General features: G+C 62.3%; 42 protein-coding genes and 5 pseudogenes. 21 read left to right on the top strand and 26 right to left on the bottom strand.

All coding sequences use genetic code 11. The features are described 5' to 3' along the window. Positions 1–239 precede the first annotated feature (239 nt). Positions 240–2,030, bottom strand: a complete 1,791-nt coding sequence (locus HAP54_RS43625) for a caspase family protein (RefSeq protein WP_166307015.1) — start codon at positions 2,028–2,030, stop codon at positions 240–242. A 73-nt stretch (positions 2,031–2,103) separates the two neighbouring features. On the opposite strand from HAP54_RS43625, the gene HAP54_RS43620 reads away from it, so the two are divergent. Continuing rightward, complete coding sequence (locus HAP54_RS43620) at positions 2,104–3,015, top strand: methyltransferase family protein (protein ID WP_248114358.1); 912 nt, start codon at positions 2,104–2,106, stop codon at positions 3,013–3,015. A 93-nt stretch (positions 3,016–3,108) separates the two neighbouring features. Here HAP54_RS43620 and HAP54_RS43615 read toward each other — a convergent pair whose 3' ends face one another. Then, positions 3,109–4,491 (bottom strand): hypothetical protein, encoded by a 1,383-nt coding sequence (locus tag HAP54_RS43615; RefSeq protein WP_166297565.1) that lies wholly within the window; start codon positions 4,489–4,491, stop codon positions 3,109–3,111. Between the two features lie 41 nt (positions 4,492–4,532). Next, positions 4,533–5,411, bottom strand: a complete 879-nt coding sequence (locus tag HAP54_RS43610; protein ID WP_166297564.1) for a hypothetical protein — start codon at positions 5,409–5,411, stop codon at positions 4,533–4,535. Between the two features lie 128 nt (positions 5,412–5,539). Between HAP54_RS43610 and HAP54_RS43605 the strand changes: the two genes are divergently transcribed. Continuing rightward, entirely contained in the window at positions 5,540–6,169 is a 630-nt protein-coding gene (locus HAP54_RS43605; protein WP_166297563.1) for a hypothetical protein, read from the top strand. 85 nt (positions 6,170–6,254) lie between these two features. On the opposite strand, the gene HAP54_RS43600 is transcribed toward HAP54_RS43605, so the two are convergent. The 9 genes from HAP54_RS43600 to HAP54_RS43560 all read right to left on the bottom strand — a co-directional run bounded on the left by HAP54_RS43600 (position 6,255) and on the right by HAP54_RS43560 (position 18,217). Next, positions 6,255–7,841, bottom strand: coding sequence for a class I SAM-dependent methyltransferase (locus HAP54_RS43600; protein WP_166297562.1), 1,587 nt, complete (start codon positions 7,839–7,841; stop codon positions 6,255–6,257). Between the two features lie 5 nt (positions 7,842–7,846). Further along, positions 7,847–10,483: a type VI secretion system ATPase TssH gene (tssH, locus tag HAP54_RS43595; protein WP_166297560.1), complete on the bottom strand. Its 2,637-nt coding sequence runs from the start codon at positions 10,481–10,483 to the stop codon at positions 7,847–7,849. A gap of 99 nt (positions 10,484–10,582) precedes the next feature. Continuing rightward, the gene (gene tssG, locus HAP54_RS43590) at positions 10,583–11,647 is read right to left on the bottom strand and encodes a type VI secretion system baseplate subunit TssG (RefSeq protein ID WP_166307011.1); all 1,065 of its coding nucleotides are present in this window, start codon (positions 11,645–11,647) and stop codon (positions 10,583–10,585) included. After that, entirely contained in the window at positions 11,611–13,578 is a 1,968-nt protein-coding gene (tssF, locus tag HAP54_RS43585) for a type VI secretion system baseplate subunit TssF (protein ID WP_166297558.1), read from the bottom strand. Before tssF ends, tssG begins: the two co-directional genes overlap by 37 nt. Before the next feature lies 1 nt (position 13,579). Continuing rightward, on the bottom strand, positions 13,580–14,128 hold the full coding sequence (tssE, locus tag HAP54_RS43580; RefSeq protein WP_029080198.1) for a type VI secretion system baseplate subunit TssE: 549 nt from the start codon (positions 14,126–14,128) through the stop codon (positions 13,580–13,582). Between the two features lie 68 nt (positions 14,129–14,196). Next, on the bottom strand, positions 14,197–14,682 hold the full coding sequence (locus HAP54_RS43575; RefSeq protein WP_029080199.1) for an Hcp family type VI secretion system effector: 486 nt from the start codon (positions 14,680–14,682) through the stop codon (positions 14,197–14,199). Between the two features lie 52 nt (positions 14,683–14,734). Then, positions 14,735–16,237, bottom strand: a complete 1,503-nt coding sequence (gene tssC / locus HAP54_RS43570) for a type VI secretion system contractile sheath large subunit (RefSeq protein ID WP_029080200.1) — start codon at positions 16,235–16,237, stop codon at positions 14,735–14,737. Positions 16,238–16,254: 17 nt separating this feature from the next. Continuing rightward, positions 16,255–16,782 (bottom strand): type VI secretion system contractile sheath small subunit, encoded by a 528-nt coding sequence (gene tssB / locus HAP54_RS43565; protein WP_166297556.1) that lies wholly within the window; start codon positions 16,780–16,782, stop codon positions 16,255–16,257. A gap of 121 nt (positions 16,783–16,903) precedes the next feature. Beyond that, a complete protein-coding gene (locus HAP54_RS43560) occupies positions 16,904–18,217 on the bottom strand; it encodes an ImpA family type VI secretion system protein (protein WP_166297554.1) in 1,314 nt (437 codons plus the stop codon). Positions 18,218–18,570: 353 nt separating this feature from the next. On the opposite strand from HAP54_RS43560, the gene HAP54_RS43555 reads away from it, so the two are divergent. The 9 genes from HAP54_RS43555 to HAP54_RS43515 all read left to right on the top strand — a co-directional run bounded on the left by HAP54_RS43555 (position 18,571) and on the right by HAP54_RS43515 (position 32,172). Next, positions 18,571–20,439, top strand: coding sequence for a type VI secretion system Vgr family protein (locus HAP54_RS43555; RefSeq protein WP_166297552.1), 1,869 nt, complete (start codon positions 18,571–18,573; stop codon positions 20,437–20,439). A gap of 5 nt (positions 20,440–20,444) precedes the next feature. Then, positions 20,445–21,008 (top strand): DUF6931 family protein, encoded by a 564-nt coding sequence (locus HAP54_RS43550; protein ID WP_166297550.1) that lies wholly within the window; start codon positions 20,445–20,447, stop codon positions 21,006–21,008. A 12-nt stretch (positions 21,009–21,020) separates the two neighbouring features. After that, the gene (gene tagH, locus HAP54_RS43545) at positions 21,021–22,397 is read left to right on the top strand and encodes a type VI secretion system-associated FHA domain protein TagH (RefSeq protein ID WP_166297548.1); all 1,377 of its coding nucleotides are present in this window, start codon (positions 21,021–21,023) and stop codon (positions 22,395–22,397) included. 48 nt (positions 22,398–22,445) lie between these two features. Further along, positions 22,446–23,783, top strand: coding sequence for a type VI secretion system baseplate subunit TssK (gene tssK, locus HAP54_RS43540; RefSeq protein ID WP_029080206.1), 1,338 nt, complete (start codon positions 22,446–22,448; stop codon positions 23,781–23,783). A gap of 284 nt (positions 23,784–24,067) precedes the next feature. Then, complete coding sequence (gene tssL / locus HAP54_RS43535; protein WP_339156811.1) at positions 24,068–25,294, top strand: type VI secretion system protein TssL, long form; 1,227 nt, start codon at positions 24,068–24,070, stop codon at positions 25,292–25,294. A gap of 43 nt (positions 25,295–25,337) precedes the next feature. Continuing rightward, complete coding sequence (gene tssM / locus HAP54_RS43530; RefSeq protein ID WP_166297544.1) at positions 25,338–28,886, top strand: type VI secretion system membrane subunit TssM; 3,549 nt, start codon at positions 25,338–25,340, stop codon at positions 28,884–28,886. Beyond that, positions 28,883–29,584 (top strand): type VI secretion system-associated protein TagF, encoded by a 702-nt coding sequence (gene tagF / locus HAP54_RS43525; protein WP_166307009.1) that lies wholly within the window; start codon positions 28,883–28,885, stop codon positions 29,582–29,584. The genes tssM and tagF overlap by 4 nt, the downstream gene beginning before the upstream one ends. 6 nt (positions 29,585–29,590) lie before the next feature. After that, positions 29,591–30,367: a PP2C family protein-serine/threonine phosphatase gene (locus tag HAP54_RS43520; RefSeq protein ID WP_166297542.1), complete on the top strand. Its 777-nt coding sequence runs from the start codon at positions 29,591–29,593 to the stop codon at positions 30,365–30,367. After that, the gene (locus tag HAP54_RS43515; protein ID WP_166297540.1) at positions 30,364–32,172 is read left to right on the top strand and encodes a serine/threonine-protein kinase; all 1,809 of its coding nucleotides are present in this window, start codon (positions 30,364–30,366) and stop codon (positions 32,170–32,172) included. Before HAP54_RS43520 ends, HAP54_RS43515 begins: the two co-directional genes overlap by 4 nt. Before the next feature lie 8 nt (positions 32,173–32,180). On the opposite strand, the gene HAP54_RS43510 is transcribed toward HAP54_RS43515, so the two are convergent. Both HAP54_RS43510 and HAP54_RS43505 read right to left on the bottom strand, forming a co-directional pair. Continuing rightward, positions 32,181–33,161 carry a DUF4424 domain-containing protein gene (locus HAP54_RS43510; protein ID WP_166307007.1) on the bottom strand — a complete coding sequence of 327 codons (981 nt, stop codon included), beginning with the start codon at positions 33,159–33,161 and terminating at the stop codon, positions 32,181–32,183. An 89-nt stretch (positions 33,162–33,250) separates the two neighbouring features. Next, on the bottom strand, positions 33,251–33,532 hold the full coding sequence (locus HAP54_RS43505; RefSeq protein ID WP_029080213.1) for a hypothetical protein: 282 nt from the start codon (positions 33,530–33,532) through the stop codon (positions 33,251–33,253). A 156-nt stretch (positions 33,533–33,688) separates the two neighbouring features. Here HAP54_RS43505 and HAP54_RS43500 point away from each other — a divergent pair, with 156 nt between their 5' ends. The 4 genes and pseudogenes from HAP54_RS43500 to HAP54_RS43485 all read left to right on the top strand — a co-directional run bounded on the left by HAP54_RS43500 (position 33,689) and on the right by HAP54_RS43485 (position 39,688). Further along, entirely contained in the window at positions 33,689–35,410 is a 1,722-nt protein-coding gene (locus tag HAP54_RS43500; RefSeq protein ID WP_166297538.1) for a hypothetical protein, read from the top strand. 140 nt (positions 35,411–35,550) lie between these two features. Next, the gene (locus tag HAP54_RS43495) at positions 35,551–37,329 is read left to right on the top strand and encodes a caspase family protein (RefSeq protein WP_166297536.1); all 1,779 of its coding nucleotides are present in this window, start codon (positions 35,551–35,553) and stop codon (positions 37,327–37,329) included. Positions 37,330–37,349: 20 nt separating this feature from the next. Continuing rightward, positions 37,350–37,997 (top strand): DUF4384 domain-containing protein, encoded by a 648-nt coding sequence (locus HAP54_RS43490; RefSeq protein ID WP_166297534.1) that lies wholly within the window; start codon positions 37,350–37,352, stop codon positions 37,995–37,997. Positions 37,998–38,345: 348 nt separating this feature from the next. Further along, positions 38,346–39,688 (top strand): annotated as a pseudogene (locus tag HAP54_RS43485) (IS1380-like element ISBdi2 family transposase). 167 nt (positions 39,689–39,855) lie between these two features. Here the strand turns inward: HAP54_RS43485 and HAP54_RS43475 are convergent. The 6 genes and pseudogenes from HAP54_RS43475 to HAP54_RS43455 all read right to left on the bottom strand — a co-directional run bounded on the left by HAP54_RS43475 (position 39,856) and on the right by HAP54_RS43455 (position 46,341). Further along, on the bottom strand, positions 39,856–41,613 hold the full coding sequence (locus HAP54_RS43475) for a caspase family protein (protein ID WP_166297532.1): 1,758 nt from the start codon (positions 41,611–41,613) through the stop codon (positions 39,856–39,858). A gap of 646 nt (positions 41,614–42,259) precedes the next feature. Next, on the bottom strand, positions 42,260–42,928 hold the full coding sequence (locus HAP54_RS43470) for a calcium-binding protein (RefSeq protein WP_339156810.1): 669 nt from the start codon (positions 42,926–42,928) through the stop codon (positions 42,260–42,262). Between the two features lie 15 nt (positions 42,929–42,943). Beyond that, a pseudogene (locus HAP54_RS52675) lies at positions 42,944–43,174 on the bottom strand (hypothetical protein); the annotation flags it as partial. Then, positions 43,173–44,435 (bottom strand): annotated as a pseudogene (locus HAP54_RS43465) (calcium-binding protein); the annotation flags it as partial. The pseudogenes HAP54_RS43465 and HAP54_RS52675, both read right to left, overlap by 2 nt. 230 nt (positions 44,436–44,665) lie before the next feature. Then, positions 44,666–45,586, bottom strand: coding sequence for a LysR family transcriptional regulator (locus HAP54_RS43460; RefSeq protein WP_414646167.1), 921 nt, complete (start codon positions 45,584–45,586; stop codon positions 44,666–44,668). A 42-nt stretch (positions 45,587–45,628) separates the two neighbouring features. Then, positions 45,629–46,341: pseudogene (locus tag HAP54_RS43455) on the bottom strand (IS5 family transposase). Positions 46,342–46,538: 197 nt separating this feature from the next. On the opposite strand from HAP54_RS43455, the gene HAP54_RS43450 reads away from it, so the two are divergent. Together HAP54_RS43450 and HAP54_RS43445 are read left to right on the top strand one after the other, a co-directional pair. Continuing rightward, positions 46,539–47,894, top strand: a complete 1,356-nt coding sequence (locus HAP54_RS43450) for an MFS transporter (RefSeq protein ID WP_166297526.1) — start codon at positions 46,539–46,541, stop codon at positions 47,892–47,894. Positions 47,895–48,145: 251 nt separating this feature from the next. Continuing rightward, positions 48,146–49,224 (top strand): annotated as a pseudogene (locus tag HAP54_RS43445) (metal-dependent hydrolase family protein). A 308-nt stretch (positions 49,225–49,532) separates the two neighbouring features. On the opposite strand, the gene HAP54_RS43440 reads toward HAP54_RS43445, so the two are convergent. Both HAP54_RS43440 and HAP54_RS43435 read right to left on the bottom strand, forming a co-directional pair. Further along, on the bottom strand, positions 49,533–52,010 hold the full coding sequence (locus HAP54_RS43440; RefSeq protein ID WP_166297524.1) for an autotransporter outer membrane beta-barrel domain-containing protein: 2,478 nt from the start codon (positions 52,008–52,010) through the stop codon (positions 49,533–49,535). Between the two features lie 59 nt (positions 52,011–52,069). Continuing rightward, positions 52,070–52,810: a hypothetical protein gene (locus tag HAP54_RS43435; protein ID WP_166297522.1), complete on the bottom strand. Its 741-nt coding sequence runs from the start codon at positions 52,808–52,810 to the stop codon at positions 52,070–52,072. A 461-nt stretch (positions 52,811–53,271) separates the two neighbouring features. Between HAP54_RS43435 and HAP54_RS43430 the strand changes: the two genes are divergently transcribed. After that, positions 53,272–54,462, top strand: coding sequence for an adenylate/guanylate cyclase domain-containing protein (locus HAP54_RS43430; RefSeq protein WP_166297520.1), 1,191 nt, complete (start codon positions 53,272–53,274; stop codon positions 54,460–54,462). A 60-nt stretch (positions 54,463–54,522) separates the two neighbouring features. Here HAP54_RS43430 and HAP54_RS43425 read toward each other — a convergent pair whose 3' ends face one another. Further along, the gene (locus tag HAP54_RS43425; protein ID WP_166297518.1) at positions 54,523–54,918 is read right to left on the bottom strand and encodes an NUDIX hydrolase; all 396 of its coding nucleotides are present in this window, start codon (positions 54,916–54,918) and stop codon (positions 54,523–54,525) included. Positions 54,919–55,257: 339 nt separating this feature from the next. Between HAP54_RS43425 and HAP54_RS43420 the strand changes: the two genes are divergently transcribed. From HAP54_RS43420 to HAP54_RS43410, 3 genes are read left to right on the top strand one after another with little or no spacing between them, the layout of a single operon-like run. After that, entirely contained in the window at positions 55,258–55,554 is a 297-nt protein-coding gene (locus HAP54_RS43420) for a hypothetical protein (protein WP_029080224.1), read from the top strand. Next, positions 55,547–55,747: a hypothetical protein gene (locus HAP54_RS43415; RefSeq protein ID WP_224741535.1), complete on the top strand. Its 201-nt coding sequence runs from the start codon at positions 55,547–55,549 to the stop codon at positions 55,745–55,747. Before HAP54_RS43420 ends, HAP54_RS43415 begins: the two co-directional genes overlap by 8 nt. Next, complete coding sequence (locus HAP54_RS43410; protein ID WP_029080225.1) at positions 55,710–55,937, top strand: hypothetical protein; 228 nt, start codon at positions 55,710–55,712, stop codon at positions 55,935–55,937. Before HAP54_RS43415 ends, HAP54_RS43410 begins: the two co-directional genes overlap by 38 nt. Before the next feature lie 429 nt (positions 55,938–56,366). On the opposite strand, the gene HAP54_RS43405 is transcribed toward HAP54_RS43410, so the two are convergent. From HAP54_RS43405 to HAP54_RS43395, 3 genes are all read right to left on the bottom strand, one after another. After that, complete coding sequence (locus HAP54_RS43405) at positions 56,367–56,576, bottom strand: hypothetical protein (RefSeq protein WP_029080226.1); 210 nt, start codon at positions 56,574–56,576, stop codon at positions 56,367–56,369. A gap of 251 nt (positions 56,577–56,827) precedes the next feature. Then, positions 56,828–57,181, bottom strand: a complete 354-nt coding sequence (locus HAP54_RS43400; RefSeq protein ID WP_339156809.1) for a VOC family protein — start codon at positions 57,179–57,181, stop codon at positions 56,828–56,830. Between the two features lie 65 nt (positions 57,182–57,246). Further along, entirely contained in the window at positions 57,247–57,606 is a 360-nt protein-coding gene (locus HAP54_RS43395) for a MerR family transcriptional regulator (RefSeq protein ID WP_166297514.1), read from the bottom strand. Between the last annotated feature and the right edge of the window lie 65 nt (positions 57,607–57,671).

Below are 57,671 nucleotides of genomic sequence, written 5' to 3'. Positions count from 1 at the left end.
CCTTTGAACAGCGGACCGCCGCGCCAAGCGTAGAAGTACTTTTGCTTGGTACCGTCGGCGAGACCTTAGTCGCGCTCGCGACGCCGGGCATCGAACGGGTCCATCAGTTCCGGCGCTGCCACCAGGGGAGGCGCCTTCAGTAGGATGTGAATTGTACCGTCAGGTCGAATCTCGACGCACTCGGGACCGGGTGCAATCGACCACCGGATGAACGTGCACCGATTGCGGCAACAGACCCGTCAGGGAAAGAAGAAGGGCATGAAGGGCATTCCGCCGTCGCCCCTTCTGCCTGCGTTGGCCTCGGCCTTCGGCCGTGCGGGTCTTGCCGGAGCCTCCGCCTCGCGATCCCTGCTCCCGCGCTCGAGCCTGGCGGACGGGGCATGACGTGCCTTGCGCCTCTCGCATTCGTCGTCGTCATTGAGGAAGTAACCTGCGGCACAGGTAATCTTGACACAGCGATCGCCGTCTCGCCTAAGGCCGGATCCGCAAATCAAGGGACAAACTCGCGCCGTTTTGAGCTTGATCGCGTCAAGCGCATCGGCGTTGGCGACTTTTGCGTCGAACTTGGTGCCGGCGTTTCGGTTGAACAGCTCGAGCGAGCGCCGCGATTCCGTGTCCCATTCCCCGCTGAGCGATCCTGTGAAGCAACCAACCCGGCGCAATTCGGTCTGTAGCAATTTGGCAACCGCGGCTGGTGCTGTTGGCTGCACGGTCGCCTGCGGACTGGGCAGCGCGGCCACCTTGGGACCCGCATTTGCGCTCGGCTCTCGCGGTTGGTCTGGCGCGGAGGGAGCTGCTGGCGCGGTGCTCTTAGCGGCGGTCGCGGCGCTCTCAGCCGCGGGACGCTTCTGTTCAGCCTGAGCCGCTTGTTGTTGCGCGACTTCCTTGGCTGCCTCAGCGACCGCCCGAGCTTCCTGTGCTGCTTTCAGGTCCGAGGCCGCCTTGGCGAGTTGCGTCTGTTGAGCGCCCTGGTTGATGAGCCGGGCCTGTTCCTGCTCCGCCTGACGCGCTTTTTCGGCCGCAGCGGCACGCTTCTCCTCCGCATCAACCTTGGCAAGCTGAAGCTTTGCCAGATTTGCGTAGTAACTGTCAGGATACTGGGCGATGAAAAAGTTCAATGCATCCTTGTTGCCGACCTGCAGCGCGAGCTCGTAGTCATACCGCATTTCGGACCGCGGCGTTGGCGCTGGGGCGGCTTCCCGGGCAACTTCCTTGGCAGTTTGCTTGGCAGTTTCCTTGGCAACTTCCTTGGCTGGCACCAGCGGCACATCGTCGCCGCCAAGGGTGCCGTAGACGTACGGCTCCTGCCGATTACCTGTTGCTTTCATCACGTCGTCGCGGACGAAACCGAACACCCTGCGCAAATCCAGGCCGGGAGTTCCGATATACTTCACCAGTGCGGATGCGTACGGACTGTTCTTGCTGTTGCCGTCCGACGCCGTCGAGCCAGCCTTGGCGGCAAAGGCCACGAGCGTATTCGATGTCGGGGGCTCAATGCGGGCAAGGCCGCGGCTGATCGCGCGCGAGCCAACCGTTCGCTTCATTTTGTCGGAGAAAGGATTGTTGCGGCAAGCGTCGAGAATCACAAGCCGCAGTTGCCTTGCCGGTTCAACGGCCAGCAGGACCCGATCGAGCGAAAACGCCTCGTCATAGACGTCCGTATCGCGCTCGAGGGTGGCATCGACCGGGATCAGATAGTTCGTACCTTCGATCTCGATGCCATGACCAGCATAATAGACGACAGCAACATCCGCGTCGCGCGACTGGTCGGCAAAATCGCGCAGCGCACGTCGCATCTCGGCCGCCTGAAGATCCAGGCGAGTTTGAACCACGTCAAAACCCGCATTCTTCAGTGTCGCCTCGACAATCTGGGCGTCGTTGACTGGGTTCGAGAGGGGCGCCGCGTTCTTGTATGAAGAATTGCCAATAACGAGGGCGACACGGCTCGCAGCCGATGCCGGCTGACAAAACAGCAGCACGATAAGAAAGAGGCAAATTTGTCGCAGTTTTGCGAAGCAGCGTGCACGCATGGCGATGCTACTGTTCAAATGAATGTCTTCTACATGTGTGGCGTCACGACCGAAACGGTTCAATCGCATGTCGATGATCCGCAAGGCAATCTGCGGAAAGTGGAACCGGGGCGGCAAGATGGCGCGCCCTGGCCGGCCGATTGACCTTCCCGGAGGCGTGGCTTTTAGTAACCGCGATTTTCGAACGGGCGAGATCAGTGCTGTGACTGACGTAAAGCTCAGCCAGACGGACCCCGCGACAGCCAGCAACGGGAACGCCAGTTTTGGCGTCAATCCCTGGCTGGACTGGACCGCGAGAACCGCAGTGATCATCATCTACGGCGGGTCTGCTGTTGTCGGCGCCGCTGGCATCCCGCACCTGCTCCCGTTGGACAGTTTTCCCAAGCTGCTGATGGTCGCTGCCCACATGGCAAACGTGCTTTTTCTCAGCCTGGTGGCAGTGACGACCATGACCCGCCTGGTCCCCATCATGAAGTCGAAGGGTATTGAGACGCGGATATCAGCCTTGTTGGGCACTTTCCTAAGCATCGCGCTCGCGTTCCTTCCAAAGGCGGAGCTCGGTCCAATCTGGTCGATCCTGTCCACGGCACTGATCCTGGTGGCGACCTCACTGTGTATTGTGGTCCTTCGCTGGTTGGGCAAATCCTTCAGCATTCTGGCCGAGGCAAGACGCCTTGTGACGAACGGGCCTTACCGAATCGTCCGGCATCCCCTCTACCTTTGTGAGATGGTTGCCCTCATCGGCGTGACACTCCAGGTGCTTTCACCGCTCGCCGCGCTCATCGCGATTGTGATTGTGACGATTCAATGCCGGCGCATGATCAACGAAGAGCGGATTCTCCGGCTGGCTTTCCCCGAATATGACGCCTACGCTGCGAGAACGCCCTTGCTGATCCCGGCAAGACTGATCCCCACATGCATGGGGCGATTGGCTCGTCACGCGGGCCGGAAGCTGTCGACCAAGGCCGTCGATCCGCAAGCCTGACGCCGCGCTGCGCGGCGATCCCGATGTCACCTGTAGAGGCTGGGACGACTGAGGGAATCGTCGCGGCAGACCGCGGATACCAGCGAGGGCCAGTTACGGTTTGGCGGCAACGTACCCGTAATAATTCATAACAAAGTCCCCAAGGGCGAGGGGCTTCAGAGCGCCTCCTTTGCCCGGATGCGGTATCGCGTAATCTCCTTTGCCCCATGTGAAGATCGTTGTCGTCACGTTTCCGTTCGACACTTGTATCCTGTCACGCAAGACGACCCAGTGCCTCGTCAACACGGAGCCTTCATCAGATTGGTCATCAAACTCGATCATGTTGGCGCTTATGAAAAGGCATACGCGATATCCGCCGGCGAGCAGGGCGTTGGCTTCGTTGACGCTGTCGATGCCCTTGCTGAATTTCAGATTGGTTTCCTCGCGCACGTCCCGGTATCCCGCCTTGCGGAACCATTGCTCCATTTCGCTCGGCAGCGTGATCCCCGCGACATCGCTTATTCTGCCGGTGTCGTCAAAATCGAGGAACCAATTTTCGGAGTCGCGGATGGAGGCGCATGTCAGCCAATCGACGTGGTCCAGCGAGTAGGGCGGCGTGTAGTTCTTCACGTCCTTTCCCGGCTTGATCAGCAGGCGGCCGAGGCTCGCTTGCCCCTTTTGATACAGGTCGATGGCGAACCGCGCATACTGCCCCGGCTTGTCGGACGCGTAGCTGAACATCAGCGCGGAGGGGCCACACAAGCTTGCCTGATCCTGATCGATGAGGCTCGGCTTCGCAATGCGCCTGAGAATCCCGATCCCGACGCGGTGCGGGTCGAGCTTCGGAAAGAATGTGGTCCTCGTATTCTTGAGGAAATCACAGACCATCTCCGCGGCGAGCTTCTTTTGATCCGAATTGAGGTCATACGGTCCAACTCCGAGCCACTTCTTCTTTTCGTCGCCGACGAAGAGCGTGATGAGCTTTTTCGAAGTCGGAGAGAGCGTTCTGGAGGTGCTCGCAATGGTGGTCAGGTCGTCCAGCTCGAATGAAGTGACGGTGCCGTCCGCGACGGTCGCCCTGATGATATCGACCACTTCCGCGTAATCCAGCTTGGAATCGTCGAGCAAACCCTTGCGAAGTGCGGCATCGACGGATGGCGTAGAGATCGCATCCCATTGACCCTTTGGAGGGGAAGGCTTGGCGGCCACCTTTGTCGCGAGGTCGAGGAGCCGGCTGAACGTTGGGCCGCCAGGCCGAATATAGCCGTCGGGCGTGCCCGGGAAGTTTTTCTGCTGGAAATACAGAATCGAGCTGTAGAGGCTGTCGCTGGCGTGACCCGTCACGACCAATTGCGGTTTGAGCGTGGTCTCGGCGCCTCCGTCGGAAATGGCGATCTTGTTGAGCAGCGAAATGACCAGCTCCTGGTCTTGCTTCCAGTTCTGGCAGCTGCGACCCGTCGCGGCAAACCGACCGACTTTGTCTTTCAATTGCGGCATGACTGATCACCAGCAATGTGGTCGTTATCAGTGGCGGAACGTCAGCGCGCGCCTCTTGGCTTGGAGCCTAGCAGGTCGTGCGTCCCACTGACGCTCAACGTTCCCGAGCACTCGAATCCGCCGAAAATTCCGCAGGACCCCGTGACCGTAACGCGAAAGTTCTTCCGCTGAAATATGTCGAGCGAAACGCCAAATCGCGAAAAATCGTTGGCGCTGTTCGGCAGGATCAGGTCGATGTGATCGATCGCCCAGCGCGGCAGGTGAGGGTTGCTCTTCCAGAACAGTTCATTGACGGCGTGGTGCCCGAAATTCGGTCCGACCGTGAGGGCGCCGTCTGCGCCCTCGAACACGAAGCCCGTCTCGTCGATGTGAACGTTGACCCGGTCGGGTGCTACTGCGAAATGCAGCGACGTGATGTCTTGCGGCTGCGGGTCCTTGCCGAACTGCGCACTATAGTCGTCGCTCCATTGCCCTCGGCCGCGCCCCAACCCGAAGCCGTGCCGGCCCGGAAGGTCTCGCGTCGAGAGCGGCCGGTCGGATAGCCTTGGGCGCCAGATCTCCCGAAATCCGGTGCCGATTGTCGCCGCCATCGACAGATCGAGGGCCCAATGCGACGGTTTCTCCGGGCTTTTCCCTTCGGCGAAGGCGTCGAATCCGTCCGACGTCTTGGCAATCCGCAGCACCTTGATCAGGTCTTCCCAATCCTTCGGCAGAAACGTGACGCCGTCGAGCGTGCTCGTCGCGGCCGCCACGCCGTACTTCTCCAATTGACGTCGGATATAGGCCTTTTCGTCATAGAGGCGGACATTGGGATTCGGCCCAGCGAAATATTTCGACAGATCGATCTGTGGCCGAAGCATGGTTAGCCGCGCGGCGATCTTCCGGTAGGTGTCGGTCGTGGTCGGGTCGGTGGTCGTCACGGGGCCGCCTCAGAGTCAAAGCCAGTCTCCGATTGGTCTGGTCCGGACGGGGCCGGGTTCAACTGAACCTCCCAAACGGAAAGGCCGACCACCATTCGTGGATCAATGTAAAGAGCAAGGACGATCCGATGTCACTTCGGAGCAGGGTGCTAGACGTGCTCAACGGCCCGGCGGTCGCGCGCATGCGCTTTCGGTTTCCGATCCGTGGCAGCCACGTGACGATTGCACCGCAAACGTTCCATCACGTCGCACGCGCGATCCGGTTGGGACAGGTCAGCGTCGGAGTGCCGACGGACCTCGCGGCAGGTGTTGCGGCACAATATAACGATGTCGCGCGAACACGGGCGGATGGTACCGTCGTCGCGGCGAATACGCTGGAGGTCGTGTCGGCGACGGGGCGGATGGACGAAGCCTATATCGTCCATGAGGCCTTGCATGCGGCTTACGATCTGCTGCGCACCGGCCTTGACGCCAATGCGGAGGAGGCGTCCGCCTATGTCTGCACTGCGCTCTATTGCCGCATGACAGGTCTACCGCGACCCCGCTGGGCGAACGGCCCGATCTACGCCAATGCCGCAGAGGTCGCCCGAACGCTGCTGTCGCAATATCAGAAGGGTGATCCCGGCATTCCCTGGGTCGGCGAACATGAGTGGCGGATGTTGCGCGCCGGTGTGGGCCTTAATTCGGTCTATGCCAGCGGACCTGGCGGCATTCTCACCGGATGGCTCCTCGGCCAACAATACACCCACGATGGTTGATGGGACGGGGCTGCGTCCGCTCCACGAACTGGCGGACCTGCTCGCTGCCGCCGGTTCCTTACCGAGGTCGACGCCGTTGAAAGCGTCAGGCAACCAGCAAACCCAGCTTTCCGACCGTCGCCAGCGAACGGTCAACGCTGTCTCGGGTCGAGAGCAGCAGCGGCTCGGCGGGCTGCCCGGCATCATCCACTTGTTTGACCTGGATGGTCGGTTCGAAGAGTTCAGTCATTTCGGCTGCAATTTGCCCGATCGTCCGAGAACCGTCGAGCAACTGCAGGAACTGGCGCGTCCTGTCGTCCTCCAACTGTACGGTCTGGTGGAGCAGGTTGGTGACCAGCGGGCCGGTCTGCGCCTGTCTGCGGGCGAGCAGGCTCGCCTGCGGGCGTTCAGTGGCTTCCTTCACGAGAAAGGGTGGTGATTTCAGAAAGGAGATCTCTCCGCTGCATGCCAGGATGTACAGCGCTTCCGTCAATATCCGTTGGTCATCGCCTGTTTGCCGGCCCTCGAGCAGCGTCCGGGCGCCATCGAGCAGTTCAGTGAATGAGAGTGCGCGCGGCCAGGCCCGGCCGAGACAAAGATGCGCAGCCTTCAGGAGCGGCTTGGTCACCGTGATTCGGCTGCCGTCCTGAGTCTCAAATTCCATCTCGGACTCGTCGGTCAGGCAGACTTCGGGGCGACGTTGGCTGGTGGCGCTCAGCAGATAGAACCGGGTGATGAAGTCGAGATCGACCTGGCGGTCAAGGGAGATGCCATCGTGGCAGAGCAACGTACGCCGAAACCCGTTGCCGTCGATGAAGTCCTGATACTGATCGCGCGCCATGAACTCGCTTTCGGGAAAGCGCTGCAGCGTGGCGCGGACATCTTCGGTGTAACCGGCAAGATAGCGTCGCGAGAAATCGGAGTCGCTCAGATATTGCAGCCCGTGCCGGCCAGCGTCTTCGACGACTTCGTGCAACAGGAAGGCCGTCGCGCCCTGATCGAGATCGTCGTGAAAAAGCAATTCGTCCGGAGCCTTGAGGACGCGGTTGCACTGATCGCGCATGACTGCACCGTGCACCGAGTTGGACTTCGAGCCGTCGCTGAGAAATTTCACGATGGCACGAGCTTGTCCCACTTTTTCCTTCATCCCGGTGATGTGCCTTGTGTGGTAACGCATCATGTCGCGGACCATGTCGCGGAGATGCGAGAACGGGTGCGCGTTATAGCTGACGTAGCAGAGCCCTTGGGGTGCCAGGTTCTGCTTGAAGATGCTCATCATCTTCTCGCGCACGTTCGGGGGTACCCATGAATACACGCCATGCGCGATGATGTAGTCGAACTGTCCGAAGGCGGCGTCGACATCCATGATATCGCAATGCAGGAGCTTGATGTTACTCAAGCCCAATGCGGCGATATTTCGCTGGCCGCGTTCGACGGTAGCGCCGCTCAGGTCGATACCGATGAACTCGCTGTCTGGATATTGAAAGGCCATCGGCAACAAGTTGCCGCCAACGCCGCAGCCGAGCTCGAGAACGCGGCAGCGCTCGACCGGAGCCGGCTGCATGCCATAGACCGTTGCGATTGCCGCCAGATGGTTCGGGTGAGTGTGTCCGTAGACGTGCCCTGGATAATACACCTCATCGTATGCCGTGGTACCGGTGGTCGGCTGGCGGTGCTCGGTCTGGATGTTCATCGCAGTCAGTTCCACGAATATGCAAACTTGTCGTTCACGATCGAGACGCGCGTCTGCTTGACTTCCTCCTTGGCGAGAGACTTGCTGAGGAATTCACGCGACAGTTCGGGCAGCAGCGTGTTGGTGATGATGTTATCGATCATCCGCCCGCCGGAGTCCGGATCGTTGCAACGGGATACGATGTGCTCGACGACTGCATCGTCGTAGCCGAAGGCAGCCTTGTGATTATCGCGCAAGCGCTGTCCGATCCGGTCGAGCTGCAATCTGACGATGCCGGCAAGCATCTCGTCCGAAAGTGGGAAGTAGGGGATCGAAACAATGCGCCCAAGCAACGCGGCAGGGAACACCTTCAGCAATTCGGGCCGCAGCAGCCTGGCGAGTTCTTCCGGCTCGTTGCGATACTTTGGATCGCGCGCCAGGCCCATGATGAGATCAGTGCCGACGTTTGTGGTCAGAATGATCAACGTGTTCTTGAAGTCGATTCGCCGACCGTTACCGTCCTCCATGACCCCCTTATCGAACACCTGGAAGAAAATCTCATGGACGTCGGGATGGGCCTTCTCCACCTCGTCGAGCAGGATAACGCTGTAAGGCTTGCGCCGGACCGCTTCGGTGAGCCGACCGCCTTCACCATAGCCGACATAACCCGGAGGTGCTCCCTTCAAGGTCGAGACCGTATGCGCCTCCTGGAACTCCGACATGTTGATCGTGATCATGTTCTGCTCGCCGCCATAAAGGGTTTCGGCAAGCGCAAGGGCAGTTTCTGTCTTGCCCACCCCAGACGGTCCGGCCAGCATGAAAACGCCAATCGGCTTGGACGGGTTGTCCAACTTGGCGCGGCTGGTCTCGATTCTCTTGGCAATCATCGTCAGTCCATGGGACTGGCCAACCACGCGGCGATTGAGGATTTCGGGCAGCTTCAGGACGGTCTCGATTTCGTCACGCATCATTCTGCCGGTCGGGATACCAGTCCAGTCGGACACGACAGAGGCCACCGACTGTTGGTCCACATGGGCATAGATCATCCGCTTTTCCGGATTGATGCCCTCCAGGGTCTCAAACTTGCCGCGCAACTCCACGCGTTCCGCGGCCCGATCTTCGTCTCCGCTTCCGGAGAGGATTTCGCGGATGCTGCGGATGTCCTTGACGAGCTCCTGTTCCTTGGCCCAATCGGCCTCCAGGCCGGTCAGTTTGTCCTTCAGCGCCGCTATGTCGCCGTCGATTGCGGTAATGCGCTCGGCGTTCTCGTCCCCGAGATCGCCGTCGCTGACCAGCGCTGATCGTTCGGCCTCGCGAGCCGCTATGGCGACGCGAGCGTCCTCGATCAGGGCCGGCGTTGCGCTCTGGCTGATGGCTACCCGTGCCGAGGCAGTGTCCAGCAGGCTGACCGCCTTGTCCGGCAGCTGTCGAGATGGAATGTAGCGATGCGACAGGTTGACCGCGGTCACGATCGCGGCGTCCGAAATGCGAACGCCATGGTGCTTCTCCATCGGGCCGAGGAGGCCGCGCAGCATGATGCAGCAGGTCTCGACATCCGGCTCATCGACGTGGATCGGCTGGAAGCGTCGTGTGAGCGCGGGGTCCTTCTCGATGTACTGGCGATACTCTGCCCAGGTGGTGGCGGCGATCGTACGCAGCGTGCCGCGGGCGAGGGGAGGTTTAAGCAGATTGGCCGCGTCACCGGTGCCGGCCGCGCCACCAGCGCCGATCAGCGTGTGAGCTTCGTCGATGAACAGGATGATGGGGGTAGGGGAATTCTGTACCTCGTCGATCACCGAGCGCAGGCGCTGCTCGAACTCGCCCTTCATCGAGGCGCCGGCCTGCATCAGGCCGATGTCGAGCGCGCAGAGCCTGACGTTGCGCAGTGGCGGCGGCACTTCGCCAGCGGCAATGCGCTGCGCAAATCCCTCGACCACGGCGGTCTTGCCGACGCCGGCTTCGCCGGTGAGAATTGGATTGTTTTGCCGCCGGCGCATCAGCACGTCGATCAATTGGCGGATCTCGTCGTCTCGACCGAGGATCGGGTCCATCTGGCCCGACTTGGCCTTGGCGGTGAGATCCTGGGAGAACCTGTCGAGCGGTGTTGTTCCTTTGGGACTTGCCCGGTCCGCGCCGTCGGTGCCGGCACCGGCCAATCCGGAGCCGTCCATCGGACGCATGGTCTCTTCCTCGGAGCCTGCCCAGACAGCGCGGTGCTCCGCAGCCAATGCGTCTACGTTTATCTTGGCGAATTCCTGCGAGATGTTGTTGAGCGCACGACGGATCTCATTCGATTTCAGTCCGGCGACCAGGAGATGGCCGGTGCGGATCTGGGTCTCGCCGAAGAACAGCGTGGCATAGTGCCAGCCACGGTCGAGAATATCGATGACCGAATTGGCGACCCCCGGCATGTCGGTTTCGTTCTTGCGGAAGCCGTTGATGACGCCTGCGAGGTCCGACAGCAGCCGCGCGCGGTCGAGCTTGTAGTGATCCACCGCGAGGCTGAGGTCCGTCCTTTCCTGCTGCAGGATGTGAAACAGCCAGTGTGCGAGCTCGATGTTGCGGTTGCTCGCGCTTTTGGCGTGGCGCAGGGCTTGTATGAAGGCATCGTAGCCAGCGCGGTTCAGTTTTCCAGTCACGGCCTCAAGGCTGATGTCGGTCACGGTGGGGCCTCCTGCTCAATTCCCCCGGGCGATGTCCGGCTCATCGTGGAAACTGGCGCGCATTCCATGATGTTAGGACAATCGGACCGGTGCATTGGTTCAAATCGGCGGGGCGTCTGTCGCGGCGCTTCGCCGGGCTCTCAGACGCTCGGCAAGGTGAAAGCGAGCATCGCGGCGATATTCCTCGGTCGAGGCCCAGTTCGGTGAAACCCAGCTGGTCCACCCAAGGCGTCCGCTCTGTCCCAGCTTCATCGGGACGACCGCTCCCGCCGGAATGGCGAGTTCCACCTCCCACTCGAGTTCGTCGCCGATATAGAAGTAGACGGCGTCAGCCAGGGGCTCGGAGAGGTTAGGCACTTCGGTGGGCAGGAACTGCTCGTACTGAGCAAAATCCTTCACGAAAACGCGAACCCTGATCTTGTCTTCGACACTGAACACCCGCGAGCCCAGAAGCGCGTCGTGGCCGAGCTTGGCGTGCGCCGCGCCGAGGCGGCTGCAATGGCTCGAGTCGAACGGGAGCCAGGTGCCAACAAATTCGTCGATCTCGACCCTGACATCGAACAGCCCCTGCAGCAGTCGGGCCAGTCGTGACGCGGATTTCGCCCTGGGTGAGACCAGTCCGGCGAAGCTGAGCTTCGCCATGTCCGGTACCGTGTCTCGATTGGCAAAGATATCAGAGCCGAGGCCGGCAAAGGAGCCGACATAGGCGATGAAGCGGTCATCCGATGGCCTGTCATGCTGCGCGATCGGGCGTGCGTCCGCCCAGGCACGAAAGAACAATTGCAGAAAGCGTCCATTGAGAAGGTCGAGAAAGCGCGGAAAAGCGTCGTCTCGCATCAACTGCCAGCCGAGGCTCTCATCGGTGGTGGCCAGCGGCAGTGCGCCCTGCGGTCCGAGCAGACCGAGGAATTTGACCAGGATTCTGAGCCTGCCATCGCGGTCGTCGACCGAGCTCAGATTGGAAGCGGGAAATTCCAGATAGGGGGTTTGACCGAGGTCAACAAATTCCTCGCGACGCGCAGCGCTGTCGCCGATCCGCGGCCGATCCGGATTGGATCGCTCGAGCTGGCGGAGCGTCTGGAAGAAATCGAACCGCCAGGGCTCGGCCTTCATCTGGTCGATCAGCGTCACAGCGGCCTCCGGGTGCCCATGCGGGCCGGCCAGCGCATGATCTCGCCGCGTTCCGAAGTCGAGATGACGGTTTGGGTGAAGGTGTTGAAGCCCGAATAGTCGGCGAAGAAGCGTTCCAGCACAGCCCCGAGCAGGAACACGCCACTGCCTTCGAATGCCTTCTCGTCGAGCGTGACGGTGATCTCCAGGCCGCGCGCTGCGCCACTGCCAGTACGCTCACGCACCCGCCGCACCACGGGCCTGCTCTCGACGCTGCGCACGCCGCGAATCTTTCGTTCCGTAGCGTCGTCGAACTGGTCGGCGAACAATGACAGCATCTCCCGCAGCGCTCCGGCGTTCTTACCGCCGCTGCGTTCCACGAGGCCGAGATAGTTCAGACTCAGCATGTTGATCAGGCGCCAACTGACAACGCCGCTATTGGCGATTTCGCTGCGACTGCGCAACTGCGCCACCACCGGCTCGCGTGGCCGGGTGGGACCGGCTATGCACATCAGCTCGAGCGAGGTGTCATCCAACAGGCGAAAGTCGGCTCCGCCCTGGCCGACCGGCAGATGTTCCGTAAGATGCCGGTTGGAGCACAACGCCCGGACGCTCAGCTCGGCGGCGGATCCGTCGCCGCTCAGGTCGCCGGGCTCGAGCAGCGAAAGGAACATGTCCGTCCCGGTGTAGTCGGAGGCCGCGCCATATGTCTTCTCTTCGACGGTGCGGCGCCGTGGTAGCCGACGAACGGTAAAATAAAGTCCCTCGACCGATCCGGCTGTCCGGTCGACGGCGGCGGAGTACAGCGGACGCACGTGCCGCTTGTCCTTTTCTGCCGGAAAGTGCGCGTAAACCTCCAGCACCTGGTGCGGCTCGTATTCGAGATAGCGGCTTCGGTCGGGCACCACGTGGTATTCGTGGGTATTCGATTTGACCGGGATGCGATCGCTGGTTTTCTCGAACAGGTTGATTGCCGGGGCGGTGTAGAGACTGAAAGTCTCCGCCCGGACAGAGGCGGCAAGCCGTGAGTTGTGCTCATCGAACGCGAAGACGATATCGATGGACTTGCTGCGCAACCGTGGCATCACGGCGCGAAGTCCCGTCAGATTGACGCCAAGGAATTTGCGCGGAAACACGAAATATTCCCGCAACAGCTCCGAGCCGCGAAAGACCCGGTTATCGTTCGGAAACAGAGATTCGTTCTCGCTGAAGCCGACTTGCTGCACACAGTCGTTCGGAGCCCGGATGACGACCGGATCGCCGAAATCGTCGAGATAACGAAAATAGAGGCCGACGCAGTTCGAGGTCAATTGTTCGTAAAGTGCGATAGCGTCTGACTCGGCGCCGGTCAGATAGATGGGCAGTTCGCTGGTGCGGCAGCCGGCGAACCAGGTTTCTGGTTTGCTGCGCGCCTCCGCGTCTGCCGGCTCTTCGTCGAGCCGCGCGGCGGTACGGTGGGTCAAGGAAAGCCTGAGCCCCGCAATGACCTCTCCGCCGACTGGAATCCCGAGGGCCTGCAATGCGCCCGCGGTCGCAAAATATTCGGCGCCGGTGACGTCAAACGGCCAAAGCACGATATCGCGGCAGAGCCGGAAACGGCAGGCAAGGCTACGTTCCCTTTCGCGATAGCTCGCATCGAAGTAGGCGCCCCGCGCGATTTTCCTGCCGTCCCGCAATGCCGGATCGGCATAGGTCGGCTGTGCCTTGACCAGCATGGCGGACGGAGTTGGCGCGAGGTAGTTCGGAACCAGCTGTTCGAGCAGGTTTGCCGTGAACTCCGGAAATTCGTGCTTGAGCTTGAGCTGAACGCGAGCAGCAAGGAACGCGGCGCCTTCGAGCAGGCCCGAAATCATTGGGTCTGAGCGATCGCGGATCAGGCCGCCGAGGCGCTCCGCGATGCCAGGATATTCCTCGGCAAAGTCTTCCGCATGCTCGTACAGCAGCGACAGTTCACGGTTGTAGAAGTCGAGGAACTCGCGATTCATGCTACATTCGATTGATCTGTATATCGCCGCTGTCGAGATCGACGTCGGCGACGAATTCCACGGGCACGTTGAGCGGCTCGCACTTCAGGTCGGTGTGCACGATGAAGCGAAGCTTGAGCTGCTCGGGGCCGACCGAGGTATCACGCCGGACCCGGATCGATTTGCGGTCGAGCCTGGGTTCATAGGTCGTGAGCGACGTGCGCAGGGCATCGCTGAGCTCTTCGTCCGTCACGTCGTCGATCGACCGGTTTGCGATATCGGGAAAGCCGTAGTTCAGGATCGAGGTCCGGACACAGTCACGGCCTGTCAAGTCCAGGGTCGATTCGAGAGCAATTGTATTGAGAAGAGTTTCGAGATCATGCGAGACCTCTCGCCTCAGCAACGTTTCGGAGATCGGGAAACGGCCGACACTGCGCCGCCCCGCTATGACGCGCTCGCCGAACTGATCGCGCAGCTCGATCTTCTTGCGCGAATCACGAGCCTCGTGGGCCGCGCGAAAGGCCAGCATCAACGGAGGAGAAAGCCGGTCCTTCTTTGGCGTAACGGTCATCGACGGTCCCCATACCGCCGGCGCCGATTGCCACTATTGGCAGCCGGCGCCGAGCAGGAAGCTTTCGATCAGGCCCATTCCTTGTTGGCCGGAACGTCCCAGCCGAAGGTCGGCGATGCGCCGGCGCCGCCCTTTTCCGTCTGGGTCTTGTAGATCATCTTCACCTTCGCGAAGTTCAAGCTCACGTTTTCGGTGAGACGATCTTCGCCGTGCGATCCGCCGGTCGATACGCTGGCGACCAGGACGTGCTTCATCTCGATCTTGAGATATTCCAGCGGATTTTCACCGGCCTTGCGGACAGTGAGGATCGCGGTATCGATGTGCTTGCCGTTGGCGCAGACCTTGAAGAGTTCAGGCGTCGCCTTGTCAACGAAGTGCGTGAAGTGGAGATCCTGCATGTTGACCTTGCCGGCGCCGCCGCCCGAGCCGCTGTGGAAGGTGCCGCTTTGGCTCTCGCCAAACGACCAACTCAAGATGTCGATCTCGTCCTTGTGTTTGTCGTCGAGCGACTCGCCCTTGATCGGATCGAGTTTCAGAAAGATGTCGACAGCCATAGTATAGTCCTTTCAAAAAACCTGGATGAGTGACGGTTGCGATAACTCGGCGTCAGGAGCTCGGGCCTGGCAGGCGCGAAACAAGGCTGAGACCGACGTCCATCGCTTCCAATTGAAAATGTGGACGGAGGAAGAAGCGTGCGTTGTAGTATCCCGGGTTCTCCTCGTTTGCTATGACCTCGACTTTCGCAGCGGCCAGCGGCTTGCGCGCTTTCTGCGCCTCTGACGACAGGGCTGGGTTGGCATCAACGTACTCGTTGATCCAGGTCTGCAGCCAGACCGTCAGCTCATCCTTCTCCTTCATGGATCCGATCTTGTCGCGAACCATGCATTTCAGGTAGTGCGCAAAGCGGGACACGGCGAACATGTAAGGTAGACGTGACGACAGGTTGTCGGATGCGGTTGCGTCCACACCCTTCTCGCCGAAGTATTTCTTCGGCTTGTAGAGCGACTGGGCACCGATGAACGCTGCCTTGTCGGTGTTCTTGCGATGGATCAGCGGGATCAGCCCCGATTTTGCAAGTTCGTGTTCACGACGGTCACTGATGGCAATCTCGGTTGGGCATTTCAGGTCCACCCCGCCGTCGTCAGTCGGGAAGGTGTGTGTAGGCAGATTGATCACCTCGCCGCCGGACTGGACGCCGCGAATGCGCGTGCACCAACCGAACTCCTTGAAAGCGCGATTGATGTTGACAGCCATCGCGTAGGACGCATTGATCCAGCCGTATTTGTCCCCGGTATGCCCGTCGGTCTCCTCTTCGAAGGCGAATTCTTCCACCGGCTCCGATTTCGCGCCGTAAGGGAGGCGGCCCAGCACGCGGGGCATGCACAAGCCGAGATAGCGCGAGTCGTCCTGGTCGCGCAGTCCCTTCCAGGCCGCATACTCCGGCGTGTCGAACACCTTGCCAATGTCGCGAGGGTTCGACAGCTCAGTCCATGAATCCATCCCCATCAGGGTCGGCTCGGCGCCGGCGAAGAACGGAGCGTGTGCTGCGCCGGCGATCTTGCTGAGATCGCGCATCAACTGCACGTCGGTCGGAAGGTGGCTGAAATAGTAATCGCCGATCAGGCAGCCGAATGGCTCGCCGCCCAACTGTCCGAACTCGTATTCGTAGATCTGCTTGAACAGCGGGCTCTGGTCCCAGCGCGCATCGGGATAAAGCCGCAGGTTCCGATACAGCTCGGTCTTGGAGACGTTCATCACCCGGATCTTGAGGTTGGCGTCGGTCTCGGAATTGAAGACGAGGTAGTGGAGACCGCGCCAGGCACTCTCGATCGCCTGGAATTCGGGTGCGTGCAGGATCTCGTTCATCTGCGCGGTCAGCTTTTGATCGATCCGCGCGATCATCTCCTCGATGGTGTCGAGCACGTCCGACTTGATGACGCTCGTGTCCTTCAGCGCCTCTTGAACGAGCGTGGAGACCGCGTTCTCGACTTCGGTCGCCGCACGTTCGGTGCGCGGTTTGAAGCTTTGCTTCAGCAGGGCAGCAAACTCGTCAGCTTCGACGGTCTTGACCTGGGTGGTGGTCTCTTTGTGAGTTGCTTCTTTTGCCATGGTCCCCATCCCTTGCGTTAGCTGTTGGTGTCGGCTTCGGTTGACTGGCTGGTCGCGCGCTCGCGCAGTGCGGCCATCAGTTGAGGATCGGCGAGGAGTTTCTTCAGCTGGTCCTCGGCGCCCACCTTGCCATCCATGTAGCGGAGCAGGTTGGCGAGTTGTTCGCGCGCCTCGAGCAGCTTCGCCGTCGCCGGTACCTGGCGGGCGACCGCCACCGGCGTGAAGTCGGACATCTTGTTGAAGCTCAGGTTGACGGAGATCTTCTCGTCTGACTCATCGCCGAGACGATTGGCGACACGCGTCGTCACGCCGGGCTGGATCGCTGCCATGCGGTTGTCGAAATTGTCCATGTCGAACTCGAGGAACTTGCGCTCCTCGACCTTCGCCTTCTCGACGCCGGGGTTGTTGCCGGAAAGATCGGACAGGACGCCCATGACAAACGGCAGCTCGATCAGCCGTTCGGCGTCGTAGGGATCTTCGTAAGTGATGTGCACGCGCGGTGCGCGGTTTCGGCGAATGAATTTCTGACCGCTGTCGGTTGCCATTGGGTTGCCCTCTTCACAAAATCTGTGCGGAAGCCGACTTGCGCGACGCAGGCTCGGGAAGTGCCTCGGTCTTTCGTCAGCGGAGCTTCCTTCTCTTAGTCCCGTCGAACGGAAGGCGGGTTCAATTCGATTTGTCGATCGCCTTCAGAGCGCCCTCGGGCAGAACGTCACTCAGCAGGCTGAGGAAATCTCGTTGTGCGAGTTCGCGCGCGCGATCGACCAGAAACGGGATCGGGCTGGACGGCTCCGCGGCGCGGAAGAAAGACGCAACCTTGGTCAGCAAATCCAACGCCTGCGCTCTGTTTTCTGCCGCAAAAACAGTATCTTGAGGGTCATTTTCTTCCGCAGCTGGGAGCGATGTGGCGAATTCCGCCATGCGCTCGATCGGCAGGTCGAAAACCTTGTCACGTCCGATATTGATGGCAGCGCTCTCGACGTGGGCGGGCATCAGCATCCGCATCACTTCGATAAACGATTTGCCAACCATGTCCTGCGCCTGCCGCACCAGCAAGAGCGCCGGGCTCGACGGTTCCTTCCGAGCGAAATAGTCGGCGGCTGCCGCCAGCGCCGCGGATGCCCGGCCCGGTGAGGTCACTGCGCCGGCCATTTCAATGGGAAGCTGCTGGTTGTCTTGAGCAGTTTCGTCCGGAGATGGAGCAACTGCGGTTGGATCGCGTGCTGTGACCAGGCCCGCGAGCCAGTTCGCCATGCCATTCGCGACACCCGCAAGCCTGTCGAGACTGACGGGTTGCCCCGAGTTCAACTTTTCGTGCCAAGCCGATTTGATGCCGGCAATCTCGGCCGCGACCGCGGAACAGCGGGCGCTCAACGATTTGAGGGTGTCGAGGTCGGTCTCGCCGATGATGCGCTCGATGGTTCCGAGGTCAGGCGCGTCGACGTCAGCGTCAGCGGCGGGAATTTCGCCCTTGGCAATCTGATAGGCACGGTAGTTGAGGCTGCCGTGCCTGCGATTTTCGATCAGGGGGAGGAATTGGAGCGGGTTGATCACCGTCGGAAACACGTCGATCGCCTCGACGGTGACGGCGCGAAAGGCATAGTCGCCGTCCTCGCCCCTCGGGTGAACCGCTTCCCATTGTTCGCGGAGCAGCAGGGTGGTCGCCTTCAGGCAGCTGAGAAAGCCGTCGAGATCGCGGTTCAGGATGGAGAACTTGGCGAGCAGCATGGTCAGGCGCAGATCGCGGGTGCGTGCCAGGAGGGGCTGCGCAGCGGCGAACTGGCCGGCAATGTCGATGGCCTTTGGGTCGAAGCGGCCGCGCTCTCCGTTGGCGTTGACGACCTCGAAATACGACATCGGAAGCAGCGATTCCGCACCTGCGAAGAAATTCATGTACTGGACATCCCCGGCCGCATCGAGGTCAGGCCCGCAGGGATCGTCCGGGGCTATGGGCTTGGTCAGGGATGTGACATCGAGCATGCAAAGATGGTCCGTCTGCGGGGCCCTGGCCCCCTTTGCCAAGTCCGTCACAAGTGGCGGATCAGGCGGGGATCATGATCCTATTGTCTGTTAGGTCAGATCAACGATGACCTCGGTTCATTCCCGGCGGCCACGACCGTTTCGCGTGAACCAACAACCTCTTGGAGCCGACTACATGAGTGCCGGGATGGTTCCATCGGGCGCGTACTTTGGCGCGTCAGGAGAGGGCGATACCGGGCGGACTTGTCGGTCATCCCGCCGATGGCTGGCTCGGATTTCGGTTGTTTCGTGCTTGACGACCTGAAGCGCCGGTTGCGCGGATCGTGCGGTCAACGAAGGAGTTTAACGCCCACATGGGCCAGCTTACCCAGGATACCCGCCTTTGCGAGCTCAAGACCCCCCTTGGCAAGGACGTTCTGGTTTTTGTCAGGTTCGAGGCCTCTGAAGGTCTGAGTGAACTGTTCGAATATCGTATCGAGTGCCTCAGCGAGGACGCCGATCTCGACTTCGATCGCGCAATCGGCCAGCAGTGCACGCTCACCATCAAATTGCACGGGAAGGAGCGCGAGTTCAGCGGCATTCTCACGGAAGCGCAGTGGCTCGGGGTCAAGAACGACTATTTCAGTTACCGGATCGTGCTGAGGCCCTGGTTATGGCTGCTGTCGCGCACCACCGATTGCAGGATTTTTCAGGACAAGAAGGCGCCCGACATCATCAAGGAGGTCTTCAACGAGCGCGGCTTCACGGATTATGAGTCCAAGCTTACCGAAGAGGGCTCATGTCCAAAGCTCGAGTACTGCGTTCAGTATCGCGAGACCGATCTGGATTTCGTATGCCGGCTGATGGAACAGCACGGCATCTACTACTTCTTCAAGCATGAGGGTGGCAAGCATACGCTGGTGCTGGCTGACTCCAAGTCCTCGCACAGCCCAATCAACGGTCTCGCAAAGATCCCCTATATCCCGCTGACCGGATCCGACCGTCGCGAGGAGCAGCATATTTATGAGTGGGTTTCCGAGCGCCGGTTTCGCACCGGCAAGTTCGAGCTTAACGACTACAATTACCAGAAACCCAACGCGCAGATGATCAGCGACGCCAAGGGCTCCGAGCACTACACGCGATCCGAGATGGAGTTCTACGACTATCCCGGCAAGTTCAAGGAGAAGTCCGACGGCGAGCGATACGCCAAGATTCAGCTCCAGGCCGAGCAGGCGATGGATCGGCGCCGCCGCGGCAACGGCGACGCCGTCAGCCTGTTCCCCGGCGGACTAACCAAGCTCGAGAAGCACTCGAAAGACTCGCAGAACGTTGAATATCTCGTCGTACGAGCAGCTCACTCGTTTTCCATCGAGTCCTATCGCACTGGCGGTCCCGGCGACGGCGGACAGCACGTCTACTTCGGCAGCTTCGAATTTCTGCCAAGCGATCGGCCGTTTCGATCCCCCATGATGACGCCGAAGCCGAGGATCAATGGTATCCAGACGGCCAAGGTCGTCACCAAGGACGACAATTCGAGCGAGGAAATCGACGTCGAGTCGCTGGGCGAAATCTATGTTCGCTTTTTCTGGGATCGAAAGAAGAAGCGGTCGTGCCGGTTGCGCGTGGCCCAAGTCTGGTCCGGCAAGCGCTGGGGCGGTCAGATCATCCCGCGCGTCGGGCAGGAAGTGGTCGTGGAATTCCTGGAAGGAGACCCCGACCGGCCCTTGGTGATCGGCACGGTGTATAACGATGAATACAAGCTGCCCTACGATCTGCCGTCCAAGAAGACGATTGCGGGATTGAAGTCCGACTCGACCAAGGGAGGAGGCGGTTATAACGAATGGAACTTCGAGGACAAGAAAGGGTCCGAGAAGATCACCCTGCACGCCGAAAAGGACTACGACGTAACGGTCCGCGACACCGAGACCAGGACCATCGGTGAAGCCGCGTTCGGTGGCGATACCCGCAAGACCACACTCAAGAACGGCAATGACAAGCTTGATATCGAATTGGGTGGTCAGCACATCAAGCTGGCGATGGATCAGTCCGTCAATGCAGGGCTGAGCATCACGCTCACGGCCAATGTCAACATCACCCTCCAGGTTGGTCCCAGCCAGATCATCCTGACCCCCGCCGGAATCGTCATCAACGCCCCGACCATCACCATGACCGCGCAGGCCGCCATGGCACTTGCGGCCGGCGGCCCGTTGGTTGCCCACGGCACACCAACCATTGTCGGCTGACGGCCATGGGTCAGGTTCGGTTCAGCACAGTCCGCGATCTGTTCGAAGCCTATCCGCTGGCGCGCTACGACGTCGGCAAAGCCTCGCCGGACAAGTTGTCGCTGGATTTCCTGCAGGAGGCCGCTGATGCAGGCAACTGGCACCAGGCTGTATCCTTCTGCGCGTATCTGCTCCCCAGGCGCGTGGCCGTCGCCTGGGGATGTCGCTCGCTGCGGCAGATGTTCGACCATTTCGACGGCAACGAAGGCAGGTCGCTCAGCTTTGCGGAGACCTGGGTCCGGCAGCCAGACGAGCAATCGCGTAACAAGGCGTTGGCGGTCGGCAATGCCAACGATCCCGAGCAGCCGGCGACTTGGCTGGCGTTGGCGGCGGGCTGGTCTGGCGGAAGCGTGGTCCCAGCGGAATTTGCCCCGGTCGAAGCCAAGCCAGATCAGACGGCGCGGGCGGTTCGCGCAGCTCTTTTGATCGGACTTTGCCGGCTTACCCGTGAGTCCAGGGACCGGATAATGACGGCCTGCCTGGAGGATGGTATTCAGTTGGCACGCGGCGAACCGCGCCCTCTGCGCTGACGAGACGATGTGATGGTGCTTCGCTTCAACATCGAGAACGAGCCCAACCTCCCCGATGGCGGACCTGTGTCATTTACGGTCACCGGAAGGCGTTCGGTCGATATAGGCCGCGATCGTCATCTCGATTGGACACTGCCCGATCCGTCTCGGATGATTTCGGGGAAGCATTGCGAGGTCCATTTTCGCGACGGCGGCTACTGGTTGCACGACGTCTCGACCAACGGCACGTTTCTCAATGGGGCCGACCAGCGCATACGGGGAGCGCATCGGCTGCGCAATGGCGATCGGCTTGTCATCGGCCACTATGTCATTGGCGTTTCGCTGGACCTGGACGAGCGTGCCGAGGGCACTCCCAGCCATGGCGCGCAGCAGCAAGCTCCGCTCGCGCAGCAGCACGCCGATTACCAGGAACTGTGGGCTCCCGGTCGCGACGTGCCGCCGCCAATCGACCCCCAGCAGTTGAGAAAGCCGCGCGAAGCAGCGCGGCCCGTCAATGCGGAATTCCTGGACTGGGCGGCGAGCGTTCCGCCGGCGGGCGTCGACCCCGTCCGGCATTCGCCGCAGATGCCTCAACGGGAGCCGCCTCTGCACGACGACATGAGCTGGGCAGCCGGTCCCGCCGCCACGCCCAAACCGCCGTTCGACGTGCTGCACGCGATGCCGACGCCGCGCCGACCATCGGTCTGGGCCGAGGATGAAGCGGCTGTCCCGCCACCGCCGGCGGCGCCACCGGCAGGGCATGCGGGAGCGCCGCGGCCGCAGGTGGCCGAGCCGGCACCGGCTACGGCCGCGGCGATCGGCAATCCCGAGTTTGCGCGCCTGGTGGCACGTGCTGCCGGACTGCCGGACAATTTCTTTGCCGACAAGACCGAGGCCGAACTCGCGGAGCAGCTGGGCATCATCCTGCGCATGACCGTGGAAAACCTGATGGCTCTGCTGCAGGCGCGGACCCAGGCCAAACAGCTGACGCGCAGCACCAGTCAAACCACCATCCAGGCCATCGAGAACAATCCGCTGAAATTCTCGCCGACCGCGGAAGACGCGATGCGTATCCTGTTCGGGCCGCCGACGCGCAGTTACCTCGATGCGCCGCATGCCTTCGCGCAGGGCTTCAAGGATCTCAAATCCCATCAATTGAAGACCTATGCGGCAATGCAGCATGCCGTCAGCGGGCTGATCGCCAGCATCGATCCGACGCTGATGGCGCGCGAGCTCGAGCTTCAGCGCGGCGCAAGATCCTTTTTCGGCTCGAACAAGAGTAAGTTGTGGGATGAATTCCTGACGCGCTGGAAGGCGCATCTCGGTCGCGACGAAAGCGCGCCGATCGATACCTTCATGCTGCATTTCTCTGAATATTACGACCGCGCGGACAAGTCGGGGTCAAAGTGAACTGTCGGTGACTATGCCGTCGCCGATCATTGCCAAGTGGATGCAGGAATGTCCTGGTACAGCAAAGTTTTCTGGTCGGAAGGTCTGTTTCTGCGGCCGCATCATCTGCAGCAGAACGATCGCTATCTCGAGCATCTGCTGGAAAAGCGCGTTCGTTACACAACACCGTACCCGTGGGGCTTTGCTCAGCTCGAGATCGACAACGATCTTACTCAACAGAGCAAATTCGCCGTGCGCAGTGCGACCGGCGTCATGCCCGATGGAACGCCGTTCGATATCCCTGCTGACAGTCCGATCCCGGAAGCCATCGAAGTGCCGGATTCGGCCGCAGGCCAGATCGTCTGGCTGATGATGCCGGTCGCGGCGCCCAATACGCGGGAGGTGGATGAGGATCGCACCGACAGCGCAAGTCGTTACGTTCGGACTTCCGAAACGTTCATCGATTCGACCTCGGCGCTGCGCATCGAAGAAGAGATTGACATTGTCTATCCGCGGCTGTCGTTCGAGCTGCGCAAGACCAGCAAGCCGGGGTACATGGGTCTCGGCATCGCCCGCATCCTCGAGGTACGCGACAAGAACATCCTGTTCGACGACAAATTTGTGCCGCCAATGCTGGTCTGCGCCGCGCATCCGGTCGTCGATGGCTGGCTCAATCGCATCATTGGCTGGGTTGAGACCAAACTCGACGAGCTTGCACGCTACGCGGTCGACCCTTCGTCCGGCGGCGGTTTGCAGAGCGTCGATTATCTGGTGCTGCAGGTTCTGAACCGGACCATTCCCGTGCTGACTCATTTCAAGCGGTCCGGCAGCGTACATCCCGAGCGGCTGTACGAAGAGCTACTGAGGTTTGCCGGTGAGCTTGCGACCTTCGCGACGACCGAACGACGTGCGCGGGACTACCCGGCATATGATCACGACAACCTCGAATACGTCTTCACGCCGCTGGTGCGCGACATCCAGGATTTCCTGAGCGCGCGGTTGGGCAGGCGGGCGATCCGTCTGGAGATCATCGAACGCGCCCAGAACGCCTTTGTATCGCCGATCCGCGATCGCGCATTGTTCCGAAATGCGACCCTCGTGCTGGAGGTCGCCGCGCGGCGGCCTCTGGTGGAGATTCAGAACGAATTCCCGCACCTGTTCAAGGTCGGGCCCAACACCAAAATGACCGAGATCGTGCACGCAAACCTGCCGGGTTTGACCTTGGTGCATTTGCCGACGCCGCCACCGCACATCCGAGCCATCACAGACCACGTTTATTTCTACCTCGATCGCAAGTCGCCGCTGTGGCCCGAGTTCAGCACTGCGGCCTCGATCGGGATGCATTTTTCCGGCGACTGGCCGGAGCTTGAGTTGTACCTTTGGGCCATCCTGGAAGAGCGGCCATGACCGACAGGGACAAGCCGGTTAATCCTTTCGGTCGGGGTGAGCGGACCATCATCCGTCCGAATCCCGGCGGGAAGATGCCGCCGGCTCCGGCTCCTCAATCTCCGGCGGGCGAGGGACCTGCAAGCCGTCCAGCGTATTCGCCATCGCCCGTGGCTTCGCCTGGTGCCCCTTCGTCGCCGTCATTTTCTCCTGTACCGCAGAGCGCAAGCTACGCCGCCCCGCCGACCAGCCAGCCGTCCGAGGAATGGATTTCGACACCGGCGCAGGCTCAGGCGCCGCAACTCTTGCCGCCCGGACCGCCCTTGCGGGTCGACGATCTGGTTGCGCCAAATGCCAATCCGGTGATGCGCGCCGGCGGCCCTTTGCTGCAGTTGCTTGGCCGGCTGCGAGTAGCGTTGATGCGGGCGTCATTCGCGAGCCTGATGGAGCAGGTCGCCGACGCCATCAAGTTCTTCGAGAAGGATATCCGCTCGGCCGGCATTTCCGAGCACCAGGCCAATACGGCGAAGTATATCCTGTGCGCTACCGCCGACGATATTGTGCAACACATTCCGACCGATGACCGACACGTCTGGGCCCAATACTCGATGCTCAGCCGGTTCTTTGGCGAGCGCGTGGGCGGCGTTCGCTTCTTCGAGATCCTCGACCATTTGAAGACTGATCCGCTGGTCAACTATCCGGTGCTCGAACTCCAGCACGCCTGCCTTGCGCTCGGGTTCCAGGGCATTCACCGGACGTCGCCGGGCGGGCTTGCGAACCTCCAGGTGATCCAGCGCAACCTCTATGAAACGCTGCGCCGGGTTCGGCCCAAGCCGACCAACGATTTGTCGCCGCACTGGCGCGGACAGGCCTTGGCCGGTCGGCGGAAGCACTTGCGTATTCCCGTTTGGCTGGTGGCGGCCGTGGTCGCCGCGCTGCTGACGGGATCGTATTTTGTGCTGCGGACGTTGCTGGCTGGCCGTGCAGAGAATGCTGCGGAAGTCGCGCTGGCATTGCATCCCGGCGATCCGATCGAGCTCAAGCGCCGGGTCGTTGCGCCGCCGCCACCTCCGCCGCCACCCCCGGACCGCATCACCCAGCTGCAGCGGATTCGCAACGCGCTTGCACTGGAGAAAACGGCCTGCGCCATGACTGCGGATCAGACGGCGAGCTTCATCGTGATCAGGGTCTGCGATCTCGCATTGTTTGCCTCGGGCCAGGCAACCATCCTGGATGGTTTCAAGCCGATCGCGGCCCGGGTTGCGGCGACGCTCGACAAGGAGCCCGGCCGAATCCGGGTGGTTGGCCATACCGACAGTTCGCCGATCCGCACCGTGCGTTTCCCCTCGAATTTCGAATTGTCGGTCGAACGCGCCAAGGCGGTTGCCGCCGCGCTGAAACCCGGCCTGGCCGACGGTTCGCGCGTCGACGTCGACGGCAAGGGATCGGATTCACCAATTGCCAGCAATTCGACACCCGAGGGACGTGCCAAGAACCGTCGGGTCGAAATCTTCATCGAACGTAGCGAATAGGCGGACGCCACAAGCTCACGCGATAAGCGACAGGTACCGGTAAATGCTCGCTAAGGACATTCTACGCATCGTTCTCTATGGAGTCGGGCTCAGCTCGCTTGGGGCGGTGATCTACCTTGCCGGTCCCTTTATTGCTTTCGGCGACTGGCATCCGTTGGAAAACCACATCATTCGCCAGATCGCGATCCTGCTGCTCGGCGCTGCGGCAGCAGGCGTCACCGGTCTTCATTTCTTCAAGCGACGCAAGAATGCCAAGGAAATCGCTGACGGTGTCAGCGGTGCGGATCAGGCCGTCAGCGACGAGCCGGTGCTCAAGGAGCGCATGAAGGATGCGCTCTCAACACTTAAGACTGCGAGCGGCAACAAGTCCGGTTATCTCTACGATCTGCCCTGGTATGTAATCATCGGCCCGCCCGGCGCCGGAAAGACCACGGCGCTGGTGAATTCGGGGCTCAAGTTTCCGCTCGCGCGAGGGGCAACGCCGGCGGCGATCGCCGGGGTCGGCGGCACTCGCTACTGTGATTGGTGGTTCACCGAGGAAGCGGTGCTGATCGATACTGCCGGTCGCTACACAACCCAGGATTCAAACAGCAAGGCCGACAAGGAAAGCTGGATCTCCTTCCTGGATATCCTGAAGAAAACTCGATCGCGCCAGCCGATCAACGGCGTTCTCGTCGCAATCAGTCTGGAAGACGTGCTGACGCTGCCGAAGCAGGAACTCGCGCTTCATGCCGATGCCATCAGGATGCGGCTCCTCGAACTGCATCAGCGGCTGAAAGTGAGTTTCCCGGTCTATGCGCTGTTCACCAAGGCCGATCTCGTCGCCGGTTTCACCGAATATTTTGCGTATCTCGGCGAAGCCGGCCGGCGCCAGGTCTGGGGCGCCACTTTCCAGACCGCCGACAAGACCCAGAACCTGGTGGGGCAGGTCCCGGTCGAGTTCGATCGCCTGTTGGAGCGCCTGAGCGAGGAAACGCTCGACCGTCTGCAGGACGAGCCGACGCCGCAGCACCGGGTGCAGTTGTTTGGCTTCCCGGCGCAGATGGCGCGGCTCAAGCCGCAGATCCACGATTTCCTCAACCAGATTTTTGAGCCGACGCGATATCACGTGAACGCCAATCTGCGTGGGTTCTATTTCACGTCGGGCACTCAGCAGGGTACGCCGATTGATCAATTGATCGGATCGCTGGCGCGTACATTCGGCGCGGAGGAAGTCGGTGCAGGAGCCTATTCCGGAACCGGCAAGAGCTATTTCCTCGCCGATTTGATTTCGAAGGTCATCATCGGCGAGGCTGACTGGGTTTCGACCGACCGTGCTGCGGTGCGCCGCGCCCTGATCCTCAAGACCGCGGCGCTGTCGGTGATCGGTTTGGTGGCGATCGGACTGATCGGTGCGTGGCTGACCAGCTACAAGCGCAACTCCGACCTGATCGAGCAGAGCTTGCAGGCGGACAGCGAGTATGCCGCCGCCGGTGCGCCGCTCATCAAGCAAACGCTGATCGCCGATCACGATCTCGACAAGGTGCTGCCGCTGCTCTATCGGCTGCGGAACGCCCCTGCCGGTTATGCCTCGCGGAATGAGCCGGTAGCACTTTCGGCGCGCTACGGGCTCAGTCAGCGCGCGCGCCTGTTGTCTCCCGCGAAGGCGGCCTATCACACCGCGCTTGAGCGCATGTTCAGGCCTCGGCTGCTGTACCGTTTGGAAGAGCAGCTCAATGCGCGCATCGCCGAGCCTGCCTTCGTCTATGAGGCGCTGAAGGTCTACCTGATGCTCGGCGGCCTGCAATCCCCGGACCGCGAGCTCATCCGCTCCTGGATGCAGCGGGACTGGGCGGATAACCTCTATCCTGGCGCGACCAACGCGGAAGGTCGGCGTCTGCTCGATGAAAATCTCATGGCAATGTTCGACCTCGAAACCGAGCAACCGCCGCTGGTCGAGCTTGATGGCCGGCTGATCAAGCAGGCGCAGAATTCATTGGCGCGCCTCAGCGTCTCGCAACGTGCCTACGAGTTCCTGAAGTCAGAGGCTCGTGGATCGACCGCCGGCGACTGGATCGCCAGCCGCCGAGGCGGTCCGGACGTCGCAGTCGTGTTCGAAACCACGACTGGGCAGCCCCTGGACAACGTGCGGGTGCCCGAGTTCTTCACCTATAACGGCTTCAATCAGAAGTTCATCGCTCGACTGCCCGGATTGTCGGAGCGCATGAAGCGGGAGCGGTGGGTCTTGGGTGACGCCGGCCAGCAATCGGCAATTGACCAGCAGTATGACAATCTGGCTGGGGATCTGCTCAGCATCTACTCCAATGATTTTGTAACGGCGTGGCGTACTGCGCTCGGCAGCCTGCGTCTGAAGAAATTGCTCGCCGACAAGCCGAAATACGAGGTGCTGAGGTCGCTTTCGGCGCCGACCTCGCCGATGCGGCAAATCCTGGAATCGGTGCGCGATGAGACCATGCTGACCAAGGAACGCCCGAAGCCGGCGAGCACCGGAACGCCGGCCGTGCCGCCTGCGGTGACCACGCCGGCGCTGTTCAACAATGCCCAGGATGGTACACCGGGCGCGACGATTGAGTCGCAGTTCAAGCCCTACCATGCAGCGCTTGAGGGGGAGAGCACCCGCCGGCCGATCGACTCGACGATCGCAAACCTGAACGACATTGCGCAAAATCTGACGCTGATGATCGAGAATCCGCAACTGACGGCGCAAGCAACTGCGGGGCTTCAGACCCAGGTTGCCGCGCTGCGCAACAATGCCTCGCGTATGCCGCCACCATTTTCAGATATGCTGCGGGCGGCAGCCGCGGAGTTCGAAGGCAGCATCGCCGCCTCCACGGCCGGTCAAATCCTGCAGTCGTTGCGCGATCAGGTCACGCCGGTCTGTCAGCAGACGGTGACCAACCGCTACCCGTTTGTACGCAGCAGTGGTCAGGAAGTCCCGCTCGCTGATTTCGCGAAGCTGTTCAGCCCGAACGGCATCATGGACAAGTTCTTCACCCAATTCCTGGCGCCTTATGCCGATACTTCGCGCTCGGACTGGGTCTGGCGGAAGGAGAGCCCCGTCGGACGATCGTTCTCGCCCGACACGTTGAAGCAGTTCCAGAATGCCGCCTATATCCGCGATGCCTTTTTCCAGACCGGCGGCGGCGTGCCGGCAGTGTCCTTTGCGATCCGACCGCCGGCTGCGGCCGGACCGGGCATCACAGTCAAGACCGAGATCGGTGGCACGACGATCAACAGCCCCACAACACCAGGACCAGCCGCAGCTCCCTCCATGTTTGGCGCGCCGCAACCCGCTGCTCCGTCGCCGCCGCAGCGCAATTCGCCGACGACGGTCCTCTGGCCCGGCCCATCGCCGCGGACGGCAATTTCGGTCAGCAACGAGTCCGGCTCGCCATCCGTACTTGAGCGCATCGGCCCCTGGTCATTGTTCCGAATGCTGGAGGCCGGCTCGCTGGTTGCCAAGGCGGAAACCGCCAGCGCAACCTTCATTGTTGCCGGACGTGAGCTCAACTATCAGATTTCCACCGGATCGTTGCGCAATCCGCTAAACCTGTCAGTGCTCCGCGAGTTTCGTTGCCCGACCGGAATATGACCATGAGATGCGGCTTATTCGGCAAGATCGGCGCGAAGCGTGATTTCATCGCGATCGCGACGCCGCGCAGCTTTCTGGAAGTCTGGGAGCCGTGGGTGCAGGCTGCCATCTCCGCGAGTCGCCATCAACTCGGCTCCGCCTGGCAGGAAGCATTCCTGACCGCGCCGGTTTGGCGGTTCTGGCTTGGCGGCGCGATCTGCGGCACCACCGTCGCAGGAGCGATCATGCCTTCGCTTGACGGGGTGGGGCGATACTATCCGTTGACGTTGCATGCGGTGCTCGATGGTGACGCCGCGCTGCCGCCGCCGAACATCGATCCACAGGACGAGTGGTTTGGGCAAGTGGAGACATTCCTGCTCTCGACCCTGGATCGGGCGGCGACGTTCGAGCAGATTTCCGATGCGCTGGATCGTCTCGCGCTTCCGCGTCTGCGCGCGTCGGGGACTGATGGACCGTCAATCGTGTCGCTGAGCGACGCGACGCTGGGAATGGTTTCGACCGTCGATGGGTTTGCCGAGTCGTTCGGTACGCTTTGCGGCGCGAGCCCTCAAGTCTATGCCGCGGCTAGTTTCTGGTGGACCGCCGGAGGCGAAGGGTTCCCGCCGATCGCACTCTGTTGCCGCGGATTGCCGGATCCGTTTCACTATTCCACGCTGCTGACCGGCGACGTCAGCCGCGCGGTATCCGGGACGGGATGACGCGCGATGGTACACGTCCCCTCCTTGTTCGATGTCGGTAGCGTCACTCATGCCGGACGGGTGCGGGCGCGGAACGAGGATTCATGTCTGGTAAGAACCGACGTCGGCCTATGGGCGGTCGCTGACGGCATGGGCGGTCATGAGGCAGGCGATCTTGCCAGCCGCATCGTGGTGCAGTCGCTTGATGCGATCGCCGCGCCTGACTCCGCGGCGGACCTGTTGGCGCAATGCGAGGCGCGTCTGTTCAGCGCCAACCAGCAGATTCTGGCACTCAGCGAGGCAAGGCAGGGTGCCACTGTCGGGACCACAACGGCAGTCCTGCTCGTACGCGACGGCCATTATGCCTGCATATGGGCGGGTGACAGCCGGGTGTACCTGATCAACCGCCACGGCATCACACAGGTGTCGCACGATCATAGCGAGTTGGAGGAACTGATCGCCGGCGGCGCGCTATCGCGCGAAGAGGTCCAGGATTGGCCGAACAATGCCATCACCCGGGCTGTCGGCGTTGTCGCCGACCCCGAGTTCGAGGTGGTGACCGGTCCGGCCGAACCGGAAGACGTCTTCGTGATTTGCAGCGACGGCTTGACCCGACACGTGCAGGATGACGAGATTCAGCAGCACGCAGCCACTCGCCTTGCCCAGGCAGCCTGCGACGACATGCTTGCGCTCGCGCTCGATCGCGGCGGGCTCGACAACGTGACGATCGTGATCGTGCGATTGCTCGCGCCGCGATCCTCGGAGACCACGAGGACGCCGCTCGATCGGGAGCCGCGAGCATGACCGCGAACGATCCGTTTCGATCATCCTACCGCGGTGTGCCGGCCGGCACCCGGCTCAACGGCATCTACGAGATCGAAGCGATGATCGGGGCAGGCGGTATGGGGGAGGTCTACCGATGCCGCGAGATCCAGACCGGATCGCCCGTTGCGGTCAAGATGTTGCTGCCCGACATGGTCGACAACGAGGCGGCACTTGCGCTGTTCCGCCGGGAGGCGGCGGCACTTCACAATCTTCCGCATGAAGCGATCGTTCGCTACTTCCTGTTCACGGTCGAACCCGTGCTGCAGCGCCCCTATCTCGCGATGGAATTCGTGAATGGGCGCTCGCTGTCGAACATGCTCGACGATGGGCCGCTGACCTTCGAAGCGCTGATCAAGTTGATGCAGCGGGTCGCATCGGGCCTGCACGCCGCTCACGAGCACGGCATCATCCATCGCGATGTCTCCCCCGACAACATCATTGTGCCGCTCGATGATGTAAGGCGGGCGAAGATCATCGACTTTGGTATCGCCCGGTCTACCCAGATGGGTGACAAGACCATCATCGGCTCCGGCTTCGCCGGCAAGGATAATTACGCATCGCCGGAACAGGTCGGCTTGTACGGCAATGATGTCACCGCGAAGTCCGATGTCTACAGCTTTGGTCTCGTGCTGTTCCAAGCCTTGACCGGGCAGAAGCTCGATATGGGCGGAAGCCAGTTTCAACTGGTCGAGAAGCGCCGGCGTGTGCCCGATCTCGGCGCAGTGGATATGCGTATCAGGCCGCTTCTCGAGAGAATGCTGCAGCCGGACCCGGCCTTGCGCCCGACCATGGCGGAGGTCGCCAACTGGGCGCCGGCGGCTTCGGCTCAGCCGTCTGCCGCACCGTTCCACGGCTTCGATCCGTTGGGGAGGCCGGAAGCCGGGACGTCTGCGCAGCTGGAGCGGGCGCCATCAACCACGCGGAACTCTCCCCGCGTCTGGCTCGGCGCCGGCGTCGCAGCGATGCTGCTTCTGCTGGGGGGCGGTGGGTACACCTTCTATAAATTTGTGTGGTCGTCATCGGGTCAGGCGGCCTTGCCGCCACCGCCGAAACTCGCCGCGACACCCGCGCCGCCGAGGATCGAGCCTGCTCCGCCACAGCCAGCACGTCAGGAGCCGGTGAAGCTGCCGCCTCAGCCGACGGTGACGCCGTCTTCGTCGCCCGATGGGCCGGGTCGAGCCGAGCGCATCCGCAGATATGTCGCCCAATATGCGGGCGGCGACTGCTTCTTCATCCTGCCTGTTGCAGTGAGCTCCAGCGCGGCCGTCATTGAAGGCTTCGGCGCCTCGACCGCCCCGTTCGATACCTTCGACAAGGCGTTTCGAAAGGAGCAGGGATTTGAGGCTTCGGTCGGCGTCAGGCAGGTGAATCAGGCACAATGTCCGGCCGTCAAATTCTTGAGTCAGGTCGGAAGCGATCAAGCGCGTGCGCCGCGCATCAACCTGTCGGCGACGGAACTGAAGGCCGGCGAAACCCTGAACGGGACCATCGAGAATTTTGCCAACCGGGTGGTGGAACTGCTCATGGTCTCGGATCGCGGCGAGGTGCAAAGCCTGTCCTATCTCCTGAAGCCGGGCATCGACTCGCTTTCTTTTGCCCTGCCGATGGCGCGCTCAACCGGTCCGCAGCTCCTGTTGGTCGTTGCGGCCCCGCGTGTTCTGGACTCGCTGCGCCAGCCGCGACCGATGGCGGCCGACACATTCTTCCTGCAAGCGATCAGCGAAGCTCAGCGCGGCAATGTGACCCTCACGGCGGCCGCACGCTATGTGATGCTCACGAATTGAGCTGCTCGTCAGAACTTGCCGATCATCAAGATCTTCAGGTCGGCATCCGGCTTGAAGTCGCTTGCCGTGAATTGACGCGAGTTGCTGGCAGATGACGGCTTGAGCCGTCCCGGACAAAAACTGACCAGACGGTCGTCGCCGCCCGGATCGATCGTCAACGTGAAGGACCGGATTGGACCCGCCCAGTTCGCACCCGTCTTGAGCACGTAGGAAATGCGCCGCTCCTGCAGCTTTGCCGCGTTGTCCTGGCTGTTGCCGGTGCGCTTGTCCAATTCGGCAAGGAACGCATCCGTGACGCAATACTCTTTCCTGTACCGCTCGACTTCCGGACCTAGCGCTGCGCTGCGACGCAGACCGGAGCGCAGGACCGTGTCAGGGCTGGAGCCGACGCTCGGGCGATACTGATGTTCGACGATGACGGTACGCGCGGGTGGAAATACTTGCTCGCGAACAGCTGAAGTCTTGGTTATCCAGCCGGGCGTGTATTGCTGGCGGCCGTTGTCGCTCATGCCGGCAGGCATCAGAAGGCCATCATCGATCAGCTTTGTGTGGGTTGTCGCCGGCAGGTCGGCCACCCGGATCTCCCGATCACCGAGCGGCAGCAGGGATAGCTTGAACTGACGGAGAAGGGCCGTGACATCCCTATTGCCGACCATGGCGCGCTGGTCGATGGTCAGCGGCACCGGGTTGCCGTCGATCCTGGTCTCGAACTCGACGAAGTTGACCGGATTGCTCGATGGAAGCGCAATGTTCTCGGCTTCGGACAGGTCGATGTCGGGCAGCGGAAAAGCGACAGTGAGCGCAACCGGCTTGCTCGTCTGGTTGACGAATTGGTAGCGAACGTTGACCTTGTCCAGCCCGATACGAAGCTCCTCGCTCGCCATGGTCACATCCTTGGTGCGAACGAATTGCAGCCCGCCGATGGACAATTCGGCGGCGGAATCGTTTGCCCGCGCGGGCCAGCTGGTTGCGGCCAACAGGGCGATCATTAGGGCTCGCGACCGCAACGACAGCCCGCTTAACGCACCATTTGCCATGCCGGCCTCCATGCGGCGCCGCAGCGTCTGCCCGTGTGGGGTCAATCGATCGCCTGGTAAAGCTCTCCCCATTCCGGCTTCCAGACGCCATCCCGGTCGCAAACCACGATCGCGAGCTTCATGTCATTGGCTAGCCGGATTGCGCCGCGAAAGGCGTCCTGGGCCGGCATATGGGCGCTGACCTGGTCGCTGCTCAGGCGTCCCCCGCTTGCGGCGGCTGGCAACACGATCGACCCGGAGGCGCCCCCATCGTCGCGCCTCAAAACCAGAGTAATCGCGTCGGGCTGGATTTCGCTGACTTGCTCAAATCTGTTTTTGGCCATGATTTTGCACTGCAAGCTGAAGGAGTTCGGACTATCACCGTCCAGTGAAAGAGTTGAACGGGATTGGGGTTGCTAGCCACTAATTGACGCTGCGCTCGCGCAGTCTTGGATTAGTCGGACTGACGCCGCATTCGGTTCGGTTACATTGAGGCGGATATGTTTCGTCGATCTAGCTGGATCTGGCTTTCTATCGTCGGCGCGGCCTTCGCTGCAACCGGCGCAAAGGCCGACGATGCCGTCGTGCGAAGCTTTGCCGGTGGTTCGGCTGCCTCCATGGTAGGGATCGTCCCGGCCGGCCAGGACGTCGAACTCGGGGGCCCGCAAGCGCTCAGCGCTGACGGACAGGGAAACCTGTTTGTGCTTGATCAGGTCAACGGCCGCATTCTGCAGTTCGACCCCAAGCAACCGAACACTGCGCCTGACATCCTGAAGATGCCTGGCGATGTCCAGCCCACCGACCTCGTCGTCCGTAACGACGACATCATGGTTTGGGACGGCGGCGTACGGATGCTGAAGGCGGCACCGGGACAGTCCACGCGCGGGGTAGGCGGAGACGTGATCCAGCTTGAGGAAGTTTCGTCCCGCGGCACGGACGACCAGGTCGCCGTTTCGGCCTTCGCCCAAATGGGCTCGCAGGCGCTGAGCAGTCCAACCGACTTGCTCGATCAGAATACCCGCGCGGCCATCGTAAGGACGACGCGACAGCCCGACCGGCAGTATATCGCCTCGCGCAGCAAGGGATCGGTGATCGCTGATATTATTCCCGACAAGGGCAATGCCAGCGTTCGGGTCGAAATCCAGACCATGGTGTCCAACGAGACCATCGGTCAGCTCGGCCTGCGTGTCCGCAACCAGCTCGGCACCGTGGAGTTTCTCGAGATCGACAACAGTGATCGCTTCTACTTGCTGGCCGAGGACATTCCGCCGTCGGGCAAGAATGCCGCCACATTCGTTGCACGCTATGCCGCGAACGGACGCCTGGAGGGCATCTACGAGTTGCCTTTGGAAAACACGCCCGTGACCCGGCGGTTCGTCACCGTCTCAGGCGATGGCGATGTTTATTTTCTGCGTACCAAGCCGGAGGGGGTTGAGGTGGTTGGTGTCGGCTTCCGGCCCATGGGAAAGGTATCCGTCATTGACGTCCGGCCATCGCGCACTCCGGCCGCGCCGGCGGCGCAGCCGGATATCAAGTTCAATGCGACTGCCGCCGTGCGGCCGTCCAATCGCCAGCAGGCGATCGAGACGGCCTTCGCCTTTGAGGGCGTTCAGTGGAAGCTGACACCGGCGAACTACGGTAACGATCCCGACAGCCAATGCTCCGGTTTCAGCCGTATTCGCCGGCCGTGGTATCTGCAGGGCAAGGTAAACCAGGAAGTGCGCGGCGTGCCCTATTGCTGGGGTTGCCACGGTTCGCTCGCGAACTTCCGGCAGCGGATCGAAAGCGGGACGCTGGCGGGCAATGTCTGCACCCGCAACGAGCCACGGCCGGATGTGGCCGGCGTCGACTGTTCGGCATTCGTCAGCGCCGCGTGGGGACTTTCCGTCCACTACACGACCGCCGCCATCCCCGCGATCGCCGCACCCGTGACTAACCCCTGGGACCTCAAGCCTGGTGACGCCCTGAACAAGCCGGGTTCCCACGTGATGTTGTTCCTGCGGTTCACGCCGGATCGCAAGGCGGAGGTCATGGAATCCTCGACGGGCGGCTGCAACGGTCGCGTCTGCCGCAACGTCTATCCGCTGGCAAGCCTGCTCGCGCGCGGCTACGTTCCGGTCCGCTTTCGCGCGTTCGCAGATGATCAGACGACTGTTTCCGCGAACGCCTATCAGGAGACCGAGGCGCCAGCAGGCCGCAAGACAGCGAACAAGCGGCGCTGAACCTGGGGTCTCGCTAGGGCTACAGATGAACATGGATCGCTGCCTGCGGGCTGGTTTCTGGAGGTCCGGACGGCATCCTGCCGCTCTACCTTACCGGTGTGGTTCCAGGGCAGACCTGCTTGATATCGAGGTGGATCACGATGCGAAGGCTCAAGGGCTTTGATCAAAAGACCGGTTGGCTGTGTAGCGCCATCCTGCTCGCTACGTTGGTCGGCCTGCCACTCCAGCGCGCGCATGCGGCGGGAGAACTGTCGATAAGTAACCCGGACGGTGCGGCCCTCCGGGCGCTCGTCATCGGCGTCGACGACTACCAGCATGTACGCAAATTGAAGGGCGCGGTCGCCGACGCCAATGACATCGTGTCCAGCCTGAGGACCATGGGCGTCAGCGATGTGGTCGAACTGACCAATGCAGAGGTCGATAGGGCAAGCGTGCTGCGTGAGATCAGCTCACTGGTGGAGCGGACAAAGAGCAACGACCTCATCTTCCTGTCGATCGCAGGTCACGGCACGCAGGAGCCGGAGCGCATCAAGGGCTCCGAACCCGACGGAATGGAGAACGTGTTCCTGCTGCCCGAATTTGCTACCACGCCGGCCGGATCGGCCGAGCGCATTCTGGGAAGCGAATTCAACCATTTCATCCGGCAGTTCGAATTGCGTGGCGCGAAAGTGATCTTCGTTGCGGATACCTGCCACGGCGGTGGAATGGTGCGCGATATCGATCCCCGTGCGGCAGAGATGAGCTTTCGACAGGTGCCGCGCTACACGCTGCTGGTTGATGAATTGAAGCCGGTGTCGAGCAGCGACGATCCGAAGTCCGAACTCGATCTCGACCACACTGCGTTCATCGCCGCCGTCGATCGAAACACCAAGGCGCCGGAAGTGCGGATCCCCGGCATCGATGGCCTGCGCGGCGCACTGAGTTATGCCGTCGCGCGGGCAGTGGAGGGCAACGCGGACATCAATCACGATGGCAAAGTGACTCTGAAGGAGCTTTTCAGCAATGTTCGGCAGGTGGTCTATCAACTGTCCGACCAGCGCCAGAACATCGTGACGGTATCGTCGCCGACACAGAGGCCGGAAACCGACGTCGCCTTCGAACTGACGCGCGGCGTGGTGCTGATCCAGGGGACGGCCGCGAGAGCTGCCTCCGGTCAGGCTGCTACCGTCACGCCCGCCGAAAAACAAACCCCCACGCCGCCGGCCGTTACGGCCACGTCACAAACCGCTCCAACCGGCGTCGCCGCGACCGGCCCGGCCGCGCCCAGTGCCGCGCTGCCGCCCTTCCGTCTCACCACGCCGATCCGTTTGGCGGCGCTTGACGGCAAGATGAACTATTTCGCCAGCGTCAAGCCGCAGGATGCCAGTGTGCAGGCCGTTCAACCAACTGATAATCCCGACCTGATCTGGGACCCCGTGTCGCATGACGTCATCGCCTGGGGCGATGTGGTCGCCTATGGTGTTGACGTTGCTGGCTTGACGACAGTGGTCAACCGAACTGCAGCCATTCGGGAGCTTAAGCGCATGGCGACGCGGTCGCCGCAGGTGATGCGTATTTGGCCGGATGATCGACAGCAGCGCAGCGGCCAGACCGTCGAGGTCGAATTGTCCGACGTCGGTTCACGAGCGGTGCTGCTATTCAACGTGTCGGGTGATGGAACTATCCAAATGCTGTATCCGGTGGGTTCTGATGCCGCGCTGGCGCGATCGGCAAATCTGCGGCTGCCGCTTCGGGTAGGTGAGCCGTTCGGTGCCGAGCAGATCGTTGCGGTGACCTCGCAGCAGCGGATGGTTGACCTGGAGACGGTCCTGATGCAGCTCAACCGGCGTCGTGCCTCGGGGCAGGTCATCAAGAGTCTGGAGCGCTACCTGCCGGCGGACGCGCGGATCGCGTCGATCGGCTTTTTCAGCGTTCCCTGACAAACTTGGGAAAGCAGGTCATGTCGCCAGCGGAACTGGTTTGCCGCAAGCAATCATGGCTCGCGATCGTGCTGGTGCTGGCGGGAAGCGAGGTCGCGTGCGCGGCGCCGCTGCCGTCGGCATCTCCATCTGCAGGTGCGACGAACGCTCAATCGGTCCGGCGCGTACAGGCCCCGCGCGGCCCGGCAAATGCTGCCAGCGTGTCGCTTGAAATCCTGCCGGGTCCAACTGTCAACATTGGCAGCAAGGTGTCATTCGGCGTAACCGCCAGGAAGCCTGGGTATCTCATGCTGGTGGATGTCGATGCGGAAGGGCGCATGTCCCAGATCTTTCCGACTGCCGAGCTATTGGCACAGTCGGTCGGAGCCGACATGAATCTTGTCAAGCCGGGCGTCCAATTCATTGTTCCGACCCCGGCGGCACAGCAACGTGGATTTGAGTATGTCGTCGCGCCGCCGGCCGGGTCCGCTGTGATCGTTGCGATCCTGAGCGAGCGGCGTGCGCAATTGCTCGATTTGCCAGACATTCAGCGCAAGCTTCAGGGGCCGGCCGACACGTTGAGCTATCTGTCGGACTGGACCAGTCAGCTGCGTGTACCGGACAGCGGCAGCGGAAAACTGGTGCCGAACAATTGGTCGTTCGACATCAAATCATACTCCATCAAGTAGGTAAGCGATCCCGTTGCTACGGCTTGCTCAGGCGGCTGAAGCAACCGCCCCGCGCGATCATGTGGTGAATGTCCTGGTGGCCGAGGCTGACGTTCAGCTTCTTCAATGCAGGGCTCTGCGGCTGAGCTCCCTTGCCCTCAATCGTCGCCAAACCACGCTTTACCGATCGCGGAAGAGACGGCGGCCCTTCCACGATCTCGGGCGCGCCGCCGTGCATGCCGTCCTAGCCCGTCTTATTCGTCAGAGTGCGCCTGAGAGGCTGGCGAGCGTGGTGTAAAGCGCTGATGCGGCGTAGGATTCGGTTGCAAAGCCAACCCCATCACCTCAACCGCGAACGCCAGGCCCGCCATGACCGATGATACGATTCTGCCCTTCTCGTTTCCAGCCGTTCACGCCAAGAAAGTCACAGCTGCCTTCGATGGCGGTCGGCTGACCTCGAACGGGGGCGTGATGCTTCTGGCGATGGCCGAGCGGCGTCTCGGCTTGGCCGACAATTTGGCCCGGGTGTTCCCGGATCGGCGCGATCCGACGCGGGTCGTGCACAGCCTTGTCGATATGTTCCGCGCGCGCATGTTCGCGATCTGCTGCGGCTACGAGGACGCCGACGACCTCGATCATCTGCGGTCCGATCCCGCATTCAAGCTGGCCTGCGGACGGCTGCCGGACACGGGTCGCGATCTGTGTTCCCAACCGACGCTGTCGCGGCTGGAGAATGCTCCGCGCCTGCGCGACGTGATCCGACTGACCTACACTTTGGTCGACGCATGGATGGATAGCTACCCGCGCGAGCCGGCATCCGTCACGCTCGACATCGATGATACCTGCGATGTCGTCCACGGCCATCAGCAGCTCTCGCTGTTCAACGCTCATTATGACGAACGCTGCTTCCTGCCGATCCACGTCTACGACACGGAGAAGAGCCGGCCCGTGGCGGTCGTGCTGCGGCCCGGCAAGACGCCGGGCGGCGTCGAGGTGCGTGCCCACCTGCGCCGCCTGATCCGGCATATCCGGACGCGGTGGCACAACACGCGAATTACGTTCCGTGGCGACGGGCACTATGCCCGGCCGGAGGCAATGGCGTGGTGCGAGACCAACGGCATCGACTACATCTTCGGTCTGTCCGGCACCAAGCCGCTCGCCAGAAAACTCGACGAGGCCGCCGACGACATCCGCACGCGACGCGCCATCGAGAACCTGCCGGTTCTGCGTGGCTATACCGAGACGCGCCACAAGGCCAAGTCCTGGGATCGCGAACGGCGTACCGTCGCCCGTATGAGGCGACGATGCTCGGCCTCGACATCCGTTTCGTCGTCACCAGCCTCGATGTCGGCTCGGCCGAGTGGATCTACGACAGCCTGTATTGCGCGCGCGGCCAAGCCGAGAATCTGATCAAGCTGCATAAGACACAGCTCGCCTCCGATCGCACCAGCTGCCGTTCGGCGCTCGCCAATCAAGTCCGCCTCGTTCTCCACACCGCCGCTTATTGGCTGATGCTGACCGTGCGCGACGCGATTCCCAAAGCCCGGGAATTGGCCACAGCCGAGTTCGCGACGCTGCGTCTTCGTCTCTTGAAACTCGCTGCCCGTGTCGTCGAGACCACGAGCCGCATTCGCCTTGCGTTTGCCGCGGCATGTCCCGAAGCCGACCTGATCCGCGGCTTGCCAGGCGCGCTGCTGCCGCTCGGTCCTTGACCGGCGGGGCGTCCGCCCCCCGTTCGCCCAACCTACACCTCAAGCGCGTTGCAAAGTACCGGTCGTCAGGCGGTGAAAAGCCGAAGGCAATCCCGCGCGCCTCGTCAGAGCAGATGTGCGGCCACATCAATCGGACTAAAAAAACGCACTCTCACGAATAGGACGGGCTAGTTGCAGACCTCAACGTTGCCGGTACCGCCGCCGGGACCTCCGCCGCCACGGTAATCGAGATGACATCCGCGACGGACCGGGCGGCATAGATATGCATCACACATGATCTGACCGCTGCCACCCGCGGGCCTTGCAGTCGCCTGTCGTCGTCGGGGAATATCGGCTTGCGGCTCGGAGATATCGCGTAGCGAACGATTCGCGCGCGACGGGCGCTCGTCCATGTTACGCTTCGCCACCGGCTTTTTCCCGCGGCGCTTTTCGCATTGGTTGTCGTCGTTCAGGAACGAGCCCTCGGCGCAGGTGATCTTGCGGCACTGATCGCCGTCCGCCCTGTAGCCTTGCTCGCAGATCAGCGGGCAAACGCGGGCCGGTTTCAGCTTGATCGCATCGAGCACATCGAGGCTTGCGAGCTTGACGTCAAATTTGGTCCCGGCGTGCCGGTTGAACAGGGTCAGGGAACGACGCGAGGCCGCGTTCCACTCGCCGTCGACCGAGCCCGTGAAACAGCCGACCCGGCTCAATTCGCTCTGTACTGATTTGGCAAGATCCTCCTGTGGCGCCGCCGGGTTCAAGGCGGCAACCTTCGCGCCCTCGCTAGTCTGGGAGGGGGGTGGGGGTGCAAGATTGTCCGGCCTGGCGCTGTCGAGGGCGGGTCCGTTCGGGGAAAGCATGGCGACCGTTGAGGATTGGGATGCAGTCCGCTTCCGTTCGGCCTCGGTCGCTTGTTCCTGCGCTGCCTGCTTTGTTCTTTCAGCCGCGATACGGGCATCCTCCGCAGCCTTGAAATCTGCGGCGGCTTTTTCCTGCTCGGCCCGCTGGGCACCTTCGGACACAAGCCGAGCTTGCTGCTGCTCCGCTTCCTGCGCCTTCTTGGTCGCGGTAACGCGTGCGTCCTCGGCGTCGATCTGATTGAGCTGAAGCTTGGCCAGATTTGAGTAATAGCCGTCGGGATGCTGGGCGAGGAACGCACTCATGGCAGCCTTGTTGCCGACCTGCAGGGCCAATTCGTAGTCACGACGAGTCTCCGACGAGGCGTTGGCCGGCGGCGGCGTCGGCTCCTCTGCCTTTGGCACGAGCGCAACGTCGTCACCGCCCAGCGAGCCGTAAACGTATGGCTCCTGTCGATTACCGGTAGCTTGCAAGACATCGTCGCGGACGAAGCCGAACGCCCTGCGCAAATCGAGTCCAGGCTTTGCGATATACTTGACCAGTGCTGTCGCGTATGGACTGTTCGTGCTGTTGCCGTCGAGTGCGGTCAGTCCGGCCTTCGCCGCAAACGCGATCAGCGTATTGGATACGGCGGGTTCTACCCGGGCGAGCCCGCGGCTGATCGCGCGCGAAGCGACGGTTCGTTTCATCGTGTCGGCAAATGGATTGTTGCGACAGGCGTCAACGATCACGACGCGCAGTTGCCTGGCGGGCTCGATCGCCAGCAAGATACGATCGAGCGAGAAGGCCTCGTCATAGATATCGGTGTCGCGTTCAAGTCTGGCATCTGTCGGGATTAGATAATTCGTCCCGTCGATCTCGATTCCATGACCTGCATAGTAGACCACGGCAACGTCTGCATCGCGGGCTTGATCGGCGAAATCCCTCAGTGCCCGCCGCATGTCGCTCGAGGCCAGGTTGAGCCGAGACTCTACCACATCGAACCCGGCGCCCTTCAGGGTCGCGGCGATAGCGGCAGCATCATTGGCAGGATTCGGAAGCAGCGGCGCGTTTTGATAATTGGAGTTTCCGACTACCAGAGCCACTCGCTTCGTCGCCCAGGCAGGCTGAGACGCCAGGAGAACTGAAGCAGCAAGAAGAACAAAAACTCTGAGGTGTGTGTACAAGCGCATGGCGAACGTCCGAATTCGGCCCGAAACAATGGCAGCTTTACCGAAGATGGCCGCGCACAGACTCCACTGCGTCAAGCGTTACGAGCGCCGGCCTACCTCCGTACAGTAACAATCTTGAGTCCAATCCATTCCTGATGTTGTCGTTCGGGGCAGGGAGGACGTTCAAGCGCACACGGAAGAGTGTAGGGGTCATGGCGAGCATCCGAACGCCATCGGGCGGCTTGTAAGCTCTTGAGATGGTTGTCTTTTTGTCTTTTGCGCAGGGCGGCTGGGAGTGCCGGCAACCGGCAAGGCTCGCCAAGCGAAGTTCCATCCCTTGATAGTGAACTCAGAATTGAGTGCGCATCGTCCGATGCGCAAGCGATGCTCGTGCCGGATCGTGAGGTTGGGACGGGCGCGTTGTTGGTTCCTGTGGCGAAGGTTCAACCGGCTGGTCTCGACTGTTTGTCGCAGCCGCGAGCCTGTTCCATGGGACCGCGAACTGCGCTCATCTGGACGCAACGCCAATCCGCTGAAGCTGAGACCCGTGGGCCCAGAACAAGGATCGCGGCGCGACTGCTCAGGAAAATCTGAACATGCTCGCGTCGAGCTGTCCCGGTGTGATCCCGATCAGCCAAACTGCGCTGCCTGCGGCATCGGTGATGATGGTCGAGGCGATACCGGCGGCGTAGGTCTCGGCTGCCTGCACATCGGCAAACGAATGCAGCGATGTCCCCACGAAGTTCAGGATGTCATTGACGCCGCCTGCATTGAAATCCTGGATGACCATCACTTCCGACGTCGTGTCGTCGATGGTGAATGTGTCGGAGCCGCCACCGCCCCAGGCATAGTCAACGCCACCACCACCATTGATCACGTCGGCATCGGAGCCCATCAGAAACACGTCGACGCTACTGCCGCCGGTGACTGTATCGCCGCCATTGGAGCCGTAGATGTAATTCTGGCCTGAACCGCCGTAAATGACGTTGCCGTCGGTCTCACCCGAGGAGATGAAGATGTTGAGACCTGCGCCGCCATACATTGTATCGATGCCTGCGCCGCCATAGAAGTAATTGGTGCCCATGTCGCCGTAGAGCACATCGTTTCCGGTTTCGCCGTACATGACATTCACGTCCGATGCCGACGCTCCACCAGTGCCGTCGAGCAAATCATCGCCAGCGCCACCGAACAGGTAATTGAAGCCGGCGCCGCCATAGAGGGCATCGTTGCCGTCTTCGCCGAGCAACACATCGAGGCCGTCGCCGCCATAGACGGTGTCGTCGCCAGCGCGGGCATAGGCGTAGTCGTTGCCGCCGTTGAGATAGAAAATGTTCGGGTCGGTCGTACCGACAAATACGTCGTTGTAGGCGCCGCCGACCAACCCCTCGATCGAATTGAGCTGATCCGTGCCAAGCCCGGGCGCGGTGACGACCGGGCTGGTGAGATAAATGAGAAGATTGCCAGTTGCGCCCGACCGCGAGATCAAGTCCGCCATCGCCGTTGAGGGTGTCGTTTCCTGCGCCGCCGCTCAGCGTATCGCCTTCCGAGCTGCCGTTCAGCGTATCGTCCCCGTCCAGCCCTTCGAGCCAGCCGCCGTAGGATGGCGCGGTCAGCGTCTCGGCCAGCGATGTTCCAAGCGTCACCAGGGACAACGTCTGGTCCGAAAACTGCAGAGTATTCACGCCAATCAGAGCGGCGCTGCCAAGTGGCGATCCCGGGCGCGTGTCGGTGAGAATGAAGGAGTTGCCGCTGCCGCGCGATATCTGGAAGGCGCTGAGCGGTGCAGCGAATAAGGCCGTGTTCTGGGCGAGCGGGTCGCCGAATGCGGTATCGTTGCCGCCGCTCAGGATGAAGATGTTGGTGCCCGAGCCGCCGTAAAGCAGATCGTTGCCTGCGCCGCCGTCGAGCGTGTCGTCGCCGTTGCCGCCGTAAAGCGAGTCGGCGTCGGTGGTTGCCGTGAATGCAAAACCCAACGTGGCATAGATGAGGTCATTGCCATCATCGCCATAGAGCTGGTCGGCCCCGCTGCCGCCGTCGATCGTATCGTTTCCGGCATCACCGTGGATGACATCCGCGTCGCCGCCGTCGCCGCCATACAGGTTCCAGCCGGGTGTGTCGCCCCATAGCTGATCGTTGCCGAGGCCACCGTAGATGACGTCCTTGCCGGCATCGCCGGTGATGTAATCCGCACCTGCTTCGCCGAGCAGGATGTCGTTTCCGGCACCTCCCGACTCCGAGTCGTTGCCATTGCCGCCGTAGACAATGTCGTTGCCGGAATTGCCGCCCAGCGAGTCGCTGCCGTCCTCGCCGTAGACGACGTCGTCCCCGGGACCGCCGCTCAGATAATCGCGCGCGACGCCTCCGATGGCGGTGTCGTTGCCGGACTCGCCCGAGAGAAAGAAGCTGTTGGGGTTGTTCGCGATCACCGTATCGTTGCCGGCCAGGATTGCGTGCCACAACCCTGAAATATCGAGGCTCGACGTGATGGTGTAGCTGACCCCGGTGATCGATTCCCAAAGCGACGCCCCGTCGCTGGACGTCCACGTAATCCCGGTGACGACACCGCCTGTCAGACTGCTTCCGCTATAGGTCAGCCCGGTCCCGATGATGTTGATCAGACCGTAGGTGGAGCTGGGCAGTCCACTCGGATAGACGGGATCAAAGCCGAACTGCAAACCCCAGGGTTCCGCGACAAAATCAGTTTGCGGTTCGACGATCTGCCAAATCGGATCGCCGTTGGGAAACGACGCAAACATGAACGGTTCGGGATGAGGATTGATCGTATAAACGGCCATGCTCAACTCCGGCAATATGGGCCAACGAGGGCGCTCGTTAAAACCTTAGGTTACGCATTGCGGGGCGGTTGGAAAGACCCAATTGGGTGATGCACCGGGCCCCGATGCAGTTCCGGCACACGGGGTCGGGCGAGGGCTGCCGCGCCGAAGCCCAAAGGGCGAAGGCGGGCGGCGTCCGACGTCCCGCCCGCTCACGCCATCAGCGCAAACAGCTCGACCAGCGTCTCGCGCAACCAGCGTTGCGCGGGGACGGTGTCGTTGCGCTGGTGCCAGAACAGGCTGACAACGCGCGGCGGGGCCGGCAGCGGCACCGGCATCGCGTGCAGATCGGGTGCTTGGCGGGACTGCGCGCTGAGATCGCGCGGCAGCACGGCGATCAAATCGGACTGCCGCAGGATTTCGTAGGCGGCGTTGTAGTGATTGACGGTGGCGACCAGATTGCGCGACAGCCCGCGCGAGGCGAGGAACTGGTCGTAGGTCGGCAGCGTCCTGCCGGCGAGGCTGACATCGACATGCTTGGCGGCGAGGAAGCTGCGCGTGCTGAGCCGCTTCTGCCTGGCGAGCGGATGATCCCGCCGCATCATGCAGGCATACTCGACGGTCCACAGCGAGCGTGAGCGGATCACGGCCGGCGGATGCTGCGCCTCGTTGACATAGACGCTCAGCACGCAATCGACCCGGTTGTCCTCGAGCCGGTCGCCGATCTCCAGGATGGTGTTGGGCATGGTGTGGATGCGCGCGGACGGCGCCACATCATTAAAGCGGTTCAGCAGCCGCGGCATCACCAGCGAGGCGACGTAATCCGACATCGACAGGCTGAATTCGGCCTGGGTGCGCCGCGGATCGAAGGCATCCTCGTCGAGCGCGTGGCGGACGTTTTCCAAGGCGTCGCCGATCGGCTCCCACAGCGCCACGGCGCGCTGCGTCGGGCGGATCCCGCTTGCGGTGCGGACGAACAGGGGGGCGCCGAGCGCGTCACGCAACCGGGCGAGCGCGTTGCTGACCGCGGGCTGGGTCATGGTCAGCGCGCTCGCGGCGCGCGTGACGCTGCCCTCGGTCATCAGCGCCTCGAAGACTTTCAGAAGGTTGAGGTCGAGCGTGCGGAAGGCCATCGGCAATATTCACGTTGGTGATGTACTAGGGCCTGTTTGGATTCATCTTGAATTTATCACAGCGGCGGTGAGATTGATCATGGCTTCGAAGCTGATATCTGTTTTGTCGGCTCGCATGGCGATCCGCTTGAATTCCTTGAGCTTGCAGAAGAAATTTTCGATCAGATGTCGCCATTTGTAGATTTCCGCGTCGATGGCGAGAGGTTTTGCGCGCCGCGGGTGCTGGGAGATGACGACCTTGGCGCCGCGTGCGTCGAGGTCGGCAATGATGGCGTTGCTGTCGAACGCCTTGTCGGCGATCATCGCATCGAAGGTCAGCCCTTCGATCAACGGCGGGACGCCGACCGTGTCGAAGCGCTGTCCTGGCAGCAGCACGAAACGCAGGAGATTGCCGAGCGCGTCGGTCAGTGCCAGGATTTTGGTGGTCATTCCGCCTTTCGAGCGGCCGATCGCCTGGTTTTGCGTCCCCCTTTTGCGCCCTGTCCGTGGCGGTGGACTTTGACGATGGTGGCATCAACCATGACGTACTCCATGTCCGGCTCGTCCGAGACCGCATCAAACATGCGCTTCCAGACGCCCGCCTTGGCCCAGTCGCGGAAGCGCGTGTACACGGTTATCCAGTTGCCGAAGGCGCGCGGCAGATCGCGCCACGGACTGCCCGTGCGCGCAATCCACAGCACGGCTTCGACAAACAGCCGGTTGTTATTGCCGCTCCGGCCGGGATCACCCGGCTTGCCAAGACAAAGCGGCTCCATCTTCGCCCATTGGGCATCAGTCAAAACGAATCGGTCCATCCCAAGCTTGAATCACAACCAAGCCAGGATGAGAATCCGGAATCCAAACAGGCCCTAGATAATAATTATAAATTATTGCCATAATGTCGATTTGTCTATCATTCCCCGATTGACCCCGCGGCGCGTGCCGAACCGTGGGGCGCCGAGGGGGATGTTTCATGTCGATGATATCGGCGCGCATCGAGCGCCTGCCGTTCGCGCGTTTCCATATTCACCTGCTGCTGATGGGCGGCCTGGGCTATCTGTTCGACGCGATGGATGCTGCGGTTCTGGCGTTCATCCTGCCGGTGCTGCGCACGGCGTGGGGGCTCACCAATGTCGAGACCGGCGTGCTCGGCAGCAGCACCTTTGTCGGCTATCTGTTCGGCGCGCTGTTCGCGGGGATGCTGGGCGACCTGATCGGCCGCCGCGCGGTGATGATGTCGGCGCTCGCGCTCTACAGCGCGGCCTCGCTGGCGAGCGCGGCGGTGGACAGCTGGCCGTCGTTCTTCGCTGCACGCGTTGTCGCCGGTATGGGCACCGGCGCGGAGAGCGCGATCATCGCGCCATACCTCGCAGAGTTCGTGGCGCGGCGTTACCGCGGCAGCTTCACCGGCGCGCTCGCCGGCTTCTTCTCCTTCGGCTTCGTCGCTGCGGCGCTGCTCGGCTATTTCATCGTGCCCGCCTACGAGAACGGCTGGCGCATCGTGCTGGTCATCACCGCCGTGCCGGTCGTGATGCTGTTGTGGTGGCGCCGCTCGCTGCCGGAATCGCCGCGCTGGCTGGAAAGCCGGGGCAGGGTGCAGGAAGCCGAGGCGGTGCTCGACAAGATCGAGGCCAGCTTCGCGCGCGAGGGCCGCGTGCTGCCGCCTGCGGTCGCAGAGCCCGCTGCGCCGGCCGCATCGTCGGGGACACTGCTGAGCAATTTTGCCGCGCTCTTGGCCGGCCGCCAGGCGCGGATCACCACCATGACCTGGATCATGTGGCTGTCGATCACCTTCAGCTACTATTCCTTCTTCGTCTGGATTCCCGGCCTCCTGGTCCAGAACGGCATGAGCATCACCAAGAGTTTTGGCTACTCGCTCGCGATGTATTGCGCGCAAGTGCCCGGCTATTTCACCGCGGCTTGGTTCAACGAGCGGATCGGAAGGCAGGCCACGATCGCCTCCTACATGCTGCTCGGCGGCGCCGGCGCGCTCGGGCTCGCTTTTGCCAAAAGCGACGGACAGATCATGCTGGCCGGCCTGCTGCTGTCGTTCTTCATGAACGGCACCTATGCAGGTGTCTATGCCTACACGGCCGAGGTGTTTCCGACCGCGATCCGCACCACCGGCGCCGGGCTCGCATCTGCGATCGGCCGCATCGGTGCGATCATCGCGCCGATCCTGGTCGGCTATCTCTATCCCAATTTCGGCTTTGCCGGCGTGTTCGGCGTCACCACGTCCGTGCTGTTGATCGGTGCCGTCACCGTCGTGCTGATGGGCGTGCCGACGCGCGGTCGATCGCTCGAAGACATCGCAACCGAAGCTGCGTGAAGCATGATCCGGAAAAGTGCGCAGCGGTTTTCCGAAAAAGATCATGCTCAAAGTGACGCAGGCCGCGTCCTGACAAGGAGACCATCATGTCCACCATCCTCTTCAAGAATGCCGCGCTGCTCGATCCGCTGCGGCCAGATCTCCTCGAAGGCCATCACGTGCTGGTCGAGGATCGCCTGATCAAGGAGGTGTCCGACCGGCCGATCGAGGCCGCCGCGGACCGGGTCATCGACCTCAGGGGCAAGACCCTGATGCCCGGCCTGATCGACCTTCACGTGCATGCGGTCGCCGTCGAGCTCGACCTGTCACAGCAGGCGCGGATGGCGAATGTGCTGGTGACGCTGCGCTCAACCATGCTGCTGCGCGGCATGCTGAAGCGCGGCTTCACCACCGTCCGCGATGCCGGCGGCGCCGGCTACGCGCTGAAGCAGGCGATCGACACCGGGCTGACCGATGGTCCGAGGCTGTTCGTCTCAGGCCGCGCGCTGAGCCAGACCGGCGGACACGGCGACGGACGCGCCCGCTCGGACTATCTGAACGACCCGACCTGCTCCTGCTGCGTGCGGGTCGGCGCGATCGCACGCGTCGTCGACGGCGTCGATGCGGTGCGCAAGGCGGTGCGCGAGGAGCTCCAGATGGGCGCCGACCAGATCAAGATCATGGCGTCCGGCGGCGTCGCGTCGCCGACCGATCCGATCGGTGCCTTCGGCTATTGCGAGGACGAGATCCGCGCCATCGTCGCGGAGGCGCGGGCGCGTCACACCTATGTGCTGGCCCATGCCTACACCGCCGAGGCGATCGAGCGTGCGTGCGTTGCGGCGTGCGGACCATCGAGCACGGCAATCTGGTCGATCTGCCGACCGCGCGGCTGATGGCCGAGCAGGGCGCCTATGCGGTGCCGACGCTCGTCACCTATGAGGCGCTGGCCACCGAGGGCGCGAAATACGGCCTGCCGGCGGCGAGCGTCGCCAAGGTCGCCGACGTGCGCGATGCCGGGCTGCGCTCGCTCGCGATCTACCGCGAGGCCGGCGTCAGGATGGGATACGGGTCCGATCTGCTCGGACCTTCGCAGCGGCTGCAGAGCGACGAGTTCCGGATCCGCGCCGAGGTGCTTGGCCCGCAAGCGGTGATCGAAAGCGCGACAATTGTCGGCGCCGAAGTGCTCGGCATGGCGGGCAAGCTCGGCCGCATCGTGCCGGAGGCGTTCGCCGATCTCCTGGTGGTGGAAGGCAATCCGCTGCGCGATGTGGCGTGCCTGCTCGGCCAGGGCGAGCACATCCCGCTGGTGATGAAGGCCGGCAAGGCCGAGGTCGATCGGCTGGGCGGGTAGGGCCTCCTTGTCACCTCGCACCGCGTGCGGCATGGCGATCGCATATTGCGCTTGCGGGCTTCTGCAACTGAGGTGTCCACGTTGTCATGGCCTTGCTATTGGACGAGGCTGATAGCCGGATGCGATAGCTTGCCGTCGCAGGGAGGTAATGCCAAAATATCGAAAACAACCCCATGCAAAGTAGCCGGCGGCTGCCGGCGGACACGGTAGCTTGACTCGTCGGGCAACTCAGCGGTATTATTCGATTATACAGAAATCGTGGGTGCAGCCAGTTCAGTCTGACTTCAGTGTGCTTTAGTCTTCCGTCCTCACCACACCACCCGAAACCCGGCACTGCCCTTGTAGCTGTGGTTGTCGCCGGCATCCTGCAGGCTGGCGCGATAGGTCGCTTCGCCGAATACGGTGTAGCGGCCGTTGGCCCAGCTGTAGCTGCCGCCGCCGCCGATGCTGGCCCAGAGACGGTCATTGGCGCTGGCAAAGCCGGTGCCGGCGACATCGACATTGCTGCCGTCGAGGAATTCGTAGTGCAGATTGCCGATCGCGTAGAGGTCGGAGCGGACGATGCTCGTCCCGTCATACCAGATCTTCTGGTGATTGAGCGTGAGACCAATGCGGCCGAGCAGGCTGTCGGCATTGGTGAGCGAGACCAGCGCGCCGAAGCGGTCGGTGAAGCCATCGAAGTCGACCTTCGAATAGGCGAGCTGCGCCTGCGGCGTCAGCGAAAAGCCGTTGCCGACATTGAACCGCTTGCCGCCTTCGACGCTGAAGGCATAACCGAGGCCTTCATTGCCGTGAGCCATGTTACCGACGAGATCGGAAGTGAGATCGCCGCGGTAGAACATGGTCTGCATCTGGCCGTCGACGTAGACGCCGTTGTCGCCATACCAGGTGGCGGTGGCGCCGACGCCGGTGCCCTCGGCGCGGATGCGGCCGTTGCCGAACAGCGAATTCACATAGGCCGTGGTCAGGCCGTATTGCAGCGTGAGGCCGACGATCAGGCGCCCATAGCTGTTCTCGAGCGCGAGGCCGTCGAGCCCGGCCTGCGCCTTGAACTGATCGCTGTTCGTGGTCGAGCCCGTGGTGTTCGACGGCCGCAGGCTGGATTGACCGCCCTCGACGCGGCCCCAGAATGCCGACTGCGTCCATGAACTGTCCGCCTGCGCTGCCGGCGTGACGCCCATTCGCGCCATCGTCTCTCCGGCGCCGCCGCCCCAATAGCGGTTGCCGACGCGTTCCTGCAACGACGGCAGCTCGTTCATGCCGAGCAGCACCCCGGCATAGTTCTCGTAGAGCGGCACGCCGGGCTGGTAGAGCGGACCTGTAATCACGGGCGGTGTTGTCGGATCGCTGGGATTGGCGAGGCTGGAGCGCAGATACCAGTCGCCGTCGGATGGCATCGAGATGCCGTTCTTCTGCAGCGTATAGGCATAGGCGCCGGCGACGATCGCCTGCTCGCCCTTCAGCACATAGTCGCCGGCGAGCGCGAATGTGCCGTTCGAGGCGCCGGCGACGTCGATCAGCCTGATGCCGTCAACCGTCTGCACGCCGCCGCCGCCGAAATTGGCAATCTTCACGGTCGAGGTGCCCGAAGTGTTTCCCAGCACGAAGAGGCGGTCGGTGGCTGAGCTATCGCCGCCGAGTACGGTGTTGAACAGCAGCGTTCCGCCATTGCCGGCGTAATTGCCGGCGACCGTCAGCGTGGTCCCGGGCGTCATGCCGAACCGCAACGTGCCGGCATTGCTGAATCCGCCCACGACCTGGCTGAAGCCGTTGAGGTCGATCGTGGTGCCTGCGCCGGCCGTGACGGCAGATACCGAGCTGAAGGCATCGGCCGCACCGGCGCGCAGCGTACCGCCGCTGACCGTGGTGGCACCGCTGTAGCTGTTGATGCCGGACAGGATTTGCGTGCCGCCGGTGAGTGCAAGCCCGCCGGTGCCCTTGATCGCACCGTCAAACGTGTCGCTGGCATTGGTGAGTGTCAGCGTCTTGGCGCCGAGCGCGACATTGCCGCTGCCGGCCAGACTCTGGATGCTCGTGCCGGCGCCGGTGAGTCCGGAGATATCGAAGACCGAATTCGCCACCACATGGCTCGAATTGCTGATCGCGCCGGCGCCCGCAAGCGCCAGCGTGCCCCCAGAGATCGTGGTCAGGCCGCTATAGGTGTTGGCGCCGGACACCGTCTCGGTGCCGCCGGCGAGCGTCAGACCGCCGCTGCCGCCGATCACGCCGGAGAACGTGTCGTTTGCGTTGGTAACGGTCAGCGTCTTGGCGCCGAGATCGACGCCGCCGGTGCCCGACAGCCGCTGGATGCTGGTGCCGGCGCCGGAAAGGCCGGCGATGCTGAACGTGCCGTTCGCGATCACCTGGCTGGAGGCGGCAATATCGCCACCGCCGGTCAGTGCCAGCGTACCTGATGTGATCGTGGTCGCGCCGCTATAGGCCTGCACGCCGGACAGCGCCTGCGTGCCGCCGGTGAGCTGCAATCCGCCGGTGCCGCTGATGGAGCCTGCGAACGTATCGTTCGCATTGGTGATGATCAGGTCCTTGGTGCCCAGCGTGACGCTGCCGGCGCTGCTGCCGGCCAGGCTCTGGATGCGCGCGTTGGGGTCAGGCATGAGTGAAAGATCGAAGATTGCGTTATCGACCACCCGGCTCGAACTGGCGACGGCATTGCCGGAGCCGGCGATGTTAGACAGCTGGAGCGTGCCTTGCTGGATCACGGTTTCGCCGGTGTAGCTGTTGCCGACGCCAGCGAACCTGAAGATCCCGGCGCCGGTCTTGGTCAATCCGCCGACGCCGCTGAAGCCGTTCGCTTGGAGGACGGTGAACCCGTTGCTATCGACGGTCAGTCCGCCCGCGGCGATGTTGTTCTGGGCGGCCGTTCCGCTCGAGATGCGGGGGTATTGATGGCCGCGCGGAAAGTGGCATTGTCAAAATTGATCTGGCCCCTTGCGTTGCCAACGGTAATGCCGAAGCCGCGATTCACGAGCGTGGCGTTGCTGATTTTGAGGGTGCCGGTGCCGTTGACCGGAGTGGTGACGATGATCCGGCTTGTTACGGTGACGGTCGCGCCATCAGTGATATTGAGGATGCCCGTGCCGGCAGTGCCGGTGGTGATCGTGGAAGCATTCCACCGTGACCCGGCCCCGGTCACAGTTACAGTGGCGGTACCGCCTACGACGTCGGAGATCGAGACGGTGCCGGTGCTTGTCAGCGTGCTGCCGTTCTGAATTGTGAGACTGCCCGGTGCCCCGACTGCGTCACGAACATTGATGGTACCGGTCGTGCCGGTCGCCGGTCCGGTCACGCCGAGGACGACGGTTGAACCGGCCACGATGCTAACCGCACCGCCGGCCGGAACTGTTCCGCCGTTCCAGTTCGAGCCGACCGTCCAGTCGTTGCTGGTGGCGCCGGTCCAGGTCTGTGCGGCGGCCAAGCCCGGCATTAGCGCCACCGAGGCGCTCATCAGCAGCAGGCGCTGGGATTGCGCGCGTCTGTAGGATGGTGATGCAGTCCGGCGCGCACTCACGTGTGGATTGTCATCCGCTGGTCGCGAGATCGTCGCAGCCCCGATGCATTCGCGCATGGTGCTTTGGCCCCTTGTTCTTGCCACCGCCTGGCAGGTTGCATTCGCGCAAACATTCGCCGGCGGCGGATATGTGTTACGCTATGTGACTCACTGTGAGCTGACAAATGGAGGTTGTATCGTTCGCATCGAAACCAAGCCTGGTGTGCTCGCGATGCAACGTCCGCGCGCTGCAATTAATCGATCGCTAACCAGTTGAGTCGCGTTGGCACGGTACCGTGCGCAGTCAGATGTGAGAGGCCGCCGGGGAGGGCGCATCCATCGCATTTGCCGGACATGAGGTAGCACCGTTCGCAGGACCGATAGCAGATCGACGGCACGGAGGGGGCTTGGGCAGGCCCGCATGCGGTGCCTCGACCGCCAGACGCGCACGATCACATTACCGCTGGCGACGTTGACGTTGCCGGGCGGACACACGACATACCGATTGCCGAATCCAACCCGCCGCTCTGGAGCAAGAAATGAACGCGCCCAACATCGATTCCGTCGCTCCGCAGTCTGACGGCGAGATTGTGCGCTGGCTGACCAACGAGACGCGCGACGAGCGCTTCATCGACAACATCTTCGCCGAGCTCTGCCTCCGGCTGCAGCGCGCGGGCATTCCCCTCAAGCGGGCGACGATGAATCTCCTGATCCAGCACCCGCAATGGCTTGGCGCCCGGATCATCTGGGCCGACGGCCAGCGCGAGGCCGAGATCACGCGGGTCGACTACGAGGTCAGGGAGCGCTCGGAATATATCGGCAGTCCGGTTTACGAAATCCATGAGGGGGCGACCGAAGTGCGCGAACGGCTCGAACGGGCGCCCGGCCGCAAGCACGCGCTCTATGACGAGATGCGCGGGCAGGGATTGACGGATTATGTGGCGTGGCCGCTGCTCCATACGCTTGGCAAGCGGCATGTCGTGACGTTTGCGACCGACCGGCCCGGAGGTTTCGACGATGCGCAAATCGCCAGCCTCTCGAAGCTGCTGCCGGTGCTGGCGCTGGTCAGCGAAATCCGGATGAAGAACCGGCTGGCGCGGACGCTGCTCGAGACCTATGTCGGGTCGCATGCCGGCGAGCTGATCCTGGCGGGGGCGACGCGGCGGGGCAGCGGGACGACGGTGCGCGCCGCGATCATGATCTGCGATCTCAGGGACTTCACCCGGATCTCGGACAGCTGGCCGCGCGACGACGTGATCGATCTCCTGAACGATTATTTCGACGCGATGTCGGAGCCGATTGCGCGGCATGGCGGGGAAATCCTGAAATTCATCGGCGACGGCCTACTCGCTATCTTCCCGCTCAGCGACCCAAAAGCCTGCGCCAATCTGCTGCACGCCGTGTCCGAGGCGCGGCAGGCGATGGCGGCGCTCAGCGAAAAGAACAGCATGATGGGCCGGGCGCCGATGAATTACGGCATCGGCGTCCATGTCGGCGACGTCATGTACGGCAACATCGGATCGCGTACCCGGCTCGACTTCACCGTGATCGGCCCTGCGGTGAACATGGCGTCGCGCCTCGAAGCCCTCACCAAGCAACTGGGAAAAAACGTGCTGCTGTCGCGTGCGTTCGCCGACCTCGTGGAACGCGATTTCCGGCTCGAACGCGTCGGCGAACACGCGGTGCGCGGCTTCAGCGAGCCGATCGAGCTGTTTGCATTTCAAGGGTGAGTGCCGGGACGTTCGGAGAGAGGCCAATCCCGAACGTGGACGTCAGCTCCCTTCCACCGCTTATCGTCGGCGCCGCTGCTTTCTCGGAAACAGCCGATCGCGGATGTAGCGCGAGGTCGGCGTCAGGCGGAGGCCCCGCGGCTTCTGCCAGGCGGCGCGGTCGATCTCCTTCTTGTCGCCGATCGCCAGCCTGCCCTTGGCAAACTTGGCGATGAAGATCGCGTCGCTCATCCGGCGGCCGGAACGCTTGTTCTTGGCCGTGACTTCCTTCCACAGGCTGAGCCGGCCGAGTTTGAGCTTCGGCAGTTCTTCCTTGATCTCGCGCCGTAGACAATCCTTGCCGGTCTCGCGCGGTCGCCGCCGCCCGCCGGGGAACATCCACAGGCCGTCGGATCGGCGTCGTACCAGAAGAACCTTGCCGCGCTTCGCGGCGACCAGCTTGGAGGACTTGGGCATGTACTGCGCAATGATCGAAACAGAATCGCCGTCATTTTAATTTGTCTATTTGAGTAGACAAGTTCGATGGCGCATTGTTCCACTGCCATTGTTGGCTGTTCGCCGACGATGCGGGGCGTGACGATTGAGGAACTTGCGACGGTGCGCGTCCTCTGTCGATCAGGTATTGCCCCCAACAGCCCCACGTTGAAGTCGTGAAAACTGTCACCCTCAGGGTTCCGACAGAAGGAACTCGCCGGATTGAGTTCGGCAATCGTGTCGCATGATAAGCGGGTGCACCGCTTGACTTGATGTTCTTGTTTTGTTCTAATCGCCCTCCACCGTGAACAGGAGGCCGCCATGGACAACCGTATCAGTGAAATTCGCAGGCAGATCAGGGCGCTGCGCGTCAGCATGCTCGAGGCCGAGGCCATCATGCGCGAGCAACTCAACCGGGACGAGGACTGCGCCTTCGTGGCCGGGGACCTTCTGAAGATGCGTCTCGTCATGAGCCGTCTGGTCGAGGAGCGCGGCGTCCTCGGCGACCGCGAACCGATCATCGTGCATGCGAGCGTGGCTCCGCGGCGCCGCACGACGGCACCCGTCTCCATTCGCCCGGGGAGGCCAGCGCTGGTCGCCAGCGAAGCGCGTGCGTGATGACGCGCTCAGGATGCTGCGGCTGCGCGCCGAGTTGCGCGAGCTCGACGCATCCGTGAACCGGCTCAGGCGGGCCGGGCGCGACAGCGCGTCGGCGCAGCTTCTGCTGTCGCGCAAGCGCGCCGAGCTGGAAGACGTGATCTGCCGGAGGAAAGATGAGAGAGCCGCTTCGGTATTTCCACGACAGCGATGATCACGCGCCCTGGATCAAGGCGCTGGCCGAGGTCCGGCACCGGGCAACGCGGGAAGGCTGGTGCTTTCACCACGTGCAGGCGATCATCGTGGCGATCGATCAGTATGCGGAGGCCGCGCTCGGCAACCGCGAATTCTTCCTCAACCGGCCACAAACCGTCGGCCCGCGCAGGCGAGGCGACGTGCCGTAGCACGCCGCCTGGGCCGTTGATGTCATCCGATGACCTGCTCGCGAGCATTGCATGGGCGGGCGGGTTGAACGGCCCCGGCGAGATGTCGTGATCGCCGGAGCCGTCCCCGTCCTTGGTGTTTTCTCCCAGAGCGTGAACTATAATCGGGAATAAGTGGCAATTGGAATGCCCGCTGCATTACGGGTGTGGATTGCGCTCGCCGCGAAATACCGACGCCTTGCGCGCCGGGGCCGTCGTTCGTCGCAGGGCTTGGCAGGCTCGCTCGCCGATTGCCGTTCTCGTTTCGGAGACGGACCCCGGCTTTGCAAATCGACGTTGTGAGGGATGAGAAGAATGGGGCCGCGTTTCCGCGGGCCCTCTTTTGCCCAATCGATTCGAAATAAAACAGGCACCGGACGTCATTACCCACGGCCTTGAAACACCGTGAAATTACGGGTGTGGACGCATCAATGATGGAGACGGCTCGTCCGGCCTGCCGCCTGCGAGCCGTTTCCGGATCACCGACAGCCGGCAGTTCACGGCGGCCTCCGTGCGTCCAAGTTCCTGGGCGATCTCCCGCTGCGTCAGCAGCGTCTCTCTGAGCAACTGCAACAGCCGGTGCTCGTCCTCCGTGGTCCACTGTGCCGGCTTGATCTGCATACCCGTATTCCCGGAAAGATCGATGAAGCATGTTACGCGATCAGCCAAGACGTCCCGATCGGAGGAAGCCGATTCTGATCGCGAATATCAGTTGCAGCCGGGAAAAACCGGCAATTGGAAATCCGGGACAATACGGGGCCTCCTGACTGAACGGGACGCGAGCAGACCACCGACCAATCCGTCTTGCTCACACACGACCGACAGTTCTGAGTAGCGAGCGGCCGTCCGTCATGATCTCGTGGCGGCAATGCTCAGGGCAGCACATCGGCCGGATGCTTGTCGCGATGCTCGACATATTCGACGCGTGTCTGGTCCGGATGCAGCACCAGCATGTTGCGGCCGGTCGGGACCGGCTTGGGAGCCTCCAGCACCGTGGCGCCGACGCGGGGGAGATGAGCGGCGAACGCGTCGACGTCATCGACCAGAAACGTCAGGTGCGTCGCCGTGAACGGCTTCAGGCTCTGCTCCGTCCCGGCAATGAACAGGATCGAGGCGACCTGCGCGAGCCTGAGATCATATTCCGGATAGTCGAAGCGAAGGCGCGCCATCTGGCCGATCAGGGCTTCATGGAAGGCAACGGCCTCATCCAGACCGTCTAGCGGCAAGTAACGTCTCGCGAGGATATTGAGTATCTTCATTGCCAGGTCCTCATGGTGCCCTCATCATGTCCTCATGTGTTGCTGCGGCCGCGATCCGGCTCGGTCAGCCGACGCGACAAGGCGCGCCGCCGCTTGCGCAGCACCGCGATCGCCCGATCGATCTGGTCGAGCTTCTGCTGCATCACTGCGGAGCAGTTCACGCGGGCGCCGCGCCGGCCGCCTTCCAGCGCGCGCAAGAGATTGCGAAGTTCGCGGGTCGAGAACCCCGAGGCGATCAGGTCTCGCACCCAGGCGGCCCGTTCGATTTCCGCCGCGGAGTAGCTTCGGTAGCCGTTCGAAATCCGCTGCGGCTCGATCAGGCCCGCCGCCTCATAGTGCCGAAGCACACGGGCACTCACGCCAAGATGGCGCGCCGCCTCCTGAATCCTCATCGCGATCTCCTGTCGAGGGTCGGCCTAGCACCTTGTCATTAACGTCAATGTCAAGCGCAGTGGCG

The organism is Bradyrhizobium sp. 2S1, assembly GCF_011516625.5.
Taxonomy (GTDB): domain Bacteria; phylum Pseudomonadota; class Alphaproteobacteria; order Rhizobiales; family Xanthobacteraceae; genus Bradyrhizobium; species Bradyrhizobium septentrionale.
Note: the sequence above shows the minus strand (reverse complement) of the source record. Positions and strands in the feature narration are given on the sequence as shown.

What these genes read in the sequence shown, in the direction of transcription:
- HAP54_RS43490 (WP_166297534.1), top strand. Translation starts at nt 37,350, where the DNA reads ATGTCGCCAGCGGAACTGGTTTGCCGCAAGCAATCATGGCTCGCGATC.
- HAP54_RS43510 (WP_166307007.1), bottom strand. Translation starts at nt 33,161, where the DNA reads ATGATCGCCCTGTTGGCCGCAACCAGCTGGCCCGCGCGGGCAAACGAT.
- HAP54_RS43405 (WP_029080226.1), bottom strand. Translation starts at nt 56,576, where the DNA reads ATGCAGATCAAGCCGGCACAGTGGACCACGGAGGACGAGCACCGGCTG.
- tssK (WP_029080206.1), top strand. Translation starts at nt 22,446, where the DNA reads ATGTCCTGGTACAGCAAAGTTTTCTGGTCGGAAGGTCTGTTTCTGCGG.
- HAP54_RS43520 (WP_166297542.1), top strand. Translation starts at nt 29,591, where the DNA reads ATGGTACACGTCCCCTCCTTGTTCGATGTCGGTAGCGTCACTCATGCC.
- tssE (WP_029080198.1), bottom strand. Translation starts at nt 14,128, where the DNA reads ATGACCGTTACGCCAAAGAAGGACCGGCTTTCTCCTCCGTTGATGCTG.
- HAP54_RS43600 (WP_166297562.1), bottom strand. Translation starts at nt 7,841, where the DNA reads ATGAACATCCAGACCGAGCACCGCCAGCCGACCACCGGTACCACGGCA.
- HAP54_RS43420 (WP_029080224.1), top strand. Translation starts at nt 55,258, where the DNA reads ATGGACAACCGTATCAGTGAAATTCGCAGGCAGATCAGGGCGCTGCGC.
- HAP54_RS43425 (WP_166297518.1), bottom strand. Translation starts at nt 54,918, where the DNA reads ATGCCCAAGTCCTCCAAGCTGGTCGCCGCGAAGCGCGGCAAGGTTCTT.
- HAP54_RS43515 (WP_166297540.1), top strand. Translation starts at nt 30,364, where the DNA reads ATGACCGCGAACGATCCGTTTCGATCATCCTACCGCGGTGTGCCGGCC.
- HAP54_RS43555 (WP_166297552.1), top strand. Translation starts at nt 18,571, where the DNA reads ATGGGCCAGCTTACCCAGGATACCCGCCTTTGCGAGCTCAAGACCCCC.
- HAP54_RS43500 (WP_166297538.1), top strand. Translation starts at nt 33,689, where the DNA reads ATGTTTCGTCGATCTAGCTGGATCTGGCTTTCTATCGTCGGCGCGGCC.
- HAP54_RS43430 (WP_166297520.1), top strand. Translation starts at nt 53,272, where the DNA reads ATGAACGCGCCCAACATCGATTCCGTCGCTCCGCAGTCTGACGGCGAG.
- HAP54_RS43575 (WP_029080199.1), bottom strand. Translation starts at nt 14,682, where the DNA reads ATGGCTGTCGACATCTTTCTGAAACTCGATCCGATCAAGGGCGAGTCG.
- HAP54_RS43395 (WP_166297514.1), bottom strand. Translation starts at nt 57,606, where the DNA reads ATGAGGATTCAGGAGGCGGCGCGCCATCTTGGCGTGAGTGCCCGTGTG.
- HAP54_RS43620 (WP_248114358.1), top strand. Translation starts at nt 2,104, where the DNA reads ATGATCCGCAAGGCAATCTGCGGAAAGTGGAACCGGGGCGGCAAGATG.
- HAP54_RS43505 (WP_029080213.1), bottom strand. Translation starts at nt 33,532, where the DNA reads ATGGCCAAAAACAGATTTGAGCAAGTCAGCGAAATCCAGCCCGACGCG.
- HAP54_RS43625 (WP_166307015.1), bottom strand. Translation starts at nt 2,030, where the DNA reads ATGCGTGCACGCTGCTTCGCAAAACTGCGACAAATTTGCCTCTTTCTT.
- HAP54_RS43450 (WP_166297526.1), top strand. Translation starts at nt 46,539, where the DNA reads ATGTCGATGATATCGGCGCGCATCGAGCGCCTGCCGTTCGCGCGTTTC.
- tssM (WP_166297544.1), top strand. Translation starts at nt 25,338, where the DNA reads ATGCTCGCTAAGGACATTCTACGCATCGTTCTCTATGGAGTCGGGCTC.
- HAP54_RS43435 (WP_166297522.1), bottom strand. Translation starts at nt 52,810, where the DNA reads ATGCGCGAATGCATCGGGGCTGCGACGATCTCGCGACCAGCGGATGAC.
- HAP54_RS43495 (WP_166297536.1), top strand. Translation starts at nt 35,551, where the DNA reads ATGCGAAGGCTCAAGGGCTTTGATCAAAAGACCGGTTGGCTGTGTAGC.
- HAP54_RS43605 (WP_166297563.1), top strand. Translation starts at nt 5,540, where the DNA reads ATGTCACTTCGGAGCAGGGTGCTAGACGTGCTCAACGGCCCGGCGGTC.
- HAP54_RS43560 (WP_166297554.1), bottom strand. Translation starts at nt 18,217, where the DNA reads ATGCTCGATGTCACATCCCTGACCAAGCCCATAGCCCCGGACGATCCC.
- HAP54_RS43410 (WP_029080225.1), top strand. Translation starts at nt 55,710, where the DNA reads ATGAGAGAGCCGCTTCGGTATTTCCACGACAGCGATGATCACGCGCCC.
- HAP54_RS43615 (WP_166297565.1), bottom strand. Translation starts at nt 4,491, where the DNA reads ATGCCGCAATTGAAAGACAAAGTCGGTCGGTTTGCCGCGACGGGTCGC.
- tssB (WP_166297556.1), bottom strand. Translation starts at nt 16,782, where the DNA reads ATGGCAACCGACAGCGGTCAGAAATTCATTCGCCGAAACCGCGCACCG.
- HAP54_RS43550 (WP_166297550.1), top strand. Translation starts at nt 20,445, where the DNA reads ATGGGTCAGGTTCGGTTCAGCACAGTCCGCGATCTGTTCGAAGCCTAT.
- tssC (WP_029080200.1), bottom strand. Translation starts at nt 16,237, where the DNA reads ATGGCAAAAGAAGCAACTCACAAAGAGACCACCACCCAGGTCAAGACC.
- tagH (WP_166297548.1), top strand. Translation starts at nt 21,021, where the DNA reads ATGGTGCTTCGCTTCAACATCGAGAACGAGCCCAACCTCCCCGATGGC.
- tagF (WP_166307009.1), top strand. Translation starts at nt 28,883, where the DNA reads ATGACCATGAGATGCGGCTTATTCGGCAAGATCGGCGCGAAGCGTGAT.
- HAP54_RS43460 (WP_414646167.1), bottom strand. Translation starts at nt 45,586, where the DNA reads ATGGCCTTCCGCACGCTCGACCTCAACCTTCTGAAAGTCTTCGAGGCG.
- tssF (WP_166297558.1), bottom strand. Translation starts at nt 13,578, where the DNA reads ATGAATCGCGAGTTCCTCGACTTCTACAACCGTGAACTGTCGCTGCTG.